Annotated in this window: 57 protein-coding genes, 2 tRNA genes and 1 other RNA gene (1 of these 60 cut by a window edge); 28 read left to right on the forward strand and 32 right to left on the reverse strand. The window is 64.1% G+C overall.

Annotated elements, in window-relative coordinates:
* Both uvrA and B4F07_RS01610 read left to right on the forward strand, forming a co-directional pair.
* A partial coding sequence (gene uvrA, locus B4F07_RS01605) for an excinuclease ABC subunit UvrA (protein ID WP_293704461.1) occupies positions 1-1537 on the forward strand: 1537 nt, incomplete at its 5' end.
* 276 nt (positions 1538-1813) lie between these two features.
* Complete coding sequence (locus tag B4F07_RS01610) at positions 1814-2506, forward strand: hypothetical protein (RefSeq protein WP_293697406.1); 693 nt, start codon at positions 1814-1816, stop codon at positions 2504-2506.
* Positions 2507-2644: 138 nt separating this feature from the next.
* Here B4F07_RS01610 and B4F07_RS01615 read toward each other — a convergent pair whose 3' ends face one another.
* From B4F07_RS01615 to B4F07_RS01625, 3 genes are all read right to left on the reverse strand, one after another.
* A complete protein-coding gene (locus tag B4F07_RS01615) occupies positions 2645-3196 on the reverse strand; it encodes a hypothetical protein (RefSeq protein WP_293697408.1) in 552 nt (183 codons plus the stop codon).
* 114 nt (positions 3197-3310) lie between these two features.
* The gene (locus tag B4F07_RS01620) at positions 3311-4369 is read right to left on the reverse strand and encodes a sensor histidine kinase (RefSeq protein ID WP_293697410.1); all 1059 of its coding nucleotides are present in this window, start codon (positions 4367-4369) and stop codon (positions 3311-3313) included.
* A gap of 1171 nt (positions 4370-5540) precedes the next feature.
* Positions 5541-6974, reverse strand: a complete 1434-nt coding sequence (locus tag B4F07_RS01625; RefSeq protein WP_293697412.1) for a hypothetical protein — start codon at positions 6972-6974, stop codon at positions 5541-5543.
* Positions 6975-7173: 199 nt separating this feature from the next.
* On the opposite strand from B4F07_RS01625, the gene B4F07_RS01630 reads away from it, so the two are divergent.
* From B4F07_RS01630 to phoB, 6 genes are all read left to right on the forward strand, one after another.
* The gene (locus B4F07_RS01630) at positions 7174-8235 is read left to right on the forward strand and encodes a substrate-binding domain-containing protein (protein WP_293697414.1); all 1062 of its coding nucleotides are present in this window, start codon (positions 7174-7176) and stop codon (positions 8233-8235) included.
* 166 nt (positions 8236-8401) lie between these two features.
* Entirely contained in the window at positions 8402-9778 is a 1377-nt protein-coding gene (gene pstC, locus B4F07_RS01635) for a phosphate ABC transporter permease subunit PstC (RefSeq protein ID WP_293697416.1), read from the forward strand.
* Positions 9771-11027 carry a phosphate ABC transporter permease PstA gene (gene pstA / locus B4F07_RS01640; protein ID WP_293697418.1) on the forward strand — a complete coding sequence of 419 codons (1257 nt, stop codon included), beginning with the start codon at positions 9771-9773 and terminating at the stop codon, positions 11025-11027. Before pstC ends, pstA begins: the two co-directional genes overlap by 8 nt.
* Positions 11028-11029: 2 nt before the next feature.
* Positions 11030-11812, forward strand: a complete 783-nt coding sequence (pstB, locus tag B4F07_RS01645) for a phosphate ABC transporter ATP-binding protein PstB (protein ID WP_293697519.1) — start codon at positions 11030-11032, stop codon at positions 11810-11812.
* Between the two features lie 25 nt (positions 11813-11837).
* A complete protein-coding gene (gene phoU, locus B4F07_RS01650) occupies positions 11838-12557 on the forward strand; it encodes a phosphate signaling complex protein PhoU (protein WP_088441636.1) in 720 nt (239 codons plus the stop codon).
* Complete coding sequence (gene phoB / locus B4F07_RS01655) at positions 12557-13255, forward strand: phosphate regulon transcriptional regulator PhoB (RefSeq protein ID WP_293697423.1); 699 nt, start codon at positions 12557-12559, stop codon at positions 13253-13255. Before phoU ends, phoB begins: the two co-directional genes overlap by 1 nt.
* Positions 13256-13267: 12 nt before the next feature.
* On the opposite strand, the gene B4F07_RS01660 is transcribed toward phoB, so the two are convergent.
* On the reverse strand, positions 13268-14206 hold the full coding sequence (locus B4F07_RS01660) for an alpha/beta hydrolase (RefSeq protein ID WP_293697425.1): 939 nt from the start codon (positions 14204-14206) through the stop codon (positions 13268-13270).
* A gap of 364 nt (positions 14207-14570) precedes the next feature.
* On the reverse strand, positions 14571-15929 hold the full coding sequence (locus tag B4F07_RS01665) for an OprO/OprP family phosphate-selective porin (protein WP_293697427.1): 1359 nt from the start codon (positions 15927-15929) through the stop codon (positions 14571-14573).
* Positions 15930-16128: 199 nt separating this feature from the next.
* On the opposite strand from B4F07_RS01665, the gene B4F07_RS01670 reads away from it, so the two are divergent.
* Positions 16129-17031, forward strand: coding sequence for an SDR family NAD(P)-dependent oxidoreductase (locus B4F07_RS01670; RefSeq protein ID WP_293697429.1), 903 nt, complete (start codon positions 16129-16131; stop codon positions 17029-17031).
* 226 nt (positions 17032-17257) lie between these two features.
* Complete coding sequence (locus B4F07_RS01675) at positions 17258-18319, forward strand: hypothetical protein (protein ID WP_293697431.1); 1062 nt, start codon at positions 17258-17260, stop codon at positions 18317-18319.
* A 98-nt stretch (positions 18320-18417) separates the two neighbouring features.
* Here B4F07_RS01675 and B4F07_RS01680 read toward each other — a convergent pair whose 3' ends face one another.
* The 7 genes from B4F07_RS01680 to eno all read right to left on the reverse strand — a co-directional run bounded on the left by B4F07_RS01680 (position 18418) and on the right by eno (position 24742).
* Positions 18418-18765, reverse strand: a complete 348-nt coding sequence (locus B4F07_RS01680) for a DUF2794 domain-containing protein (protein WP_293697433.1) — start codon at positions 18763-18765, stop codon at positions 18418-18420.
* Complete coding sequence (gene epsC, locus B4F07_RS01685) at positions 18765-19490, reverse strand: serine O-acetyltransferase EpsC (RefSeq protein WP_293697435.1); 726 nt, start codon at positions 19488-19490, stop codon at positions 18765-18767. Before epsC ends, B4F07_RS01680 begins: the two co-directional genes overlap by 1 nt.
* 84 nt (positions 19491-19574) lie before the next feature.
* Positions 19575-20207: a hypothetical protein gene (locus tag B4F07_RS01690; protein WP_293697437.1), complete on the reverse strand. Its 633-nt coding sequence runs from the start codon at positions 20205-20207 to the stop codon at positions 19575-19577.
* Between the two features lie 149 nt (positions 20208-20356).
* On the reverse strand, positions 20357-21742 hold the full coding sequence (locus tag B4F07_RS01695) for a pyruvate dehydrogenase complex E1 component subunit beta (RefSeq protein WP_293697439.1): 1386 nt from the start codon (positions 21740-21742) through the stop codon (positions 20357-20359).
* 1 nt (position 21743) lies between these two features.
* The gene (pdhA, locus tag B4F07_RS01700) at positions 21744-22814 is read right to left on the reverse strand and encodes a pyruvate dehydrogenase (acetyl-transferring) E1 component subunit alpha (protein WP_293697441.1); all 1071 of its coding nucleotides are present in this window, start codon (positions 22812-22814) and stop codon (positions 21744-21746) included.
* Between the two features lie 257 nt (positions 22815-23071).
* The gene (locus tag B4F07_RS01705) at positions 23072-23398 is read right to left on the reverse strand and encodes an FtsB family cell division protein (RefSeq protein WP_293697443.1); all 327 of its coding nucleotides are present in this window, start codon (positions 23396-23398) and stop codon (positions 23072-23074) included.
* Positions 23399-23467: 69 nt separating this feature from the next.
* Complete coding sequence (gene eno, locus B4F07_RS01710; protein ID WP_293697445.1) at positions 23468-24742, reverse strand: phosphopyruvate hydratase; 1275 nt, start codon at positions 24740-24742, stop codon at positions 23468-23470.
* A gap of 201 nt (positions 24743-24943) precedes the next feature.
* Here eno and B4F07_RS01715 point away from each other — a divergent pair, with 201 nt between their 5' ends.
* From B4F07_RS01715 to B4F07_RS01735, 5 genes are all read left to right on the forward strand, one after another.
* Positions 24944-25489 (forward strand): hypothetical protein, encoded by a 546-nt coding sequence (locus B4F07_RS01715; protein ID WP_293697447.1) that lies wholly within the window; start codon positions 24944-24946, stop codon positions 25487-25489.
* Between the two features lie 37 nt (positions 25490-25526).
* Positions 25527-25961, forward strand: a complete 435-nt coding sequence (locus B4F07_RS01720) for a phage holin family protein (protein ID WP_293697449.1) — start codon at positions 25527-25529, stop codon at positions 25959-25961.
* Positions 25945-26352, forward strand: coding sequence for a hypothetical protein (locus B4F07_RS01725; protein ID WP_293697451.1), 408 nt, complete (start codon positions 25945-25947; stop codon positions 26350-26352). Before B4F07_RS01720 ends, B4F07_RS01725 begins: the two co-directional genes overlap by 17 nt.
* Positions 26336-26689, forward strand: coding sequence for a hypothetical protein (locus tag B4F07_RS01730; RefSeq protein ID WP_293697453.1), 354 nt, complete (start codon positions 26336-26338; stop codon positions 26687-26689). The genes B4F07_RS01725 and B4F07_RS01730 overlap by 17 nt, the downstream gene beginning before the upstream one ends.
* 69 nt (positions 26690-26758) lie before the next feature.
* On the forward strand, positions 26759-26974 hold the full coding sequence (locus B4F07_RS01735) for a DUF4170 domain-containing protein (RefSeq protein WP_137753697.1): 216 nt from the start codon (positions 26759-26761) through the stop codon (positions 26972-26974).
* 132 nt (positions 26975-27106) lie between these two features.
* Here B4F07_RS01735 and B4F07_RS01740 read toward each other — a convergent pair whose 3' ends face one another.
* The 4 genes from B4F07_RS01740 to B4F07_RS01755 form a co-directional block, all read right to left on the reverse strand.
* Positions 27107-27385 (reverse strand): ETC complex I subunit, encoded by a 279-nt coding sequence (locus B4F07_RS01740; protein WP_293697458.1) that lies wholly within the window; start codon positions 27383-27385, stop codon positions 27107-27109.
* Between the two features lie 70 nt (positions 27386-27455).
* Positions 27456-29918, reverse strand: a complete 2463-nt coding sequence (gene hrpB / locus B4F07_RS01745) for an ATP-dependent helicase HrpB (protein WP_293697459.1) — start codon at positions 29916-29918, stop codon at positions 27456-27458.
* Positions 29918-30298, reverse strand: a complete 381-nt coding sequence (locus tag B4F07_RS01750) for a DUF1801 domain-containing protein (protein WP_293697461.1) — start codon at positions 30296-30298, stop codon at positions 29918-29920. The genes hrpB and B4F07_RS01750 overlap by 1 nt, the downstream gene beginning before the upstream one ends.
* 135 nt (positions 30299-30433) lie before the next feature.
* Positions 30434-31447 (reverse strand): polyprenyl synthetase family protein, encoded by a 1014-nt coding sequence (locus tag B4F07_RS01755; RefSeq protein ID WP_293697463.1) that lies wholly within the window; start codon positions 31445-31447, stop codon positions 30434-30436.
* 104 nt (positions 31448-31551) lie between these two features.
* Between B4F07_RS01755 and B4F07_RS01760 the strand changes: the two genes are divergently transcribed.
* On the forward strand, positions 31552-31839 hold the full coding sequence (locus tag B4F07_RS01760; protein WP_137869942.1) for a chorismate mutase: 288 nt from the start codon (positions 31552-31554) through the stop codon (positions 31837-31839).
* A gap of 2 nt (positions 31840-31841) precedes the next feature.
* Positions 31842-32531: a glutathione S-transferase N-terminal domain-containing protein gene (locus B4F07_RS01765; protein ID WP_293697467.1), complete on the forward strand. Its 690-nt coding sequence runs from the start codon at positions 31842-31844 to the stop codon at positions 32529-32531.
* Between the two features lie 52 nt (positions 32532-32583).
* On the opposite strand, the gene B4F07_RS01770 is transcribed toward B4F07_RS01765, so the two are convergent.
* The 12 genes from B4F07_RS01770 to B4F07_RS01825 form a co-directional block, all read right to left on the reverse strand.
* A complete protein-coding gene (locus B4F07_RS01770) occupies positions 32584-33474 on the reverse strand; it encodes an OmpA family protein (protein WP_293697469.1) in 891 nt (296 codons plus the stop codon).
* Positions 33475-33635: 161 nt separating this feature from the next.
* Entirely contained in the window at positions 33636-34940 is a 1305-nt protein-coding gene (locus B4F07_RS01775; protein WP_293697521.1) for a sensor histidine kinase, read from the reverse strand.
* A gap of 113 nt (positions 34941-35053) precedes the next feature.
* The gene (locus B4F07_RS01780; protein WP_293697471.1) at positions 35054-35719 is read right to left on the reverse strand and encodes a response regulator transcription factor; all 666 of its coding nucleotides are present in this window, start codon (positions 35717-35719) and stop codon (positions 35054-35056) included.
* 116 nt (positions 35720-35835) lie between these two features.
* Positions 35836-36144: a PepSY domain-containing protein gene (locus B4F07_RS01785; protein ID WP_293697473.1), complete on the reverse strand. Its 309-nt coding sequence runs from the start codon at positions 36142-36144 to the stop codon at positions 35836-35838.
* Between the two features lie 88 nt (positions 36145-36232).
* Positions 36233-36307 (reverse strand) — tRNA-Val (locus B4F07_RS01790).
* A 177-nt stretch (positions 36308-36484) separates the two neighbouring features.
* Positions 36485-36757: an HU family DNA-binding protein gene (locus B4F07_RS01795; RefSeq protein WP_088441614.1), complete on the reverse strand. Its 273-nt coding sequence runs from the start codon at positions 36755-36757 to the stop codon at positions 36485-36487.
* A 167-nt stretch (positions 36758-36924) separates the two neighbouring features.
* Complete coding sequence (gene lon, locus B4F07_RS01800) at positions 36925-39321, reverse strand: endopeptidase La (RefSeq protein ID WP_293697478.1); 2397 nt, start codon at positions 39319-39321, stop codon at positions 36925-36927.
* 214 nt (positions 39322-39535) lie between these two features.
* On the reverse strand, positions 39536-39871 hold the full coding sequence (locus B4F07_RS01805) for a YbaB/EbfC family nucleoid-associated protein (RefSeq protein ID WP_293697480.1): 336 nt from the start codon (positions 39869-39871) through the stop codon (positions 39536-39538).
* On the reverse strand, positions 39868-41571 hold the full coding sequence (locus tag B4F07_RS01810) for a DNA polymerase III subunit gamma/tau (RefSeq protein ID WP_293697482.1): 1704 nt from the start codon (positions 41569-41571) through the stop codon (positions 39868-39870). The genes B4F07_RS01805 and B4F07_RS01810 overlap by 4 nt, the downstream gene beginning before the upstream one ends.
* Positions 41572-41615: 44 nt before the next feature.
* An RNA gene (gene ffs / locus B4F07_RS01815) (signal recognition particle sRNA small type) lies at positions 41616-41713 on the reverse strand.
* Positions 41714-41852: 139 nt separating this feature from the next.
* Positions 41853-42191: a 2Fe-2S iron-sulfur cluster-binding protein gene (locus tag B4F07_RS01820; RefSeq protein WP_293697484.1), complete on the reverse strand. Its 339-nt coding sequence runs from the start codon at positions 42189-42191 to the stop codon at positions 41853-41855.
* On the reverse strand, positions 42188-43279 hold the full coding sequence (locus B4F07_RS01825) for a cysteine desulfurase family protein (protein WP_293697486.1): 1092 nt from the start codon (positions 43277-43279) through the stop codon (positions 42188-42190). The genes B4F07_RS01820 and B4F07_RS01825 overlap by 4 nt, the downstream gene beginning before the upstream one ends.
* A gap of 278 nt (positions 43280-43557) precedes the next feature.
* On the opposite strand from B4F07_RS01825, the gene B4F07_RS01830 reads away from it, so the two are divergent.
* Complete coding sequence (locus B4F07_RS01830; protein ID WP_088441609.1) at positions 43558-44214, forward strand: alpha/beta hydrolase; 657 nt, start codon at positions 43558-43560, stop codon at positions 44212-44214.
* A 101-nt stretch (positions 44215-44315) separates the two neighbouring features.
* On the opposite strand, the gene B4F07_RS01835 is transcribed toward B4F07_RS01830, so the two are convergent.
* On the reverse strand, positions 44316-44480 hold the full coding sequence (locus tag B4F07_RS01835) for a hypothetical protein (protein WP_293697488.1): 165 nt from the start codon (positions 44478-44480) through the stop codon (positions 44316-44318).
* Between the two features lie 113 nt (positions 44481-44593).
* Here B4F07_RS01835 and rpiB point away from each other — a divergent pair, with 113 nt between their 5' ends.
* The 5 genes from rpiB to B4F07_RS01860 all read left to right on the forward strand — a co-directional run bounded on the left by rpiB (position 44594) and on the right by B4F07_RS01860 (position 48241).
* On the forward strand, positions 44594-45046 hold the full coding sequence (rpiB, locus tag B4F07_RS01840) for a ribose 5-phosphate isomerase B (RefSeq protein ID WP_293697490.1): 453 nt from the start codon (positions 44594-44596) through the stop codon (positions 45044-45046).
* Positions 45043-46350 carry a serine hydroxymethyltransferase gene (gene glyA / locus B4F07_RS01845; RefSeq protein ID WP_293704464.1) on the forward strand — a complete coding sequence of 436 codons (1308 nt, stop codon included), beginning with the start codon at positions 45043-45045 and terminating at the stop codon, positions 46348-46350. Before rpiB ends, glyA begins: the two co-directional genes overlap by 4 nt.
* Before the next feature lie 4 nt (positions 46351-46354).
* Complete coding sequence (locus B4F07_RS01850) at positions 46355-46573, forward strand: hypothetical protein (RefSeq protein ID WP_293702896.1); 219 nt, start codon at positions 46355-46357, stop codon at positions 46571-46573.
* Positions 46574-46576: 3 nt separating this feature from the next.
* Entirely contained in the window at positions 46577-47041 is a 465-nt protein-coding gene (nrdR, locus tag B4F07_RS01855) for a transcriptional regulator NrdR (RefSeq protein WP_293702893.1), read from the forward strand.
* Positions 47042-47131: 90 nt separating this feature from the next.
* Positions 47132-48241: a TrmH family RNA methyltransferase gene (locus B4F07_RS01860; protein WP_293702890.1), complete on the forward strand. Its 1110-nt coding sequence runs from the start codon at positions 47132-47134 to the stop codon at positions 48239-48241.
* 16 nt (positions 48242-48257) lie between these two features.
* Here B4F07_RS01860 and B4F07_RS01865 read toward each other — a convergent pair whose 3' ends face one another.
* On the reverse strand, positions 48258-48572 hold the full coding sequence (locus tag B4F07_RS01865) for a chorismate mutase (RefSeq protein ID WP_293702887.1): 315 nt from the start codon (positions 48570-48572) through the stop codon (positions 48258-48260).
* Positions 48573-48798: 226 nt separating this feature from the next.
* Between B4F07_RS01865 and rpsD the strand changes: the two genes are divergently transcribed.
* From rpsD to aguB, 4 genes are all read left to right on the forward strand, one after another.
* Positions 48799-49410 carry a 30S ribosomal protein S4 gene (rpsD, locus tag B4F07_RS01870; RefSeq protein ID WP_088441602.1) on the forward strand — a complete coding sequence of 204 codons (612 nt, stop codon included), beginning with the start codon at positions 48799-48801 and terminating at the stop codon, positions 49408-49410.
* A 118-nt stretch (positions 49411-49528) separates the two neighbouring features.
* Positions 49529-51217: a M28 family metallopeptidase gene (locus B4F07_RS01875; protein ID WP_293702884.1), complete on the forward strand. Its 1689-nt coding sequence runs from the start codon at positions 49529-49531 to the stop codon at positions 51215-51217.
* Positions 51218-51348: 131 nt separating this feature from the next.
* Positions 51349-52332: an agmatine deiminase family protein gene (locus B4F07_RS01880; protein WP_293704467.1), complete on the forward strand. Its 984-nt coding sequence runs from the start codon at positions 51349-51351 to the stop codon at positions 52330-52332.
* Between the two features lie 7 nt (positions 52333-52339).
* On the forward strand, positions 52340-53191 hold the full coding sequence (gene aguB, locus B4F07_RS01885) for an N-carbamoylputrescine amidase (RefSeq protein ID WP_293704469.1): 852 nt from the start codon (positions 52340-52342) through the stop codon (positions 53189-53191).
* 15 nt (positions 53192-53206) lie between these two features.
* Here aguB and B4F07_RS01890 read toward each other — a convergent pair whose 3' ends face one another.
* Complete coding sequence (locus B4F07_RS01890; RefSeq protein ID WP_293702872.1) at positions 53207-53821, reverse strand: PilZ domain-containing protein; 615 nt, start codon at positions 53819-53821, stop codon at positions 53207-53209.
* A 344-nt stretch (positions 53822-54165) separates the two neighbouring features.
* Positions 54166-54250: transfer RNA gene (locus tag B4F07_RS01895), tRNA-Leu, on the reverse strand.
* A gap of 119 nt (positions 54251-54369) precedes the next feature.
* Here B4F07_RS01895 and B4F07_RS01900 point away from each other — a divergent pair.
* Positions 54370-55228: the 5' portion of an AI-2E family transporter gene (locus tag B4F07_RS01900; protein WP_293702869.1), read on the forward strand. The gene runs 233 nt beyond the window's last position; the window shows 859 of its 1092 coding nt (coding positions 1-859); the start codon lies at positions 54370-54372; its stop codon lies off the right edge, out of view.

Below are 55228 nucleotides of genomic sequence, written 5' to 3' on the forward strand. Positions count from 1 at the left end.
GTCGGCGCAGCGCAGCGTCGCCGATGCGCTCGAATGGTTCAGCACCCTCGATGCAAAGCTGAACGATACGCAGAAACAGATTGCCAAGGCGATCCTGAAAGAGATCAACGAACGGCTCGGCTTCCTAAACAATGTCGGGCTCGACTATCTCAACCTCAACCGCACGTCGGGAACACTTTCGGGCGGCGAGAGCCAGCGCATCCGCCTCGCGTCGCAGATCGGTTCGGGCCTCAGCGGCGTGCTCTACGTCCTCGACGAACCGAGCATCGGCCTGCACCAGCGCGACAACGACCGGCTGCTCGCGACGCTGAAACGCCTGCGCGACCTCGGCAACACGGTGATCGTCGTCGAGCATGACGAGGACGCGATTCGCCACGCCGATTATGTCGTCGACATGGGGCCGGGCGCGGGGCTGCACGGCGGCGAGATCGTCGCCGAAGGCACGCTAGAGGAGGTGCTGAAAAGCGACAAGAGCCTGACCGCCGCCTATCTCAACGGCACCAAGCGCATCGAGATTCCAAAGCATCGCCGCAAGGGCAATGGCTTCGATCTGGTGCTAAAGGGCGCGCGCGCCAACAACCTCAACAATGTGACCGCGAAAATCCCGCTCGGCACCTTCACCTGCGTCACCGGCCTTAGCGGCAGCGGCAAGTCGAGCCTGATCATCGACACGCTTTACGCCAGCGCGGCGCGCGTGCTCAACGGCGCGCGAATGATCGCAGGGCCGCACGACAGCCTGAAAGGGCTGGAGCATTGCGACAAGGTGATCGACATCGACCAGTCGCCGATCGGCCGCACCCCGCGCAGCAACCCCGCGACCTACACCGGCGCGTTCACGATCATCCGCGACTGGTTCGCCGGGCTGCCCGAAAGCCAGGCGCGCGGGTACAAGCCGGGACGCTTCAGCTTCAACGTCAAGGGCGGGCGCTGCGAAACCTGCACCGGTGACGGGCTGATCAAGATCGAGATGCACTTCCTGCCCGACGTCTATGTGACGTGCGAGACGTGCCACGGCAAACGCTACAACCGCGAAACGCTCGAGGTGAAATTCAAGGGCCACAGCATCGCCGACGTGCTCGACATGACGGTCGAGGATGCGACCGAATTCTTCAAGGCGGTGCCGTCGATCCGCGAGAAGATGGCGATGCTGGTCCGCGTCGGTCTTGGCTATATCAAGGTCGGGCAGCAGGCGACGACCCTGTCGGGCGGTGAGGCGCAGCGGGTGAAGCTGGCCAAGGAATTGTCGCGCCGCTCGACAGGGCAGACGCTCTATATCCTCGACGAGCCGACCACCGGGTTGCATTTCGAGGATGTCCGCAAGTTGCTCGAAGTGCTCCAGCAGCTGGTCGAACAAGGCAATAGCGTGATCGTGATCGAGCATAATCTGGACGTCATCAAGACCGCCGACTATATCCTCGACCTCGGCCCCGAGGGCGGGGTCAAGGGCGGCGAGATCGTCGCGAGCGGTACGCCCGAGCAGGTTGCGAAGAACCCGCGGAGCTTTACCGGGCAGTATCTGGCGCCGATGCTGAAATAGGGCGGATAATTCCCCGTCACACCGCACTTTCATTTCCGTTCGTGTCGAGCGAAGTCGAGACACCGGGAAGGCAGGTGCCACGCACGGGTGTCTCGACTTCGCTCGACACGAACGGAACTTGGGCAGTTGTGGTATAGAAGTTGAACCAAGTCTCACCGCCCTTCCCCGCACCGTAACCCGTCTCCGGCTTCCATCATGACCCGGTGCATTGTCCGCCGTTCCGGCCTTCGCCGCGCGTCGCTAGGCTGACTATCTTTGCGCAAGGAGGCGGAGCCGATGGCGGCTGGCAAATCGATATTCGGCAAGGCGGTCGGCTTTGCGGCGGGGCTGCTGGGTGCGGGCAGCGCGCAGGCGGCCGTGCCACCGGCCAAGGCCCCGGATGTGGCGACGCCGACGGCGCCCACCGATGCCGAGGTCGAGGCCGAGCTGCGCAGCCTGCGGCTGGTCGTCCGCGACGCCGGTTATGCGGCCCATCGCAACCGGATCCTGGCCGAACGCGGCGCCCAGGGCGATGATGTCATTTTTGCCACCCCCTATGCTCCGGGGCTGGAGCTGATTGTCGTCGCCGACAGCGCGCAAACGGCGCGGCCGTGGATGCTCCGCGACCTCGCCCGCGTGCAACGGACGCAGGACGAGGTCATGGCCCGCGCGCGCCGACAGGTGCTGGCGTTGCTGCCGCCGCTGCCCACCGCGGGAAAGCTGGTCGGCGACGTCGTGGCGCTGCCCAAGGCCGATTATCTTGCCAGCCTGATGCTGGCCGACGGCTGGGACGATCTCGACGCGGCGCTGGATGGCCATATGCGCGTCGTCGTGCCGGCGGACGACCTGTTGATGGCGGTCGACGCGCGCGAGGCCGACCTGCGCGACGGGCTGCCCGCCTTTGCCAAAGCGAAGTTCGACGATGCGAGCCGCTCGATCTCGCCGCTGATCTATCGGCGGCAGGGCGGCGCGTGGGTGGCGGTGCAGTGAGCGGCGTTCGCCCCCTCGGTCTCCCCGCACCTCCAATGCCGTTCGTGTCGAGCGTAGTCGAGACACGCCGAGTTCGCGCGCGACGTCACGTGTCTCGACTTCGCTCGACACGAACGGGTTTGGGGTGGTTCCCCCAAGCTAATGCCACACCGCCGACAGCGGGTAGAGCGCGATCAGCCAGATCAGGCATCCCACCACCACGCGGCGGTCCTTGGCCGCGATCGCCAGCAGCGCGACGGGGAAGAAGCTCCACGCGATGATGATCGCGCGCAGGCTGGTCGGGGCGGGCAAGCCGCCCAGCCAGGTGACGACGCCCATCAGGGCGACATTGCACAGGAACACGCCGCCGATCACCTTGCGCCGGTGCTTGTCGAAATGGGCGTTGAGGTCGTCCCAGCCTTCGGGATCGTCGGGAAACACCAGCGATGCCGCGACGAAATAGAGCGCGGTGACGACAAAGCCGCCGAACAACACCGGCCAGTTCAGCGGCAGCGCGTCGCGCACCGCCCAGCCGTACATCCAGAAGGTGACAACGTCGCACGACACGAACAGCCCGAGCAGCGCGGTTGGCCAGCCGATGCGGACTCGGTGCGACGTCTTGAGCGCGCGCGCGAGCCCGCCCAGCCCCTCGGCCAGCGCGAGGCCGAGGATCAGCCCGAACAGCGAAAAGATGAATTCAAACCCGCTCATAGGCCCCCCGGCTCAACCCTTCTCCTCAGCGAGAGGTTTGGGAGGGCTTGCCGCCTTCCCCGCGTCGAGACCCATGCCCTCCCCCGCGCCATCCCGCAAGCGAGAGACGCCGCCTCAAACCGCCGCTTCCTCCGCCGGGTCATTCGCCGCGACTTCGCGCGCGATCGCTTTGGTGTGGACCAGCGACACGCGGGTGCCCGGCGCAGTATCCTTCACCGTGATTTCGGCGCCGAGCTGTTTGGCGAGCGCCTGGACGATGCGGGTGCCGAGGCCGGCTTGCGAATCCGCGCCGGTTTCGGGGATGCCGACGCCGTCGTCGCTGACCGACAGCGTCCAGTCGGCGCCGTGGGCCGCATAGCCGACGATGACATGTCCCTGGCGCCCCTCGGGAAAGGCGTGCTTCAGCGCATTGATCACCAATTCGGTGACGACCAGCCCGATGCTGACCGAAATGTCGCCCGCAATCGACACAGGATCGACCGCGGTGGTCAGTGTCAGCTGTTCGCGGTCATAGATCATCGACGCGCCGATGCTGGCGCACAGCTGCGCCAGATAGGGTTCGAGCTCGACCTGCCCGGCGTCCGAATGGGCGAGGTGACGTTGCAGCGTCGCGATCGACATCACGCGTTGATGCGCGTCGCTCAGATGGCCGCGCGCCTCGTCCGACTGCACCTTGCGCGCGCTTTGCATCAGGATGCTGGCGATGATTTGCAGGCTGTTGGCGACGCGGTGCTGCATTTCGTGGAGCAGTTCGGCGTTGGTGTGGATCAGCTCCTTGTTGCGCTTTTCATTCTGCCGCGCGTCGGTGACGTCGATGACGGTGACCAGCATCCGCGTCTGCTCCACATCGCCATAGTCCAGCCGCTGCGCCTTGATGACGACGCAGCGCGAATCCCCGGCGCTGGTGTTGATCTCCATCTCATAGGCCTCGACATCGGCCTGTCCCGACAGGGTCGCGTCGATCAGCGAGTGGAGCCGCGGCAAGTCCCAGTGATGATGGTCAAGGTCGTACAGCCGCATGCCGGTGACGGTCGCGGGGTCGATGCCGAACGCGGCGCAGAAACTGTCGCTGGCGGCGACGACCACCAGCCGCTCGTCGAGCAGCAGCAGCGGCGCGTCGGACGCGAGCACCACCGCCAGCCCAAGGGTGCGGCCCAGATTGATCTGCGGCATATCGGCGGCCTGCGGCCACGCCTTCCCGGTCGACCCGGACCGCGGAGCGCGGCCTTGTCGGCAACCTGTCGCGGGGCATCGAGTCGGCCGTATCGCCGACGATCTCCCCTGAGGACGTAGGATAGCATGGCCGCGGGGCGCGGCGCGTATGAAATCGGCGGGCCGCAGCCCGCGGTGCGGCAGGGCAAGCCAAAGTTCAGTAAAGTTCAGCCTCAGGCGCCGATGTGCCGCCGACGGTCCCCGGGGCGCGGGAGCGCTGCGCGCCAGCGCTGTGGCCGCAGGTCGGCGGCACGGCTGTTGTCCGTGATTTGAAAGAGCTGGGATGAAGGCTGGCACAGCGAAACAATGTAGGAAAGCGGTTATTTTCCTACATCGTCATCCGTCCCTGACTCCCGTGCTCGTCGCCCGAACGGGATCGGGGTCCCGCTTTGTGTCGCCGGTAAAAAAGAATCTCACGCAAAGCCTGTCCTGAGCGTGTCGAAGGGGCGCGAAGGCGCAAAAAAGAAGGAAAGAAGAGGGTCTCACACAAAGACACAAAGATGGCGGCGTGGACGGCAGCATCGCATGATGACCCAAGGTCGCTGATTGTCCTGCCGGACTTGTCCGGCCATATAATGATACGCCGGACAGGCCCACTGCCGATCCCGGCCCAAACGGCCCTCTTTGTGTCTTTGCGTGAGATAAATTCTTTCTTCTTCGCGCCCCTTCGACACGCTCAGGACAGGCTTTGCGCCTTTGCGTGAGACGCTCTTATCCCACCACCCGCGCCGTCACATCTTCGCCCGAGAAAATCCGCATCACCGGCGGATGCGGCGAGAGGGCGCGCACGTCATCCCGGGCTTGATCCGGGATCGGCGACGAAGGCGCCCGATGCGGGGACCGCGATCCCGGATCGGGGTCCGGGATGACGGGCGCGCACCGCGGCCATATCCGCCCCGTCACCCCGGACCTGATCCGGGGCCGACAAAGACGAGGCGACTTTAGTCCGACTGTCCCGAGCGAAGTCGAGGGATATGGCAGTTGTGCGCCAGACACCCCGCCTCGCCGCGCGACCGCGCGCCGTCACCCCGGACTTGATCCGGGGGCGGCGCCGAGCGCGATCATGCGCTCGCGATGCTCGGGGGTCAGGATGACGTGGCCGGTGATGAGGATCATTTTTTTCCCCCTACACCTATTTTCGCTTGCTAGCAGATTGCTTCTTCGTCGCATCAATAACGACTATATCGGATGCTCGCTGACCGGTCACTCTACGGTATTCTTGTATTTTCAAGATTTGGTCTAGCTTCTGACCAAGGTCACCATAGTCCATGACTACAAAGATGCCGTGTTGAGATCGAGATGCGTCGAGATAAATCTCAAGTTGCTTATCGTATCCATGACGGACAGTGCCACTAGAGCGCTTCATCTCGACGAGCACTCGCGCCCTATAACCATTTGAGAATTTAAAATCTATCGGGCCGCCTCCCATATTGGCCTCAGGCGATATATCTACGTCATGGGCACTACAATAAGCATCCGCGATGGCGTAATATATTAGCTGTGGTGCGCGCTCTTTCTTTGGCTTGTCTCCTATCCACAATTCCTCCCAAAGATTTCCGTTTTCAACATGATGCTTGAAGAAATTGATAGTGTCATGCACCAGCCTGGCTATCTCGTCGGGCCCTTTTTTTAGGTCATATCGAGCGTCGCTCTTCAATCCATCAAAGCCAGACCCAAATATCGCTTTCATTTTATAGTATGCGAGTGCGTCAACGTTTGGGTCGTAAGTGCGCACGTGCTCCTTCACTGCTGCCAAGAACTCCTCAAAATTTTGGGGCGATTGAAGGGCGATGGCACGCAACGCGTCTTTTCGATCTGTAACGGTCGGCTGGGCGATACCCGCCAGCATGGAATTCACGGCCTGCCTGATCTTGGCATTATGAGACACGGCAGCTTCTATATCACCCCAATCATTTGCGATCGGCAGTTCCCGAACAACATCGGTGGGGACCAGCACCACGAATTTTTCTTTTCCATTTTTATCCAGCACCCGAGGCAAACGCCGATCAGGTAAGACGGCATTTTTGTGCAATTCTATGTCATTAGCACTGCAAAAATCTTCGGTTAGCTGCGCGAGCTGCTCAATGATGACGCGTGTCGTGAAGTCGCTGATAGTATCAGGGCCAACATTTTCTTCAAAGAAGCCCATTAACGAGATCATCTCCGGGTCTTTCGATCCTAAATTGACGATCTCTTTTGCGGTCCGCATGATGGAATCACGAACTTCATTTGGCCGCGAGCTTCCTGATCGCCCACTTCCGCCGTATCCCAATCCATTCTCTGGAGGCTCCCTAAGATCGAGCAGCCTCTCAGCCGTTCGCCATGCCACGTCACCTTCTTTTTCGGAGATAGTGATGAGCCGAACGAAGTTTTCGAAATGGCTACGAAATGCTGTTATTGCATCTCCCGACATCAAAATGTTCGAGGATTTTTCAAGCAATACAGGATCGATAAATAGTTGCGTGTCTACATCGACAAACGGGTCAATGAGACCCGCATCATCCAGCAGTGTAGCGGGAATTCCAAAATATCTTGAAAACAGAGTAGGGTTTTGAATTTTTGCCACCGACGCCTCCACCGTTTCTTCTATGTTTCACATGCTAGGCTCGTAGACAAGCATAACGCTAGCCGGTCAGCGCATCCATGACACTTCCATGACACTCGCTGTCACAAACACGTCACACAAAACCCCCAAATGGCGCTCAGCGAGTCGCCGCGGGGGTGGTGGCTTGGTTCGGTAACGACCCCCATCAACAGGATTTTCCATGGCTCAGAAATTCGCGCCCCGCACCCTTGGCGTCGTTGGCGCCGCCGTGTGCGCGCTGGCGCTTTCCGCCTGTCAGGATCAGGCTTCGTCGGGTGGCGGCGCGCGCGATTATATCAGCGCCGCCGGTTCTTCGACGGTCTATCCCTTTGCCACCGCAGTTGGTGAGAAATTCGCCGAAGCGACGGGCAACAAGACACCAAAGATCGACAGCACCGGCACCGGTGGCGGTTTCGAGCGCTTCTGTTCGGGCGTCGGCGGCGACACCCCCGACATCGCCAACGCATCGCGCCGGATCAAGAAGAAGGAATTCGACAGCTGCGTTAAAAACGGCGTGACCGACATCGTCGAAGTCCAGATCGGCATCGACGGCATCGCGCTGGGCGAAGCGACGCGCGGCCCCGGTTTCAAGCTGACCGAAGAAGATGTGTACAAGGCGCTGGCCGCCAACCCCTATGGCAAGCCCAACACCGCCAAGACATGGAAAGACGTCAACCCGGCGCTGCCCGCGGTCGCCATTTCGGTGTTCGGCCCGCCGTCGACCAGCGGTACCTATGACGCGTTCAAGGAACTGATCCTGGGCCGCGGTTGCGATGCGAACCCGGAGATGAAGGCGCTGAAGGCCAGCGATGCCGACAAGCATGAAGCGACCTGTACCGCGCTGCGCGGTGCGCCCTTCTATGTCGAGCAGGGCGAGAATGATAACCTCATCATCTCGAAGCTCGATAAGAACCCGACCAGCCTGGGCATTTTCGGCTTCAGCTATCTCGATGCGAACAAGGGCAAGATCAAGGCGGTGCCGATCCAGGGCGTTGCCCCGACCTATGCCGCGATCGCCGACGGCAGCTATCCGGGATCGCGCCCGCTGTTCATCTATATCAAGAAGGCGCATGTCGGCGTCGTCCCGGGTCTCGCCGAATTTGTCGCCGAGTTCCTGAAGGGCGCGGGCGAAGGCGGCTATCTGAACGCCAAGGGCCTGATTGTGTCGCCCAAGCCGATCGCGGACGCCGCGAAGGCGAACGGCACCGGCATGACCGCGCTGAACGGTGCCGAGCTGAACTGAGTTTCCCCCCGCTGGTGACCGGGGCGGGTTTCGGCCTGCCCCGGTCACCGGTTTTTTGGACCCGCCTACCCCCGTTCGTGTCGAGCGAAGTCGAGACACGCGAGCGCTGCGCCAGACGTATCTCGACTTCGCTCGATACGAACGGAAACTTGGGAATCACTGAAACGTGACCTTCAACGCCGCCGCCCTGTTACTCCTGATCGCGGGCCTCGCGCTGATCGGCTGGATTGCCGGTCGGCAGCGGTCGAACCTGCTGGCGGGGCGCGCCGGGACCAAGCTGCATTCGCGGCCGCAATATCATGGCTGGTACGTCGCGCTGTGGCTGTTCGCGCCCGCGGCGCTGTTTCTGGCCGTGTGGTCGTCGGTGTCGCCGGGGCTGATCACCAACGAAGTTCTGACCGACGAAGCGGCGCAATCGCTGCCCTCGTTCGGCTTCGAGCGCGGCGCGATCTTGTCCGATGCGCGCAGCGTAGCGCTGGGCAAGCAGGACGCGGTGCGGCTGCCCGCCGCGGCGCCGCTGGTTCAGCCCTATGCCGATGCGGCGCATAAATATGCGTGGATCGGCATTGCGGCGATGCTGGCGCTGGCGCTGGCGGGCGGCCTCTACGCCTTCACCCGGATCAAACCCGATTTCCGGGCGCGGACGCGGGTCGAACGGATCGTGATGGCGGTGCTGCTGCTCGCGTCGCTCGTCGCGATCCTGACGACCTTTGGCATCGTGCTGTCGCTGCTGTTCGAATCAATCCGCTTTTTCCAGCTCGTGTCGCCGCTGGAGCTGCTGTTCGGGACCAACTGGGCGCCGCAGAGCGGGGCGCCGGTCGACGATACGTTCGGCGGTATTCCTTTGTTCTGGGGCACGGTGCTGATCGGCGCGATCATCGCGATGATCGTCGCGATCCCGATCGGCATGATGACCGCAGTATATCTGACCCAATATGCCGCGCCGGTCGTGCGCCGCTGGGTCAAGCCGATCCTGGAGATATTGGCCGGGGTGCCGACCGTCGTGTACGGCTATTTCGCCGCGCTGACGGTGGCGCCTGCTTTGCGCGAATTTGCGGTGATGCTGGGCATCCCCAACGCCTCCACCGAAAGCGCGTTGGCGGCGGGCATCGTGATGGGGGTGATGATCATCCCGTTCGTGTCGTCGATGGCCGACGACAGCATCAACGCGGTGCCGCAGGCGATGCGCGACGGATCGCTGGCGCTGGGCGCGACGCCGAACGAGACGATCCGCCAGGTGCTGATCCCCGCCGCCTTGCCTGGCGTGATGGGCGGCATATTGCTCGCGGTCAGCCGCGCAATCGGCGAGACGATGATCGTGGTGATGGCCGCCGGCCTGTCGGCGAACCTGACCTCCAACCCCTTTGCCAGCGTCACCACGGTGACCGCGCAAATCGTCAAACTGCTCACCGGCGACCAGGAATTCGACAGCGCCAAGACGCTCGCCGCCTTTGCGCTGGGGCTGGTGCTGTTCGTCGTCACCCTGCTGCTCAACATCGCCGCGCTGCGGATCGTGAAGAAGTATCGCGAAGCTTATGAATAAGCCCACCAATCCCACCGACTGGAAAGGCGCGGCGATGCAGAAACGCATCGCGGGTCGCTACGCCGCCGAACGCCGCTTCAAGTTTATCGGGCTGGGCGCGGTATTGCTGTCGGGCGCGTTCCTGGCGTTCCTGCTGTTCGTGATGGTCGGCAACGGCGCGCGCGGTTTCACCTACACCAATGTCGCGGTGCCGATCGATTTCAAGGCGATGCCGCTGACGATCGACAAGGCGCGGCTGAGCGACGCCGACGCCGATCAGGTGATCGCGAGCGCGGGGCTGGCCGACATCGTCGCCTTTGCCGCCGACGAGGCGCTGGGCGAAGGCGGGTCGGAGCTGATTAGCGAGAATGCGTGGAAGGAAGTGCGCAGCGCGATCAAGGACGATCCCAGCCTTCTCGACGGCAAGACGGTGTTCGAACTGCCGACCGCGAGCGCGGTCGACATGGCGGCCAAGGACGGCGCGGCGGGCGCGCTGGGGGCGCAGGTCGAGGCGCTGGAAAAGGGCGGCAAGCTGTCGACCGGCATCCACTGGCCGTTCTTCAAAAATGCCGATGCGACCGATCCCGCAGTGGCGGGGATCTGGGGCGCGCTGAAAGGATCGGTGCTGACGATCTTCATCGCCTTCCTGATCGCCTTTCCGACCGGGGTGCTCGCGGCGCTGTATCTGGAAGAATATGCGGCGAAGAACCGCTGGACCGACCTGATCGAAGTGTCGATCAACAATCTGGCCGCGGTGCCGTCGATTATCTTTGGTTTGCTGGCGCTCGCGGTGTTCATCAACTGGTTCGGCATCTGTCAGGCGAGCCCGCTCGTCGGCGGGCTGACCTTGGCGCTGATGACAATGCCGGTGATCGTCATCGCCAGCCGCAACGCGATCAAATCGGTGCCGCCGTCGATCCGCGACGCAGCGCTGGGGGTCGGCGCCAGCCCGGTGCAGGTGGTTTTCCACCACGTCCTGCCCCTCGCCCTGCCCGGCATTTTGACCGGCACGATCATCGGTATGGCGCGCGCGCTGGGCGAAACCGCGCCGCTGCTGCTGATCGGCATGCGCGCCTTTATCGGCGACGTGCCGGGCGGCATCTGTTCGCCGTCGACCGTGCTGCCGATGCAGATCTTCCTCTGGTCGGACGAAGTCGACCGGGGCTTTGTCGAGAAAACCTCCGCCGCGATCATCGTGCTGCTTGTCGTGCTGCTGTCGATGAACGCCTTTGCGATCTATCTTCGCAACAAATTCGAACAACGCTGGTGATTATGACCCAAGACGATCTTACCATCGCCGACCCCAAGATGAAGGCCGAAGGCGTCAACGTCTTTTACGGCGAAAAACAGGCGATCAACAATGTGTCGATCGACGTCGGCACCGACCTCGTCACCGCGTTTATCGGCCCGTCGGGCTGCGGCAAGTCGACCTTTCTGCGTTCGCTGAACCGGATGAACGATACCGTCGCGAGCGCGAAGGTGACGGGCCGGATCGAGCTGGACGGCGAGGATATTTACGCGCCGTCGATGGACGTGGTGCAGCTGCGCGCCCGCGTCGGCATGGTGTTTCAGAAACCGAACCCCTTTCCCAAGTCGATCTACGACAATGTCGGCTATGGCCCGCGCATCCACGGCCTCGCGCCGACCAAAGCCGACCTCGACGTCATCGTCGAGCGCGCGCTGGTCCGCGCCGGGCTGTGGGACGAGGTCAAGGACCGTCTGCTCGAAAGCGGCACCGCGCTGTCGGGCGGACAGCAGCAGCGGCTGTGCATCGCGCGCGCGATCGCGGTCGATCCCGAAGTGATCCTGATGGACGAGCCCTGCTCGGCGCTTGACCCGATCGCGACCGCAAAGATCGAGGAGCTGATCCACGAACTGCGCGGCAAATTCGCCATCGTGATCGTCACGCATAACATGCAGCAGGCGGCCCGCGTGTCGCAGCGCACCGCCTTTTTCCACCTCGGGACGCTGGTCGAATATGGCAAGACCACCGACATCTTCACCAACCCGAAGCAGGAACGCACCAAAGACTATATCACCGGCCGCTACGGTTAAGTCGCGGCGCTAAAGGACAAGAACGATGGCAGTAGTCAACGATCACACGGTCAAGGCTTTCGACGAAGACCTAAACCGCCTGCGCGGGCTGATCAGCGAAATGGGCGGCCGCGCCGAACAGGCGCTGCTCCAGGCGATGACCGCGCTTCACAAGGGCGACCTCGACCTCGCGGCGCAGGTCGTGCGCGACGACAAGAAAATCGACGCGCTGGAAAGCGAAGTCGAGCAACTCGCGGTCCAAACGATCGCGCTGCGCGCGCCGATGGCGGACGACCTGCGCGAGATGATCGCGGCGCTGAAGATCGTCTCCGTCGTCGAACGTATCGGCGATTATGCCAAGAATATCGCCAAGCGCGTCGCGCTGATGGACCAGACGCGGTCGATCGAGGCGATCCCGCTGCTGATGTCGATGTCGTCGATCGTCGCCGAACTGATCCACGACGCACTCGACAGCTTTGCGGCGCGCGACGCCGAACTCGCGGTGCGGGTGACCGTCCGCGACAAGAATGTCGACGATTTCTACAACAGCATCTTTCGCACCCTCGTCACCTTCATGATGGAAAATCCGAAGTACATCAGCGAAAGCGCGCATCTGCTGTTCGTCGCCAAGAACCTCGAACGCATGGGCGATCATGCGACGAACATCGCCGAGATGGTCTATTATGTCGTGACCGGCGAACATATGGAGGAGCGCGAGCGCGGCGAGCAACCCGAAGATGGCGCCGCGGAGCAGGAGCAAGGCTGATGCCGCAACCCGACCTGCTGCTGATCGAGGATGACGAGGCGATTGCCGAACTCATCGTATGGCATTTCGCACGCGAGGGTTTTTCGGTCCGGCAAACGCCCGACGGCGAACAGGCGCTGGTGCTGGTCGAGGAGCGCGTCCCCGACATCGTCCTGCTCGACTGGATGATCGAAAGCCTGCCCGGCATCGAAGTCTGCCGCCGCCTGCGCCGCAACCCTAAATCGGCGAATGTGCCAATCATCATGCTGACCGCGCGCGGCGAGGAAGAGGACCGCATTCGCGGGCTGGAAACCGGCGCCGACGATTATGTCACCAAACCGTTCAGCCCGCGCGAGCTGGTCGCGCGCGTCTCGGCGGTGCTCCGCCGCTTGCGCCCAGCGCTGGCCGGCGAACTGCTGTCCTATGCCGACATCGAACTCGATTCGGTCGCGCACAAGGTGATACGGGGTGGCCAGACGGTGGCGATGGGGCCAACCGAATTTCGCCTGCTGCGCCACTTCATGGAGCATCCGGGCCGCGTCTTTTCGCGCGGGCAATTGCTCGACAGCGTGTGGGGCCAGGACAGCGACATCGAACTGCGGACGGTCGACGTGCATATCCGGCGGCTGCGCAAGGCGATCAACCTGCCGGGGACGAGTGACATCATCCGCACCGTGCGGTCGGCAGGCTACGCGCTGGATTCGGGCAAGAGCAGCTGATTCCTTCGGGCGTTACGGCGCTTTGGCCGGGAGCAGATATTTCAATCCGCGGGTAAAGCCGCGCGGCGCGACGGTGACATGATCTTCATCGCCGAGCACCTCCGTCTCCAGGCGTAGCGACGGATAATTGCGCGACCGCAGCGCCCGGTCCATGGTCTGGGTGTCGGTTACCATATTGACGTCTTTGGCATAGCGCGGGTCGCCCGGCCGCATTTCTTCATATTCACCGATGTACATATAGACGCGCGCGGGCAGATCCTTGTGCTTGGCAGCATAGGCCTTTTCTCGCGCCGCCATATGGTGACGGTCGTACCAGAAGGACGGGCTGCCGAGGATATAGCCGTCGAACAGGCGCGGCTCGCTGAACAGGATTTCGCTGCCCAAAAGCGCGCCATAGGAATGGCCGAGGAACAGCCGGCGGCGCTCGTCGGTTCGGAAACGCTTGGCGACAAAGGGCAAAACCTGGTCGCGGACATAAGCGGCGTAGGCCGCGGCCTTGCCATGTTCGGCGTCGGCGGGCGCGGTGCTGGGGCCGTTCGGTGTCGGCGTGTAATCGCGCCGCCGACTTTGCATCCCGCCCTCGCCCTTCGCATAGGACAGGCCGATCAGGATGAACTCTTCGACTGTGGGTCGCTCGACGTTCAGGCGACGGCCAATTTGTTTGATCACCGGAAAGGCGTAATCGGCGTCGGTGACGTACAGCACGGGGTAACGGCGATCGGGCTGCTCGCCGTAGGATGGCGGGAGCGCGACAAACACCTGGTAGGTGCGGCCCGAGACAGGATCGGGAACATCCCAGACCTGGGTGTCGGAGATTTCGTAAGGCAGCCCCTCACCGCGCTGCACAGGCGCGGAGGATTTGGCGGAGGCCGCCGCCTGCCCGTTGGCGGTGTCCGAGCAGCCGGTCAGGATCAGACTGGCGATGGCGCCGAGCAAGAGGTTTTTGGTCAATGTGAGGCTCCAACGGTGGGATCGGGCTGGTGTCGATGCGACCGGCCCATCGGTGTGATTATTTGCGACGCTCATAAGCTAGCCGCCCACCGGAGGAAGGAAATTTCTGTACCGGTTCGGCGCTTTGCGGAGACGGTTGGCCGCATTGGAAGCCGGATTAGGCGAAGGGAATTTTTCTCGTCGTTAGCTATCGGACATTTCTTCTCCCCTCCCGCAGGCGGGAGGGGTTGGGGTGGGCAGCAACGGTGAGAAGGCCCGCCCCGCTGCGACTAACGAACAAGTTCGTAAGTCTCGCTGCCCCTCCCGCTTGCGGGAGGGGATATCAAGCCAACGTCGGCTCCCCACCCCAAACCGGCCTGCCGGATCAAAAATCGATCTGCGTCCGTAGCCCGAACGTATCGACCGTATAATCCCGATCCCCCGCCGCCGTCGCGACGCGCGCATCGTCGATCCACAGCTTGCCGTAATTCGCGGTGATGCGGATATAGTCGATCGGCGCCCAGACCAGCCCGATCAGTGCCGCCTGTTGCCGCCCACCGATAATCGCGCCGTCGTTGAGGTCGAGATGGTCGTAGCGCGCGGTGACTTCGATCGCGCCGATGCCGCCTGCGGTGATCGGCTTCGCCGGTTTCAGCCGGTCGAACGCGCCGTCCTTATACCCGCGCGCGTCGCCGGGCGTCAGCACCAGGCCGACCTCGGCATAGCCGCCGAAAAAGGTCGGATCGGCAGCGCCGTTGCGCTTGACCCGATGCCAATAGGCTTCGCCCGCCGCGTGGAACGGACCCGCCAGCACGGCTCCCTCCAACCCGAAGCCGCGTTCGCTGGCCACGTCGATCAGCCCGGTGTCGACCAGCCGCACGTCGGTCGTGTGAACGAACGGCCGCGCGCGATAGCGGATGATCGTCGCGGGGTCGTTCGGGTCGCGCCAATGGCCCGACGCGCCCAGGTGCAGCTGTGTATCGCCCAGCTTGGGCATGAACACGACACGGCCATCGACGCTGAGGCTCTGGTTGCTGTCGCTGAGCAGGTCGCGGGCGTTGTCGCCGAATACGCCGCCCTGCAACAACAGCGCCTTGCCCTTATACTGCGCCGACAGCCCGACGCGGCGCTCGAACCCGAACGCCTGGACGAACGCGGCGCGCTCCATGAAGCTGGTAAACAGGTCGCTCGTCATGTCGTCGAGCCCCCAGAAGGGTTTGACCTGTCCCGCGGTCACCGTCAGCGGGCCAGTGCCGTAGCTCATATAGACGTCGGTCAGTTCGACCTCGCTGTTCGCGATATCGGCCTCGACGCGGTAGGAAATGCCGCCGGGAATCTTGCCGTCGACGCCCAGATAGACACGGCGGAATTCCGTGGCGAGACCGCCGCGGATGCCGGTCACGCCCGCGGGGGTATCGACCGAAGCCATATCGAGCTGGACGCGACCGCGCGGCTTGAAGATCCAGCCATCGGCGGTCTTGATTTCGGGGGCGCCCTTCCAGCCGATCTCGGTCGCGGGTTTCGCGGTCACCGACGGCGGCGCGGGCGTCGGCGCCGGAGCAGGCGTCGGCTGCGCAGTCGCGGCGTCGAGCCGCGTTTCGAGCGTCTGCACCTGTGCCTTCAGCGCCGCCAGCTCCGCGCGCAGCTGCGCCGCTTCCTGTGCCGTCATCGCCTGCGCGCGCGCGGCGGTGGGCAGGCAAAACATCGACGTCGCCAGCAGGGCGGCGGTCAAGGCGTGGCGCATGAGGGAACTGCTCCGTTGCGAAAGGTGACAATCTGGAGGCGCTGCTATGACGGTTACGTGACAGATTCACGTCATTTGAATGACATTTATGTTTCAGCGGTCATTTTTTGACCCCCTTGCCTGCCAAGCGTGAACGGCTAAGGACGTCTCAGTTTTTTCGGGCAACCTTTCTTGGGGCGGCCCCATCCGGGAGACCATCATGACGATCAAATTTGACGGGCGCGTTGCTATCGTTACCGGCGCAGGCGGCGGCCTGGGCCGTGCCTATGCGCTCGAACTCGCGCGGCGCGGAGCCAAGGTCGTGGTCAACGATCTGGGCGGATCGCGCGACGGCACCGGCCATTCGGACGCGGCGCTACAGGTGGTCGAAGAAATCAAGGCTTTCGGCGGCACCGCGATGTCGAACGGTGGCAGCGTCACCGAATATGAGCAGATGGTCGAAATGGTCGCCAAGGCCAAGGAAGCCTGGGGCGGCGTCCACGTCCTGATCAACAACGCCGGCATCCTGCGCGACAAAAGCTTTGCCAAGATGGAGCCCGCCGATTTCGACCTGGTGCTGAAAGTGCACGTCAGCGGCAGCGCCAATGTCACCAAGGCGTGCTGGGACCTGATGCGCGAGCAGGCCTATGGCCGAATCCTGATGACCGCGTCGTCGACCGGACTGTACGGCAATTTCGGCCAGGCCAATTATGGCGCCGCGAAGCTCGGCCTCGCCGGGCTGACCAAGACGCTCCACCTCGAAGGCGCGAAGTACAACATTCGCTGCAACACCATCGCGCCGGTTGCAGGCACGCGGATGACCGAGGATATTTTCCCCGCCGAATTGTTCGAAAAATTCACGCCGGAGAATGTCGTGCCTGCCGCGCTCTATCTGGTCAGCGAAGATGCGCCGACGAACATGATCATCGGCGCGGGTGCGGGTGCGTATCACGCCGCCTATGTCACCATGACCCCCGGCGTCGCGCTGGCTGAGGATGACCGCACCCCCGAAGGCGTTGCCGCGGCGTGGGAGAAGATCATCGACCGCACCGGCGAAATCGTGCCGCAATCGGGCAGCGAGCAGTCGATGAACGTCATGAAGGCATTGATGGCGCTGGGGTGAGGGTCCGTTGATCCTCCCTGTCGCGTAGNNGGCAGCGCGAAGCGCTGACGGAGGGCCTTTGACGCGACCGGCGTCGCCCCTCCTCCACTTGCTTCGCAAGCGGTCCCCCTCCCCATCGCTGCGCGACAGGGAGGATTATCGCAGCGCCGCACTGTATTGACACAGCAACACGCCTATGCCATAACATCTGCGGGGCAAGGGGATCGGTCTAACAAGGACGACCCCGATGTATAGTGAAAGCGACCTGCAAGCTGCGGTCGATGCGAAGGTTTTGACGCCGGAGGCCGCGATGGCATTCCGGTCGCATATCGCGTCGGTTCGCTCGGCCCCCGCCGCGGATGAAGAATCCTTCCGCCTGATCACCGGTTTCAACGATATTTTCGTCAGCATCGCCGCGATCATTCTGTTGATGGCGGTCGGTTGGATCGGCGCTTCGATCCACCCCGCGCTCGGCGGCGCGTTCGTTGCCGGGTCGGCGTGGTTCCTGGCCGAGTATTTCACCCGCAAGCGCCGCATGGCGCTGCCCAGTATCGTGTTGGTGCTGGCCTTTTCGGGCGGCGTGTTCGCGACCATGGTCGGCTTCCTGTTCGAACATGGCGAGGCGATTTTCGGCCAGCATCTTGGCCACACCCTCGGCGCCATCCTGTTCGGTACCATCGCGCTGGTGACCGCTGCGGCGACGTGGGCGCATTGGAAGCGGTTCATGGTTCCGATTACGGTAGCTGCCGGTACCGCAGCGCTCGCCGCGACGGCCGTGGCGCTGGTGCTGTCGATCACCGGGATGCCCGAACAGCCCGACGCGCTCGTCATGTCGCTCGTGCTCACCGCGGGCATCGGAGTGTTCGCGCTGGCGATGTGGTGGGACCGCAGCGACCGGGTGCGCCAGACGCGGCGCAGCGACGTGGCCTTCTGGCTCCACCTGCTGGCCGCGCCGATGATCGCGCACCCGATCTTCCACCTGCTGGGTGTCACCGAGGGCAATGATATCGGCAGCGGCGCCGCGGTGATGGTCGTTGCCATCTATGTGCTGTTCGGGCTGATCGCGCTGGCGATCGACCGCCGCGCCTTGCTCGTGTCCGCCCTCGCCTATGTGCTGTTCGCGCTGACCCAGTTGTTCCGTGAATTCGGCGCGGTCGAGCTCAATGTTGCGCTCACCGCCTTCGTGATCGGTTCGGCACTGCTGCTGCTGTCGGCCTTCTGGCAGAATGCCCGGGCGGTCGTGGTGGGGATGCTGCCCGACAATCTGGCGAACCAGCTGCCCGCGACGACGCGGGTCGCGCAAGCCTAACACTATCGTCATCCCGGCGGAGGCCGGGATCTCGCCTGTGCGTTATGACGTGAGGTTGAGATCCCGGCCTTCGCCGGGATGACGACGTAGAAACGCCGTCAGTCTCCAACCAGCTTCATAAGCTTGCGTTCGACGGGGGCGAGCACGTTCGCGAGTTCGTCCCCACGTTTCAAAATCGCCCCGGCTTCGGAGACCAAGGCCCACATGCCCTGGCGGCTCCGCAAGGCGGGGCGTTTTTCGATGCGATATTCGGGGCGTTCGGCAGCGCGGCGAAAGGCCGAGAAGATCGCGGCATCGCGGTGGAAGTCCATCGCATAATCGCGCCAATGCCCCGCCGCGACCATGCGGCCGTAGAGGTCAAGGATGCGCATCAATTCGGGGCGTTCGAAACCGGTCTGCTGGGGTATCGCTTTCGTCGCGAACGACAGGGGCGTCACCGTTCCCATCAGGCGCTTTTCCGGCTCCCCTTGCGCCGCGGCGCTTCGTCTTCACTCACGGCATCGTCACTCGTGGCGTCGCGTTCGGAAATCAGTTGGGCGAGCTGTTTCTGCATCTGCTCAAGCTGGCATTGCAGCAGCTCAACCTTTTGCGTCGCGGGATCGAACGTCTCGTTGCATGTCCCATAAGGCACAAATTCGCGCGCATATTCGGCGGCGTCGACGAGGGTCGACCGCGCCGGGATGCCGACCATCACCGCGCCCTCGGGCACATCCTTGGTCACCACCGCATTGGCGCCGATGCGCGCGCGCGGGTTGACCGTGATCGGGCCGAGGATCTGCGCGCCCGATCCGACGATGACGTCGTCGGCCAGCGTCGGGTGGCGTTTGCCCGCGATGCCATTGGCAGGATCGGTCCCGCCCAAGGTGACGCACTGGTAGATGGTGACATTGTCGCCGATCTCGGCGGTCTCGCCGATGACGGTAAAGCCATGGTCGATAAACAGATGGCGGCCAATCTTGGCGCCCGGATGAATGTCGATCGCGGTCATCCAGCGCGACAGATGATTGACGAAGCGCGCAAGGAAAAACATTCGCGCCTCGAACAGCCAATGCGCGACGCGGTGCATGCCCACCGCGACGAGTCCCGGGTAGAGGAGAATTTCCCAACGCGACCGCGGCGCAGGGTCGCGCGCCTTGATCGAATCGAGATAGGCGATCAGCCCGTTGAACATACACTGTCCCCTGCGACCCTATTTTGTACCGGACAAGATAGATGTTCGGGCGGCGCATTTCCACCCCCGCGACATTTTTTGTCGTCAGCGACCCATCAGCCCGATCCGCAGCAGCAGCAAACCCTCGCTCCGCCAGCGCCGTTCGCCGTCGTTTTGGGCGATGGCTGCGGCCCAGCGGTCGAGCATCAGCAGCGCGCGGTTTGCTGCAAAAATGCTGCGCGGCGGCGGCGCCCAATCGCGCGCGGCGGCGAGCAACTCGCGCGCTTCCCGGGCTCCCGTCTGAACGCTGGCGCCCCACAGCAGCCCCCACCGCCGACCCCCGTCGGCATCGCCGCCCGACAGCGCAAAAAGACGTGCGCCGAATTCCGCGGCGGCGGAGTGACGGTCGGCGACATCCTCGGCGAGCAGCATCGCCTCGGCCGCATCGACGAGCGTATCGAGCCCGCCCTGCCCGGCCCATGTCGCGGTGAGCTCCGCGAGCAACGGCTCGCCCTTGGGCAAGCCATCGGGATCGCGCGCGAGCATCGCCACCATGTCGCGCCACCAGGCGAGTTTGATCTGGCCGATCAAAGGTTCGCGCGCGTCAATCAGGAGCCGCGTCAGCCGTTCGGCGAAGGCCCATAGCGTCGCGATCGCCGCGCGCCGTCCGCGCGGAACGGCGACCATCACGCGTGGATCGCGGATGTCGGGGTAGGAGGTCTCAGGTACGATTGTCATGCGCCGCAAGCGTTAGAGCACGACGGGAAAATAGGAAACCGTTCGCCCTGAGCCTGTCGAAGGGCCGCTCTTTCTTCAAGCGACGTCAAAGACAAGGACGGTGCTTCGACAAGCTCAGCACGAACGGAATTGAAGTGGGCGCCGACCAATCAACCGCGATTGCGAACCGCCTTCACCGCGGCGGCGACGCGCGGTACATCGACCAGCGCGGCCTTTTCCAGATTGGCGGCATAGGGCAGCGGCACATCTTCGTTGCACACGCGCATCACCGGCGCGTCGAGATCGTCAAAGCCCTGTTCCATCGCGACCATCGCCAGTTCGCTGGCGATCGAGCAGACCGGCCAGCCTTCCTCGACAACGACCAGATGGTTGGTCTTCTTGAGGCTCGCCAGCACCGTCGCCGTATCCAGCGGGCGCAAGGTGCGCAGATCGATGACCTCGGCGTCGATGCCCTCGCCCGCCAGCTGGTCGGCGGCTTCGAGCGCGAGCCCGACGCCGATCGAATAGCTGACGACGGTGACGTCGTTGCCCGGTCGCATGATGCGCGCCTGACCGATCGGCAGGACATGGTCGGGCAGATCGGGGACGTCGAAGCTGCGACCATAGAGCAGTTCGTTTTCGAGGAAAACGACGGGGTCTTCGGTGCGGATCGCGGCCTTCAACAACCCCTTGGCGTCGGCGGCGTCATAGGGCGCAATCACGATCAGGCCAGGGACGCTGGCGTACCAGGGCGCGAAATTCTGGCTGTGCTGCGCGCCGACGCGCGACGCGGCGCCATTGGGACCGCGGAACACGATCGGGCAGCGCATCTGGCCGCCCGACATATAGTTGGTCTTGGCCGCCGAGTTGATGATGTGGTCGATCGCCTGCATCGCGAAGTTGAAGGTCATGAATTCGATGACCGGCTTCAGCCCGCCCATCGCCGCACCGGCGCCGAGCCCGGCAAAGCCATATTCGGTGATCGGCGTGTCGATGACGCGGCGCGCGCCGAATTCGTCGAGCAGCCCCTGCGTGACCTTATACGCGCCCTGATATTCGGCGACTTCCTCGCCCATCACGAACACGCGGTCGTCGGCGCGCATTTCCTCGGCCATCGCGTCGCGCAATGCTTCGCGGACGGTCAGGCGGACCATGGCGGTGCCTTCGGGGATCGCGGGGTCAGCGACCGCGGCTTTCGCCTTGACGACAAGTTGCTCGGTGCCGCTTTCGGCTTTTTTCGGCACGTCCTCTTTAGGCGTATCGGCCTTGGGCGCTTCGGCAGCGGGCGCGGGCGTCGGGGCCGCAGCTTCCTCCCCGTCGCCCGTAATCGTCGCGATCACGGTGCCGACCTTCACATTGTCGGTGCCCTCGGCGACCAGGATCTGGCCAATCGTGCCTTCGTCGATCGCTTCAAATTCCATCGTCGCCTTGTCGGTCTCGATCTCGGCGAGGATGTCGCCCGACTTGACCGCATCGCCTTCCTTGACGAGCCATTTGGCGAGCGTGCCTTCTTCCATCGTCGGCGACAGCGCCGGCATCTTCAATTCGATGGCCATCTCAATATTGCTCCACCAGCACGTCGGTATAAAGTTCATGCAGTTCGGGTTCGGGGGCGCTTTCGGCAAAGTCGGCGGAATCGGCAACGATCGCGCGGATTTCCTTGTCGATGGCCTTGAACTTGTCCTCGGTGATCCCCGCTTCCTCCATCACCTTTTTCAGATGTTCGAGCGCGTCGGACTTGTCGCGCACCGCCTGCACTTCCTCGCGGCTGCGATATTTGGCCGGGTCGGACATCGAATGGCCGCGATAGCGATAGGTTTTGAGCTCCATCAGCACCGGCCCCTTGCCCGCGCGCACCCATTCGAGCGCCGCCTCAGCGGCACCGCGCACCGCGAGCACGTCCATGCCGTCAACCTGCATCCCGGGGATGCGGAAGCTTTCGCCGCGGCGATAAAGCTGATCCTCGGCCGACGAGCGATTGACCGACGTGCCCATCGCATATTGGTTGTTCTCGATCACAAAGATGATCGGCAGCTTCCACAGCTCGGCCATGTTGAAGCTTTCATAGACCTGCCCCTGGTTCGACGCGCCGTCGCCGAAATAGGACATCGCGACCCCGCCGTCGTCGCGATATTTGTGTGCGAAGGCAAGGCCGGTGCCGAGCGACACCTGCGCCCCGACGATGCCGTGGCCGCCGTAGAATTTATGCTCGACGCTGAACATGTGCATCGACCCGCCCTTGCCGCGCGAAATGCCCGCGGCGCGGCCAGTTAGTTCGGCCATGATGACCTTGGGGTCGATACCATAGGCGAGCATATGACCGTGGTCCCGGTATCCGGTGATCACGCTGTCCTTGTCGCCGTCGAGCGCCGACTGCAAACCCACTGCGACGGCTTCCTGGCCGATATAGAGATGGCAAAAACCACCGATCAGCCCCAGTCCGTACAACTGCCCCGCCTTTTCCTCGAAACGCCGGATCAGCAGCATTTCGCGGTAGAATTTCTCCAGCTCCTCGGGCGTCGCGTCATAGGAAACGGGATCGCGCGGCTGCTCGCGGTTGGTCGCGGCGGCGGGCGTGGACGCAGTCTTTTTCGGCGCGGCAGGTTTGCGCGCGGGTGCTTTGGCCAAGGGAGGTTTCCTTTGCATTTAGCCGTTACGGCAAGGCTCCCTATAGGAGCCGTGCGCCGGGTTTGGCAACGCCCGCTTGGAGGCGGCAGCAATGCAAACTTACGTATGCAGCATATCTAAGCCCCTCCCCTTCAGGGGAGGGGTTGGGGTGGAGTCTGTCGGCGTCGTGCAAGGCCGCTGGATCCCACCCGCTGCGACTAAGCCAGCAAGCTGGCAAGTCTCGCTGCCCTCCCCTGAAGGAGAGGTATTTACCTAGGTCAGCGTTTCGCCGCAGGCTCCAGCGGAATGATCACCTCGTCAGGGTGATAGGCGCCCAGCTTCTCGCGCACATATTCCTCGGCCAAGTCGGGATCGACGCGCCGCCGGTCGAGCAGATTGACCCGGTTCTCCAGCTCGCTTTCCTTCTTGGCGAGTTCAGACAGCACGACGCGCTTCTTTTCGACCGACTGGCTGTAATCGCCCCAGGCATACAGCCCGGTCGGCCCAAAAATGATGTAACCGATCATCGCCAGCACCGCGATCACCGCGACCGCGGGGCCAACGGCCCGGTTCATCGATTTGCGAAGTTTGTGGCGCTGCGTCATTCCGGCCCTTGAATCAGAGTTGATTCATGGCGTCAAGGCATCAGGCCACAGTTTTCCGCAGCTTTGCGCTCAACCGAAAATCGCCGCCCCCGGATAACGCGCCATGTCGCCCAGCTCTTCCTCGATGCGGATCAGCTGGTTGTACTTCGCGAGCCGGTCCGAGCGCGCGAGGCTGCCGGTCTTGATCTGGCCGCAGTTGGTGGCGACCGCCAGGTCGGCGATCGTCGAATCCTCGGTTTCGCCCGAACGGTGCGACATCACCGCTGTGTAACGCGCGCGGTGTGCCATATCGACCGCATCGAGCGTTTCGGACAGCGTGCCGATCTGGTTGACCTTCACGAGCAGCGAGTTGGCGAGGCCGTCCTTGATCCCCTGTTCCAGCCGCAGCGGGTTGGTGACGAACAGATCGTCGCCGACCAGCTGGCACTTGTCGCCGACAAGGTCGGTGAGCGCCTTCCAGCCCGTGAAATCATCTTCGCTCATGCCGTCCTCGATCGATTTGATTGGATAGTCGTTGACGAGCGCGGCGAGATATTCGGCCATCTGCTCGGGGCTGAGCGACAATCCCTCGCCGCTGATCTCATATTTGCCGTTCTTGAAGAATTCGGTCGCGGCGCAGTCGAGTGCAAGCACGACGTCGGTGCCGAGCTTGAAGCCCGCCTGGTCGACCGACGCGGCGATGAAATCGAGCGCGGCGCGCGTCGAGGCGAGGTTCGGGGCGAAGCCGCCTTCGTCGCCGACTGCCGTGGCGAGGCCTTTCGCCGTCAGGCCTTTCTTGAGCGTGTGGAAAATCTCGCTGCCCCAGCGCACTGCTTCGGCGATGCTGCCGGCGCCGACGGGCATGATCATGAATTCCTGCACATCGATCGGGTTGTCGGCATGTTCGCCGCCGTTGATGATGTTCATCATCGGCACCGGCAAGGTGCGCGCCGACACGCCGCCGACATAACGATAGAGCGGCAGCCCGCGCGCGTCGGCCGCGGCCTTGGCAGCAGCAAGGCTGACGCCGAGGATCGCATTGGCGCCAAGGCGGCTCTTGTTCGCCGTGCCGTCGAGGTCGATCATCGTTATATCAAGTTCGCGCTGGTCCTCGGCATCGAGGCCGATCAGCGCCTCGGCGATGTCGCCATTGACCGCGGCGACCGCCTTGATCACGCCCTTGCCGAGGTAGCGTGACTTGTCGCCATCGCGCAGTTCGACGGCTTCATGCGCGCCGGTCGAGGCGCCGGAAGGCACCGCAGCGCGGCCAAAGCTGCCATCCTCCAGCAGCACATCGACTTCGACGGTGGGGTTGCCGCGACTGTCGAGGATTTCGCGGCCGTGGATGTCGATGATGGCGGTCATGGGATATGTCCTGCTGGCGGCCCGCGATAGGCCGGTTGGGAAAGGCGCCCGCCTGTTATCGGCGCGGCGCGGGAATCGCAATAATGGATAGGAATTTTGCTGGCCTATGGAACCAATGGGCGGCTCTTGCTATATATTCAGGCAGGACCAAAGGGATGTTCGCCAATGCGGCGCCCGACACAAGAAGAAGAGGATAACGCCATGGCCAAGCCCGCTACTCCCGCGACGACCAAAACCGCCGCCCCGCGCCCCAAGGCCCCCGCAAAGGCTGGCGCGACGAAGGCTGCGCCCGCGCGCAAGCCCGCGACCGTGAAGGCCGCCAAGGATCATCCGATCCGCGACCAGCTGGTTGCGACGCGCGAAACGATCAAAACCGAAGCGTCGAAAAAGGCCGCCTCGCTCAAGGGTGAAGCGACGACGCTCGCCAACCAGGCGTCGGCGAAGGCGCGCGACGCCGCGACCAAGGGCAAGGGCAAGGCCGCCGACGCGGTCGGCAACCTCGCCAAGATGCTGGAAGACAGCGCCGGCACCGTCGATACCAAGTTCGGCAAGCAATATGGGGACTATGCCCGCTCGGCCGCGGCGACCGTCGCTGGCCTCGCCTCGACGCTCGACAAAAAGGATCTCGACGAGCTCGCCGCTTCGACCAAGGATATGGTCAAGAAGAACCCCGCGATTGCGGTCGGCGCGGCAACGGTAATCGGCTTTGTGCTGGCCCGGATGCTCAAGGGCGGCTCGAACGATTGACAAGGTCTTGCCATCCGCAGATCCGACCCTCCCGCCCATGTCCGACGAGCGCAGCTTTGACGGGATAAGTCACGGCTACGCGCCCGACGGTCCGCCGGTGGCGCCGCCGCCCGTGCCGCTCGAACAGATTGTCGGCGATGTCGTCGACAATCTGTCGGCGACCGCGCGGGCGGAGTTTGCGTTGATCGAGGCGCGCGGTGAGCTGGCGCTGCACGGTGCCAGCCGCGCCGCGATCTGGGGCGGTGTTGCTGCGACCGCGGCGGGGGTCGCGCTGCTGGCGCTGGCGTTCGGCGCGATCCTGGCGCTTTCGCCGCAGATCGGGCCGCTGCTAGCGACCCTGGTCGTCGTATCGGCGCTGCTGGTGATTGCAGCAATCGCGGCGTGGCGCGCGCACAACCATTATGGCGACATCCGCACCGCGCTGCGGCGCGACCTGACCAATGAGGGGATCGACGATGGCGCGGACGCGTAACCGCCTGATCGCCGCAGCGCGGCGCTCGATGCTCCAGCGCGCCGAGCTGCACCGGCGGCTCGACGTCGCGAAGGCGGCGTTGAAGCCCGGTGCGCTGGTCGATCGCGGCAAATATCGGCTCAATGCAAAGGTCGATGACGCCGCGCATGCAGTGCGCCGCGAGTTTCGCAACAACCGCCTGCCGATCGCCCTCGCTGCGGTCGCGGGGGTGGCGTGGCTGCTGCGCGAACCGATCAAGCAACATGCGCCGCGACTGACGCAAAAGATTCAGGATATGGCGAACGCGATCACCGATCGCCTGCACCCCGCGGACGATACAGACGAAGAAACATACGCCGATGACGGCGAAACGATCGAACCAGTGGAGAATGACGATGAAGCCGTTCAGTGAAACCGCCAGCGACGCGCGCGCCAAAGCGAGTGAACTTGCCGAGAAAACCGCCGAAAATGCACGACTGACCGCCGAGGCGGCGAAGGCGCGGATCCAGGACGGCTATGGCCGCGCGCGCGCCGCGACCGAAGATTTGGCGCACAAGGCCAGCGAACAGGCAAGCGTCGCCCGTGACGCCGCCGGCGAAGTCTATGAAAAGGGCAAGGTCCAGGCCAAGCGCGCGAACAGCAAGTTGAAGGAAGCGGCCGAGAAACAGCCGATGGCGCTCGTGGCCGGTGCAATCGCGATCGGCGCGCTGCTCGGATCGCTGCTTCCGAAGGGCCGCAAGGACGATTGACCGGCTTGCCGTAGCGGCGCCGCGCTGTTAGGGGCCGCGCCTTCTCCCCGACCCGCAAGGACAGCAGCCATGAGCAAATTGCATCTCGTGTTCGGTGGACGCGTCAGCGATCCGCAAGGCACCGACTTTGTCGACCTCCACAATCTCGACGTCGTCGGGCTGTTCCCCGACTATAAGTCGGCGGAAAAGGCCTGGCGCGCCGCGGCGCAGCGCACCGTCGACGATGCCGAAATGAAATATGTCGTCGTGCATCTGCACAAGCTGTTGCAGCCGGACAGCGAGTAAGCGCCAACGCAATAATTAAGCCCTGTTCGCCCTGAGCTTGTCGAAGGGCCGTTCTTTCTTTGCGACGTCAAAAAGAAGAACAGTGCTTCGACAAGCTCAGCACGAACGGTGTTGGTCGGTTCTGCCGCCGCCTCAGCGGAAATTGTCGGCGTAAGCCTGAATCTTCAGCGTGCGCACCGGCGGCGCAACCACCTCGGCATCGATCCCGTTGCGTTCCGCATAGGCAATCGCTTCTTCCTGGCTCGCAAAGCCCAGCCGGATCTGCCGCTGCGTATCGCCGCTGCCCGCCCAGCCCATCAACGGATCGGGCTTGCGCGCTTCGGCTGGAGCGAATTCCAGCATCCAGCGCTGCGTTCCGGCGCGCCCCGACTGCATCGCATTTTTGGGTTTCTGGAAGATGCGCGCTTTCATCTGGACTGTCCTGCGTTGGTTGGGCTGCCCGTGCCTTAGCGGCTTGCTGGCCTCGCGAAAAGGGCCAACCTCATGCCCCGTCGCGCCGCGCCTGCGCCGCCTTGGTCATCAATGTCGGGCGGGCATTGGCGGGGTCGTCGGGCCAGCTGTGCTTGGGATAGCGGCCACGCATCTCGCGCGCGACATCGTGCCAGCTGCCACCCCAAAAGCTGACCAGATCGCGTGTCGTCTGGATCGGGCGGTGCGCGGGCGAAGTCAGCGCGAGCACCAGCGGCACCGGCGGATCGCCGATCGTGGGGTGACGCGCCAGCCCGAACAATTCCTGCACCCGGACGCTGACCGTCGGCCCGCCGTCGGCGCCATAATCGATCGGATGGCGGCTCCCGACCGGGGTAAGGTAATCGGCGGGGGCGTGTTTTTCGAGCAACTGCCGCGCCGACCAGTCGAGCAGCCCCATCAGTGCGTCGGTCAGCTTGCGGTCGCCAATGTCGCGCAGCCCGCGGCATCCCACGAGCAGCGGCGGCAACCAGATGTCGAGGCCGTCTGCGAGCGCCCCGGTCGACAGTGTATCGATGCCCGCAAAACTCGCGCGTTGGCGCAGCGCCTGCGCCGCCGGTCCCCAGCCGATCAGCCCGAGCCCTTTGTCGCGGACCGCCGCGAGCCGCAGCGCAATGTCCTCCTCGACATTGTCGCTGCGCCCCGCCTGCCCGCTGGTCAGCGCGATCGCGCCGAGCCGCCGTTCGCGGCGGTGGTCGACGCGGTCGCTGGCGGCGTCATAGCTGCTCGCCGCGTGCGCGACGATGCGATCGGCGAAGATCGCCTCGACCTCGGCTTGTTCGATCGGCGCGGCGGCGAGGATGCGAACCCCGGCGGCGTGACCCTGCGCATCGGCGATCGCCAGCCATTCGCTGGCCGCGAGCGGTTCGACCGGGTCGATGCGATAGGCGCGGCCGCCGACGCTGAGATATTCGCCGCGCTGTCCCGCCCGCTGGCGCGCGACGCGATCGGGCCAGGCGGTCGCGATCCAGCCGCCGATCGAGCGCGGTGCGACGTCCTCGGTCCCCGCCGCCAGCTTGTCGCCGATGTTCGCGAGCCGCCGCGCCAGTCGGACCGCGCCTTCGCTGCGGTCGCCGCGCTGCCCGCGCCAGCGCCCGAGCCGCGCCTCGACATCGACGCCGCGCCCGCCGAGCCCGGGTTCGGTCAGCAGCACCGCGAGGCGCCCCGCTAGTTCCCCCTCCCCCGCGCGCGCCGCGTCGAGCAGCATATGCGCGAGCGGCACCGGCAGCGGGATCGCCGCCAACGCCTTGCCATGCGCGGTGATGCGGCTGTCGTCGCCCAGCGCCCCGATCGCCTGCAGCCGCGTCTTGGCCTCGGCAATCGCTGCGGGTGACGGCGGGTCGAGCCAGCCGAGTTGGCGCGGATCGATGATGCCCCAACTGGCACAATCGAGTACCACCGGCATCAGGTCATTTTCATGGATTTCGGGCGGATCGAACGGCGGCATGCCGGCCGTCGCCGCGGCTTCCCACAGGCGGTAGGCGACCCCCGGCCCCTGCCGCGCCGCGCGCCCGGCGCGCTGCGTTGCCGATGCCTGGCTGGCGCGTTCGGTGACGAGGCGCGCGATCGCAGCCGCCTTGTCGAAGCGCGGCCGCCGCGACAGTCCAGCATCGATGACGATGCGGACCCCGTCGATGGTCAGGCTGGTTTCGGCGATGCTCGTCGCCAGGATCAGCTTGCGCCCGCCATCGGTATCGCGAACCAGAGCCTTGCGCTGCAATGCCGGGTCGATCTGGCCGTGCAGGCGGTGGACGACGAGCGGCAGCCCCGATGCCTCGACCGCTGCTGCGGCGCGCTCGATATCGGCGGCGCCGGGCAGGAAGGCCAGCACGTCGCCCTCACGTTCATCCGCCATCGCCTGCCGGACCGCGACCAGTACGCTGGCTTCGAGCCGGTCTTCGGCGCGGCGACCGATATGGCGCAGCTCGAGCGGGAAAATCTTGCCCTCGCTGCGCACCACCGGCGCGTTGCCAAGCAGCGCCCCAAAGCGCGCGCCGTCGAGCGTCGCCGACATGGCGATCAGCCGCAGATCGTCGCGCAACCCCTGCTGCGCATCGATCGCCAGCGCGAGCGCGAAATCGCCGTCGAGGCTGCGTTCGTGGACCTCGTCGAACAGCACCGCCGACACGCCGCTGAGTTCGGGATCGGCGAGGATGCGGTTGCGGAACAGCCCCGGGGTCATGACCAGCAGCCGCGTCGCTGCCGACTGCTTGCTGTCGAGCCGCGTCGCATAGCCTACCTTGCCGCCGACCGGCTCGCCCATCTCGTCGGCAATCCGCTCCGCCGCGGCGCGCGCGGCCAGGCGGCGGGGCGACAGCAGCCAGACGTCACCGCTGCACCACGGCTGGGCGAGCATCGCGGGCGCTACTCGCGTCGTCTTGCCCGCGCCCGGCGGCGCCACAACGACGACATTGGGTTTGAGCACCAGCGCCGCCATGATGTCGGGCAGCACCTCATCGATCGGCAGCGGCTGCATCAGGTGCGCGCCGCCGGGTTGCCGAATTCGATGTTGAGGCGATGGGCCTCGGCGGCAAGCCGGGCGACTTTCTCCGCGGTAACTTCGGTCGCTTCGGTCAACACCAGATTGCCGAGTTCATATTTGCCGCTTGCCTTGATCCGCGGTTCCAGGTCACGCAGACGCTTGCCGCGCCAGAAACCGAGCAGGACACGCTGCTCCTCGGCGCGGATCAGTATGCACGGGCCGTTCGCCATGAAGACGAGGTTGGCCCATTTGATCGTTTCGTCAAAGGGCGCAGCGGAAAGGATCGCGCCGCGCATCATCTGGCAGCGCTCGCGCTGCCAGCCTGACAGGGCGGCGATATAGGCGTCGGGGCTTTCTGCGGCTGGACCCATCATCGGCGTTCGTCGTTCCCGATATTCGGCAATATCACCTGGTCCTCGTCACCCCGGACTTGATCCGGGGTCCCGCTCTGCAGCGTTTGAAAAGCGGGACCCCGGATCAAGTCCGGGGTGACGATGGAAAAAACTGTATCAATAAGCCCGCGCAACCGCGAAGGCTACTGCCTCGTTCAGTGCCGCCTTCGCATGGCTGGCGCGAAAGCCGCCGATCGCGTCGACGGCGCGCTGGCCATAATGCCGCGCGCGCGCCAGCGTGTCTTCGATCGTGCCATGCTTGTGGAGCAGGCTGGTGGCGTGCAGCAGGTCTTCGTCCGCGGTGCGATGGCCGGTGATCGCCAGCTTCCAAAACTCGCGCTCCTCGGCGCTGCCGCGCGCATAAGCGAGAATGACCGGGAGCGTGACCTTGCCATCGCGGAAATCGTCGCCGACCCCCTTGCCCATCGTTTCGGCGTCCGAAACATAATCGATCGCATCGTCGACCAGCTGGAATGCGATGCCGAGGTTGCGGCCATAGGCGTCGAGTGCCGCTTCGGTCGCCTCGTCGCGCTCAGCGACGACCGCGGCAATCTTGCAAGCCGCGGCAAACAGCTCGGCGGTCTTGGCGTTGATGATCGCCAGATACTGGTCTTCGCTCGTTTCGATGCGGCGCTGTGCCGAGAGCTGGTTGACCTCGCCCTCGGCAATCACCGCCGACGCGCGCGACAGGATCTTGAGCACTTTCAGCGATCCGTCCTCGACCATCACTTCAAACGCACGGCTGAACAGGAAATCGCCGACCAGCACCGACGCGCTGTTGCCCCAGATCAGGTTTGCGGTCTTGCGCCCGCGGCGCAGGTCCGATTTATCGACGACATCGTCGTGGAGCAGCGTTGCAGTGTGGATGAATTCGACCGCGGCAGCGAGCTTGCAATGGCGCCGTCCGGGATAGTCGAGCAGCTTGCCGCAAGCGAGCGTCAGCATCGGCCGCATCCGCTTGCCGCCGCCGGCAATCAGATGCCCCGCGAGTTCGGGGATCAACGGCACTTCGGATTGCATGCGGTCGAGAATGACCGAATTCACCTCGTTCATATCGGCGGCGACAAGCGCCATCATCGGATCGAGCGAGGGGGGCCGGTCGCCGTGGAGCTGGTGGATTTCGGCAGTCATGATGCGGCGAGCTTTGGCGGCGCGGCCGCGATTTTGCAACGACTTTCGGCTTGCATGACGCCCCTCCCCGGTGCCAAGCGTGCCGGGCATAAGAGGAGCCGCATATGGACGATCAACTGAGCCGCTACCGTCAGAGCATCGACAATATCGACGCGGCGCTGGTCTACATGCTGGCCGAGCGGTTCAAGGTCACCAAGGCGGTCGGCGAGCTGAAGGCGCGCGAGGGCATGCCGCCCGCCGATCCTGGCCGTGAAGAGCGACAGATCGAGCGGCTGCGGTCGCTGGCGCGCGATGCCGACCTCGACCCCGACTTTACCGAAAAATTCCTGCGCTTCATCATCGAAGAAGTGATCCGCCATCATCAACAGGCCAAGCGCGAGCAGGACGTCTGACAATGGATCATGCGATCTTTGCCAAATGGCCCGCGCAATATCCGGACCGGCTCCAGCTTTTCTCCGCCCCGACGCCAAACGGGGTCAAGGTCGGCATTATGCTCGAGGAGACCGGCCTGCCCTACGAAGCGCACCGCGTCGATATCATGGCAAATGAAAGCCACGACCCGGCGTTTCTCGCGCTCAACCCGAATGGCAAGATCCCGGCGATCTATGACCCGGACGGCCCCGGCGGCAAGCCGCTGGCATTGTGGGAATCGGGCGCGATCCTGATCTACCTGGCCGACAAGAGCGGGCAATTGCTGCCCGCCGATCCCGCCGCGCGCTACGAAACGATCCAGTGGTTGATGTGGCAGATGGGCGGGGTCGGCCCGATGTTTGGCCAGCTCGGCTTTTTCCACAAATTCGCCGGGCGCGAATATGAGGATAAACGCCCGCGCGACCGCTACGCCGCCGAATCCGCGCGCCTGCTCGGCGTGCTCGACGCGCGATTGGCGGGGCGATCATGGATCATGGGTGACGATTACAGCATTGCCGACATTTCGCTGCTCGGCTGGGTGCGTAATCTGATCGGCTTTTACGAAGCCGCCGAGATTGTCGGCTTCGACCGTTTCGCGCATGTCCAGCGCTGGCTCGATACCGGTCTGGCACGGCCGACGGTGCAGCGCGGGCTAGTCGTCACCGCGGCCTGAACGTGTCGATGCGCAGCCGGGGACGGGTCCGACCCGCCCCCGGCGCATTCGTTTACATCCCGTCGAGCCCCTTGCTGACCAGGATGTTCACCGCGACGCGGCGATTCATCGCCTTGCCTTCGGGGGTGCTGTTGTCCGCCGCAGGATCGGCTTCGGACATGCCGGTTGGGGTCAGCATGCGATAAGGTTTCCAGCCGCACGCCTGTTGCAGGTGGTTCACAACGCGGCCCGCGCGCTTTTCGCTCAGCGCCTGGTTAAGCTCCTCGCTGCCGGTGGAATCGGTATAGCCAACGACCAGCAACAGCGCGTTGTCCATCGTTTCGGCCTGTGTTGCGGTGGAGCACAGATCGGCTTTCGCCTGCGGCGACAAAATCGCCTTCCCGGTGTCGAAATTCACGTTGATCGTGCTTTTGACATTATATTGATCGATGTCGCCGACGCGGCTGCGCAGCGCTTCGGTCGCCGCGGTCTGCTCGGCAAAGCGCTGGTCAGTGCCGGTGCGGATCATCGATGCGGTGCGCAGATCCTTGCTCTTGAGGTCGACCTCGCTGGCGACCAGCCCGCCATCCCACTGCAAAGTTTCGACGGTGACCGGCAGGCCATTGAGCAGCGAGTCCGCCGCCAGCTTGTCGCTGTTGAGGCCCAGGAAGCCGCCTTTCGACTTGATCTTGGTATAATCGGCGATCGCGATGGTCGTGTCATTGCCATCGGCGGTACGCACGCGCATCCGGCCGTCGCTGCGCGCCGAGATGATGCCTTCGACCTGCGGCCCCTTGGTCATCTGGTCGGGGGCCGGCAGTGTGCCATAAACGGTCGCCATGACGTCGCCGTCGGCCTGCTCCGGCGGCGCCTCCGGCGTTTGGGCAGCCAGGCCGACCGGCGCGGCGGCGGCCAGCGCTGCGAGCAACAATATCGATTTTGGTCTTTTGGAAACGGTAAGCATGACCCTACTCCTTCAGTGAGCCGCCCCCGCGAATTCCCGACGCCCCTTCCGGCAACTCGGTTCGCGCGGCAAGACAGGACCGCCGGTTGCATGGACAATATGGGCGGATTGTGCGGTGAGCCGATGGATAGCGCGCCGCGTCGCAGAGGTTTTGAGGGAATCTAGCCCGCCGGCAGCCGCAATCGGACCAGCAGCCCGCCCAGATCCTCGCTCTCTTCGAGCGCGATGCTACCGCCGTAAATTTCGGCAACGTCGCGGACAATCGCGAGGCCCAGCCCGGTGCCCGGCTTGCCGCTGTCGAGCCGGACGCCGCGATCGAAGATGCGCATCCGGTCGGCGGGCGAAATGCCGGGGCCGTCGTCCTCGACCAGAATTTCGGCCATCGCGCCATCACGCTGGATCGTGACGAATACGCTGCCGCCGCCATATTTCGCGGCGTTTTCGAGCAGATTGCCGATCAGTTCGTCGAGATCCTGGCGCTCGACCCGCGCCACCAATGTCTTGTCCCCCGCCGCGTCGAGCCGTGCCTCGGGATAAAGCAACGCTACCGCGCGCGCCACGCTGTCGACGCTTTCGCGGACATTGGCGCGCGCCTGCGCCGCACCGCGCCGCCCGACCGCACGGGCGCGGGCCAGATGATGCTCGACCTGCCGCTGCATCGTCGCCGCCTCGCGCCGCACCGTGTCGGCGAGCGGCGACGTCTGGCTCGTCGCGCTGTTGAGCAACACCGTGAGCGGGGTCTTGAGCGCATGGGCCAGATTGCCGGCATGAAGCCGTGCTTCCTCGGCCTGTTTCTCGTTATGCGCGAGCAGCGCGTTCAGCTCGTCGACCATCGGCTGCACTTCCAGCGGCAGCGGCGCATCGACGCGGCGATTCTGGCCGCCGCGCATCGCCGCGATCGCGCGGCGGATATGGCGCAGCGGCCAGAGGCCATAGAAGGTCTGGAGCGCGGCGAGGATGAGGAGGCCGAGGCCAAGCAGCGCGAGGCTGGGGATCAACGTCGCCCGCACCGCGCCGACCTGCGTATCGAGCGCCTCGCGCGACTGGGCGATCTGGTACCGCCAGCTGACCTTGCTGCCCGGCAGGATGACATTGCGTTCGAGCACGCGAAGCTCTTCGTCGGGAAACTGGTTGCTGTCATAGATATGGATGTCATCGTCGACATGCGGTGTCGGCGCCTTCAGCGACCGTTCCCACAGCGACCGCGAGCGATAGGGTTCCTGCGTGCCGCCGCTGATCTGCCAGTACAGACCGCTATAGGGCTCCAGGAACCGCTGATCACCGAGCGGTTCGACCAGCCGCACTTCGCCGTCGGGGCCGATTTCCGACGAGCGGATCATCGCGATCAGGACATATTCGAGGCTGGAATCGAAATTGCGCGTGATCGCGCCGGTGAGCACCCGATCGAGCGCAAAGCCGCCGCCGATCAGCAGCACCGAAATCCACAGCGCGGCAATCGCGATCATGCGCCGCGCCAGCGATCCGGTGATGCGGCTGGTCAGCGCGACCGGTTTTTCCACCGGCTCGCGGGCCGTTACGCCTGCTGCACTGGGTTCCATATCGGCCATGGCCGAACGGTTCAGCCCTGGGGATCGTCGAGCTGGTAACCCAGACCGCGGATCGTCGTGATGATGTCCGCGCCCAGCTTTTTGCGAATACGCGTCACGAAAACCTCGATCGTATTGGAATCGCGATCGAAATCCTGATCGTAAATATGCTCGATCAGTTCGGTACGCGACACCACCTTGCCCTTGTGGTGCAGCAGATACGACAGCAGCTTATATTCCTGGGCGGTGAGCTTGACCGGTTCACCCGCCAGCGTCACGCGGCCCGAACGCGTGTCGAGCCGCACGTCGCCCGCGGTCAGTTCGCTCGACGCATTGCCCGCAGCGCGGCGGATCAGCGCGCGCAGGCGAGCGATCAGTTCCTCGGTCTGGAACGGCTTGGCGAGATAATCGTCGGCGCCGGCATCCAGCCCCGCCACCTTGTCCGACCAGCTGTCACGCGCGGTCAGCACCAGCACAGGGAAATTGCGCTTTTCGCGGCGCCAGCGGTCCAGCACCGTCAGCCCGTCGATCTCAGGCAAGCCAAGGTCGAGGATCGCGGCGTCGTAATTTTCCGTCGAACCGAGGAAATGGCCATCCTCGCCATCGGTCGCCAGATCGACGGCATAGCCTGCGCCTTCCAGCGTCGCCTTCAGCTGCGGGCCGAGGGTAGGTTCGTCTTCGACAATCAAGATCCGCATTCGGACGCCTTTCTTTTGCTGACCGGCGAAACCGGCCGCATGTTTCGACTGTGTATCAAGTCCGAACGATCATCGCAAAATGTCGTTGCGTCGGGATCGTCGGCAATGAGGAGGTATCAGGGCTTACGGCCGACAATCCGGCCGGTGCGCGCATCGACATAGACAACGACGACCTGGTTGCCGTTCATGAATTTCAGCGCATAGATCATGCGTCCGGCGTCGAACTGCGGCCCGCCCAGATAGGTCATCTCGCTATAGGGTGCGCGCGAACGGACGTCGTCGATCAAGCGGTTGAGCGGAATGACCTGTCCCTTGGCCGCCGCGTCGCGCAGATGATCCTGATCACGATTGCCGCGCGCGGCCGCTGGCGCGCCCGCGGAAAGCAGCAGGGCCGAGATGAGCGAGAAGGTCAGGGTGCGGATCATGGCCGTCTCTCTAATGCAAAGGCATTGAATAGGCGATGAATGGTCCCGTCAGCTTGCGTTTCGCTTGCGGGACCGCGTGACCGGGACATGGTGGGCGCGGCAGGGATTGAACCTGCGACCCCACCCGTGTGAAGGGTGTGCTCTACCACTGAGCTACGCGCCCGTCCGGGTTCGACCCAATCGCCGACGCCCGAAAGCCGGACGTCCATAGCCGCTGCACCGATGATTGCAACGGCGATTTCGCCGAAGCCATTATGTCCCCCGAAACCGCCGTGCCGATGCAAATCAGGCCGCAGCTTTCGCCGCGGCCCGAAATCGTCTTAACCCAAGGGTTGGCCAATCAGTTGACCGCGTCCTTGAGGGCCTTGCCGGCCTTGAACTTGGGCTGGTTCGACGCCGCGATCGTCATCGTTTCGCCGGTGCGCGGGTTGCGACCGGTCGATGCCTTGCGCTTGCTGACCGCGAAGGTGCCGAAACCAACGAGACGAACTTCGCCGCCCTTTTTCAGCGAACCCGTGATCGCTTCGAACACGGCTTCAACGGCTTTGCTCGCGTCACCCTTGGTCAGGCCGCTCGAGTCAGCGACGGCGGCGATCAGGTCTTGTTTGTTCATGCCTAAGGAACCCCTGCTTCTGGTTGATTGAATGATTCATGGACGTGCCATGGGGCGCCACTAACGCGGTTTCGGCCCATGTTGTCAAAGCAAAAAGGCTCGAAAACCGTAGCAAAACGACGTTTTTGCGACGAAAAGCAGGGTTCCGAGCCGCCGATCAGCCGGGGTCAGTGGCGAATCGTTGTCTCCGGGTCCGATCCGGGGACATGCGGCGGCGAAGCGGCGAGCTCGTCGGCCTCGGTCCACTCGATCGGCACGATCGGGCTGACCAACGCGACCGCCAGCACCTCGTCGACATGGCTGACCGGAATAATCTTCAACCCCGTCGTTATATTCGCCGGGATTTCGACCAGATCCTTCTCATTTTCCTCAGGGATCAATACCGTCGTGATACCGCCGCGCAATGCCGCGAGCAGCTTTTCTTTCAGGCCGCCGATCGCCAGCACACGGCCGCGCAGTGTGACCTCGCCGGTCATCGCGACGTCGCGGCGCACCGCAATGCCGGTCAAGGTTGAAATCATCGCGGTGACCATGCCGACGCCGGCCGATGGGCCATCCTTTGGCACCGCCCCTTCGGGCAGGTGGATATGGATATCCTTGCGCGCAAACAGGCTGGGCTTAATGCCATAGCTCGGCGCGCGCGCTTTGACGAACGACAGCGCCGCCTGCACCGACTCGGTCATCACTTCGCCGAGCTTGCCGGTGGTGCGCACCTGTCCCTTGCCCGACGCGGTGACCGCCTCGATCGTCAGCAATTCGCCGCCGACCTCGGTCCACGCCAGGCCCGTGACGGCACCGATCTGATCCTCCAGATCACCCATGCCGTGGCGATATTTGCGGACGCCGGAAAACTCGTTGAGGTTTTCAGACGTAATCGTGACGCTTTCAGCCTTACCCTCGAGGATGCGGCGCAGCGCCTTGCGCGCCAGACGTGCAATCTCGCGCTCAAGCGTCCGAACACCCGCCTCGCGGGTGTAGTAGCGGATGAGGTCACGCAGCCCTTCGTCGGTCAGCGTGAATTCGCCATCTTTCAGACCATGCGCCTCGACCTGCTTGGCAATCAGGTGCAGCTTGGCAATCTCGACCTTTTCATCCTCGGTATAGCCTTCCAGCCGGATGATCTCCATGCGATCGAGCAGTGGCTGCGGCAGGTTGAGCGAGTTGGCGGTGGTGACGAACATCACGTCCGACAGATCGACGTCGATTTCCAGATAATGGTCCTGGAACTTCGTATTCTGTTCGGGGTCGAGGACCTCAAGCAGCGCCGATGCCGGATCGCCGCGGAAATCCTGACCCAGCTTGTCGATCTCGTCGAGCAGGAACAGCGGGTTCATCGTCCCCGCCTTTTTCAGATTGGTCACGATCTTGCCCGGCAGCGAGCCGATATAAGTGCGGCGATGGCCGCGGATTTCGGCCTCGTCGCGCACGCCGCCCAGCGACTGGCGGATGAACTCGCGCCCCGTGGCCTTGGCGATCGACTTGCCCAAGCTGGTCTTGCCGACGCCCGGCGGGCCGACGAGGCACAGAATCGGCCCCTTCAACTTGTTGGTACGCGCCTGCACCGCCAGATATTCGACGATGCGGTCCTTGACCTTTTCAAGCGCATAATGGTCGTCGTCGAGCACCGCCTGCGCCGCGGCGATATCCTTCTTCAGCTTCGACTTCTTGCCCCACGGCAGGCCGATCAGCGTGTCGAGATAGTTGCGCACCACGGTGGCTTCGGCCGACATCGGCGCCATCGCGCGCAGCTTTTTCAGCTCGGCATTCGCCTTGGCCTTGGCCTCTTTCGACATTTTCAGGCCGTCGATTTTCTGCTGCAACTCGGCGAGATCGTCGCCGCCTTCGCCATTGTCGTTGCCCAGCTCGCGCTGGATCGCCTTGAGCTGCTCGTTCAAATAATATTCGCGCTGGCTCTTTTCCATCTGGCGCTTCACGCGGCCGCGGATCTTCTTCTCGACTTGCAACACGCCAAGCTCGCCCTCCATGAAGGCGAACACCATTTCGAGCCGCTTCGACGGGGTATCTTCTACCAGCAGCGCCTGTTTGTCGGATACCTTGATGTTGAGATTGCCGGCGACCGAATCGGCAAGGCGCGAGGCGTCCTCGATCTGCGACAACTGCACCGCGGTCTCGGCGGGCATCTTCTTGTTGAGCTTCGCGTAATTTTCGAACTGATCGACCACCGAACGCATCAGCGCCGCAGTATCCACGCTGTCGTCGACGGTATCGTCGATAGACTTGACGCTCGCCATCACGGTCTTGTCGTCATCGGTCAGCGCAACCAGCTTGGCGCGCTCCTTGCCCTCGACGAGCACGCGGACGGTGCCGTCGGGCAGCTTCAGCAGCTGGAGCACGGTGGCGATCACGCCGACGTCATACAGGTCATCGCGCTGCGGATCGTCCTCACCGGGATCGAGTTGGGCGACGAGGAAGATTTCCTTGTCGGTTTCCATCGCGGTTTCGAGCGCAGCAACCGACCGGTCGCGGCCCACGAACAGCGGCACGATCATGTGCGGGAAAACGACGATGTCGCGCAGCGGCAAAAGCGGAAAAGATTGCGTCATTACGGCTCCTGGACAGGCGTCCCGACCGGACGCTCCGCCCTTCTTATAGGGTGTTCATCGCTAATATGGCGTAACTTGGCACGCATTCAATGTCGGAGTGCTGAACGGGAAGGGATAACGTCGCCCCCGCGAAGGCGGGGGCCGCTGTCGTTTTGCGCGGCAAAGCAGGATTGGCCGATGGCGGCCCCCACCTTCGCGGGGGCGACGATATTGCTCAAAACGGCAGCTTGAAGCCCGGAGGCAGCGGAAGACCGCTGGTCATCTTGCCCATTTCTTCGTTGCTGACGCGGTCGGCCTTTTCGCGCGCATCGTTGAACGCGGCGGCGAGCAAATCCTCGAGCATCTGCTTGTCCGCAGGCACGATCAGGCTGTCGTCGATGCTGATCGACTTGATCCGGCCCTTGGCGCTGGCCAAAATCCGGACCAGCCCGCCGCCCGAAACACCCTCGACCTCGACACTGTCGAGCTTCGCCTGCGCCTCCTGCATCTGGGCCTGCACGGTGGCGGCGGCTTCCTGCGCCGCCTTCATCATTTCTTCGATCGATTTCATGACTTGGACTTATGGCGATTGTCGGCGGGGTCTTCAAGGCTGGCGTCGGGAAAAGCCGCCAGTGCGGCCTTCACCACCGGCAGTTCGCGAATCCGCGCGTCATTGTCGGCCGCGGTCGCGGCGCGCATTTCGCCCAGGCTCGGCCGCGCATCGCCCTCGCCGATGCGCACATTCCAGCGGCTGCCGGTCGCGGCGAACAGCGCGTCGCTCAAATCGCGCGCAAAACCCGCAGGCAGCGCCGGGACCGCCGCAAACACCAGCTGCCCCGGTTCCAGGGTGATAACCCGCAGATGATCATGCACCGGCACCGCGAGCCGGTGATTGCCGCTGCTTTCGAGCAACTGGTGGATCTGCGCGATCGTCAGCGAGGTCGCCGGGAGCTCGGCAGCGGGTGCCGCCTCCGCGGCGGGTGCGGCGGCGGTTTCCTGCGCCGGTGCCGCCAACGGCGCTGCGAGTGGCATCGTCGGTACGCGTCCTGATTCCAACAGCTTCGCCAGTTCGCCGGGATCGGGCATCGACGCGGCGTAAATCACCCGCAGCAACAGCATTTCCAGATGCTCCAGCGGATTGTTCGCGCGCAGCACTTCGTCATGGCCCTTGAGCAGCAATTGCCATAGCCGGTTCAGCGGCGCGAAGCCCAGCTTTTGCGCCCAGTCGCCGATGCGTTCGCGGTCGGATTCGGACAGCGCCGGGTCGTCGTGGCGCGACACTTTGGCGAGCGTTACCGCATGGGTCAGGTCCATCAGCCCGCGCACCATCGCCACCGGCTCGATGCCCAGCGCATATTGCGCCCGCGCCAAGTCGATCGCCGCACCGCTGTCGCCGTCCAGGATCGCCGCCATCAACTGCGCAATCGACGTGCGGTCGGACAGGCCGAGCATCACGCGCACCTGATCGGCGCCGATCTTGCCGCCGCCATCGAGGTCGGCGTGCGCGATCGCCTGATCGAGAATCGACAGACCGTCGCGCACCGATCCCTCGGCAGCATTGGCGATCAGCCAGATCGCCGGCGCCTCGGCCTCGACGCCCTCTTTCTGCAAAATTGAACTGAAATGCGCGAACAGCATGTCGGGGGTGATACGGCGCAGATCGAACCGCTGGCAGCGCGACAGCACCGTCACCGGCACCTTGTTGACCTCGGTCGTCGCGAACAGGAATTTGACGTGCGGCGGCGGCTCTTCAAGCGTTTTCAGCAGCGCGTTGAAGGCGTTGCGCGACAACATATGCACTTCGTCGATGATGTAGATCTTGTAGCGCGCCGACACGGCGGCGTAACGCACTGCCTCGATAATCTCGCGGACATCGTCGACGCCGGTGTTCGACGCGGCGTCCATTTCGATGACGTCGATATGGCGCCCTTCGGTGATCGCGCGGCACGGTTCGCACACCCCGCAGGGATCGATCGTCGGCCCGCCCTGTCCGTCGGGGCCGATGCAGTTGAGCGCTTTGGCGATCAGGCGCGCGGTCGACGTCTTGCCGACCCCGCGCACCCCGGTCATCAGAAACGCATGCGCCAGCCGGTCGCGCGCAATTGCGTTGCCGAGCGTGCGGACCATGGCATCCTGCCCGATCAGTTCGGCAAAGGTTTGCGGGCGATATTTGCGGGCGAGGACGCGGTAGGGGCCGGATGACGCCTGCGGCTTCACCTCAGGCAGGTCCATTCCCAGCATCGGGGGCTCATCGTCCGCGGAATCGCTCATGCCATAGTCTTAGGGACGGCGCGCGATCTTGTCGAAGGGGGAAATTGGGTGGGAGCCGGAACGACCCGCGGCGAATTCGTTGCGGCTGCTTCCTTCCGGACCTGACCGGGTTGGCGAAGACCACGTCCGCCCGACTCCCGCGGCGCATATGGCGGGGGATGGGGTGAAATGCAAGTTGTGTTGCCCCGCCAACCGTCATCCCGGCGAAGGCCGGGATCTCGACCTCGCGTCCTGACGCACCGGCGAGATCCCGGCCTTCGCAGGGATGACGGAGGTTGGGTTCAGCGCGGCCCCTGCATGTTGCGGCTTTCGCCCGGGATGGACACGGTCAGCCCGTCCATCGCCTGGGTCAGCAAGATCTGGCACGCGAGGCGGCTCGTCCGGCGCACCCCGGCGGCGAGGTCGAGCATATCCTCTTCCATCTCGGTCGCGGGCGGCAGGCGCTCGAAATCCTCTTTGGCGACAATGACATGGCAGGTCGAACAGGCCATCTGGCCCTCGCACGTCCCCTCCAGCGGCATCATATGCGCCTGCGCGACGTCGAGCAGGATGCTGCCGGGTTCGGCTTCGGCGTCGGTGCGCCCCTTGCCGTCGGCGTGGATGAAGGTGACGCGCATCAATTGACCCCCTGCAATCGCGCGGCGTCCTTGATCGCGGTCAGCCCGTCGCGCAATTCCTGTTCGCTGGTGTAGCGGCCCCAGCCGAGGCGGATCGAGGCGCGGGCGTCGGCCTCGCTCACCCCCATCGCGCGCAGCACATGGCTGACCTTGCCCGACCCGCTGCCGCAAGCGCTGCCGAGCGAGAGCGCAACATTGCGCGCGTCGGACATCAGGCGCAGGCCGTTCACGCCCTCGCGCCGGATGTTGAGATTGCCGTGGTAGCGCGCGTCGACGGCGCCGTTGATCGTCCATTCGGGCAGCATGTCGCGAGCCAGCGACCACAGCCGCTCGACATGCGCGGCATCTTCGTCGAGCCGCTCGGCGGCGAGCGCCGCGGCGGCACCGAACCCGGCGCACAGCGCGGGCGAAACCGTGCCCGATCGCATCCCCTGTTCCTGCGCGCCGCCGAACATCAGCGGCGGCAGGTCAATGCCGTCTTTGACCCACAGCGCGCCGATGCCTTTCGGGCCGTGAATCTTATGTGCCGAAACCGCGATCAGGTCGGCGCTTTCGGGAATCGGCACGCGGCCATAGCCCTGCACCGCGTCGCAGAGCAGCAAGCTGTTCTTCGCATGCGCGGCGGCGGCATATTCGGCGACCGGCTGGATCGTCCCGACCTCGTTATTCACCAGCATCGTCGCCACGATCCCGTTTTCGGGGATCAGTTCGGCGTCGGGGCGCCGCGCGACACCTTCACCATCGACGGGCAGGACGGTTGCGTGTAGTCGCTCCAGACATTGCAACGAGGCCGCATGTTCGATGCTCAGCCCCGCGACACCGCCCGGCATGACCTCCGCGCCGCGCAGCAGCGCCCAGTTAAGCGCCTCGGTCGCGCCAGAGGTGAAGAACACGCGGCCGCCCTTGGGGAGCAGCGCCGCTACCTGATCGCGCGCCACCTCGACCGCAGCAGCCGCGGCGCGACCGCCCTTATGCGTACTCGACGGGTTGGCAAAGCCATCGCCCTCGCCCGGCCCTTCCAGCCAACGCTGCATCGCTTCGCGCGCTTCGGGAGCGAGCGGAGTCGTGGCTTGATAATCGAGGTAAATCATGGGCGGCATCTGCCCCTAAATCCCGTTCGTGTCGAGCGATCCATATTTGTCGCCCTCGCGAAGGCGGGGGCCGCTGGCGGTTTATGCAGCGATGCCCGGCAGGGCCGACGGCGGCCCCCGCCTTCGCGGGGGCGACCGCATCCCTCAACCCCCTTATTGCGACCGATTCGCAAAAGTTGCAACTTGCAACGCTCTTTCTATATAGGCGCCGTCTTCGCTCCGCCACCCTGCCACTCCGGCGATTCGGCGGTCAGCCGCAAAAGATAAGAGGTGCTCCCATGCCCGACGTGATTTTCCCCGGCCCCGAGGGCCGTATCGAAGGCCGTTTCTCGCCGCCGCCGCGCCCGCGCGCGCCGGTTGCAATGATCTTGCACCCCCACCCGCAGGGCGGCGGCACGATGAACGATCGCATCACGCAGGCGATGTACAAAAGCTTTGTCGCGCGCGGCTTTGCCGTGCTGCGCTTCAACTTCCGCGGCGTCGGCCGCAGCCAGGGGACGTTCGATAATGGTATTGGCGAACTCAGCGATGCCGCCTCGGCGCTCGACTGGGTCCAGTCGATCCATCCCGAAGCGCAGACGACATGGATCGCGGGCTTCAGCTTTGGCGCATGGATTGGCATGCAATTGTTGATGCGCCGCCCCGAAATCCGCGGCTTCCTGTCGGTCGCGCCGCCCGCGAACATGTACGATTTCAGCTTCCTCGCTCCCTGCCCGTCGTCAGGCATCATCGTCGCGGGCGGTCAGGACGAGATTGTGCCGCCGTCGGCGGTGCAAAAGCTGGTCGACAAGCTGCGCACGCAAAAGGGCATTACCATCCATCACGACGAAATCCCGCGCGCCAATCACTTCTTCGAGCATGAACTCGACCAGTTAATGAAGTCGCTCGATAATTATCTGGATATGCGGCTGGCCCCGGATTCGCCGATCCGCTAAGCAAGGCCGTCGCCCCCGCGAAGGCGGGGGCCGCTGGTGGTCTGTACAGCGATGCCGTGTAGGGCCGACGGCGGCCCCCGCCTTCGCGGGGGCGACGCGCGCTAATTCACCGGCACCAGCCACACCGCCACATTGGCGAACATCACCAGCGCCGCGACCAGCATCAGCAGCGCGCGGCGCCGGTCGCCCTGGCGAAAGACATAGGCAGCGCCGCCGGTCAGGGCGACCCCGGTGAGCATCAGCACGGATATGACGGTATCGGACATGGCGCCGCTTTATCGGCCGCGTCACAAATTTGCCACCTCGCTTATGGCCAAATCGGGCGGCGTCGCCTAAAGGGCCGACATCGATTCCCTTGACCCCAGCGGGAGCCGCGCCGATGCGCATTGCCATTGCCTCTGACCATGCCGCTTACGAGCTGAAGGCCCAGCTGGCGGACTGGCTGCGCGCTGAGGGACATGACGTCGAGGATCTCGGCACCAACGGCCCCGACAGCGTCGATTACCCCGATTTTGGCTATGCGCTTGGCGAAGCAATGGCGGCGGGCCGCGCCGACCGCGGCGTGGCTCTGTGCGGCTCGGGGATCGGCATCTCGATATCGGTCAACCGCAACCCGGCTGCGCGCTGTGCGCTCGTGTCCGAACCGCTGTCGGCCAAGCTGTCGCGCGAACATAATGACGCCAATGTCATCGCGATGGGCGCGCGCCTGACCGGCATCGACATGGCCAAGGCCTGCCTTGCCGCTTTCCTGACCACCGAATTCGCTGGCGACCGCCATGCGCGCCGCGTCGACAAACTTTCAAACCCGCCGCAACTGGAGACCAGCCGATGACCACCGACACGCTTAACAAGCCCATCAAATCGGCCGGCTATTTCACCGACGGCGTCGCCACCGTCGACCCTGCGGTCGCAGCAGCGATGAAGCATGAACTGGAGCGCGAACGCTATCAGATCGAACTGATCGCGAGCGAGAATATCGTCTCGAAAGCGGTGCTCGAAGCGCAGGGGTCGGTGTTCACTAACAAATATGCCGAGGGCTATCCCGGCCGCCGTTACTATCAGGGCTGCGCGCCGTCGGACGAGGTCGAAACGCTCGCGATCGACCGCGCCAAGCAGCTGTTCGACTGCGGCTATGCCAATGTTCAGCCGCATTCGGGCGCGCAGGCGAATGGCGCGGTGATGCTCGCGCTGACCAAGCCCGGCGCGACGATCCTCGGCATGAGCCTCGACGCCGGCGGTCACCTGACCCACGGCGCCCCGCCCGCGATGTCGGGCAAATGGTTCAATGCCATTCAGTACGGCGTGCGCGCCGACGATCATCTGGTCGATTTCGATCAGGTCGAGGCGCTGGCCAAGGAACATCGCCCTGCCCTCATCATCGCGGGCGGTTCGGCCTATCCCCGCACCCTCGACTTTGCGCGCTTCCGGGCGATTGCCGATGATGTCGGCGCGCTGTTGATGGTCGATATGGCGCATTTCGCCGGGCTGGTCGCAGGGGGTGTCCACCCTTCGCCGCTCCCGCACGCGCATGTCGTCACCACGACGACGCACAAGACGCTGCGCGGCCCCCGCGGCGGTATGATCCTGACCAATGACGAAGCGATCGCCAAGCGCATCAATTCGGCGGTGTTCCCCGGGCTGCAAGGCGGCCCGCTGATGCACGTCATCGCCGCCAAGGCGGTGGCATTCGGGGAAGCGCTGCGCCCCGATTTCAAGGATTACGCGAAGGCGACCGTCGCCAATGCGCAGGCGCTCGCCGGTCGCCTCAAGGCCCGCGGCGCCGACGTTGTGGCGGGCGGCACCGACACCCACCTTGCCCTCATCGACCTGCGCCCGCTTGGCATCACTGGTCGCGACGCCGACGAGGCGCTTGAGCGCAGCGCGATCACCTGCAACAAGAACGGCATCCCCTTCGACCCGCTGCCGCCGGTCAAGACCAGCGGCATCCGCGTCGGATCGCCCGCCGGTACGACGCGCGGCTTCGGCATCGCCGAGTTCGAACAGATCGGCGATATGGTCGCCGACGTGCTCGAAGCGCTGCGCGACAAGGGCGAACATGGCGACGCCGATGTCGAAGCCGATGTGCGCGGCCGCGTCCGCGCGCTGTGCGAACGCTTCCCGATCTATCAGGGCTGATCCGATGGCCCGCCAACATCCCGAAGAACCGACGCTCGCCGAAGTCACAATCGAAGAGGTCAAGGCGATGGGCAAGCAGGGTTTGGCCCATCCTTCGACCAAGCCGGTACTGACCGGCGGCGCAATCGGGGCGGTTGTCGGCGCCGTCCTGCCGGTAGTCAGCTGGCCCTTCGGGCTGTTCGCGGGCGCCGCAATTGCGCTCTACTCGCGGGTGAAACGCTAACCGATGCGCTGTCCCTATTGCGGCCATGAAGACAGCCAGGTGAAGGACAGCCGTCCGACCGAGGACGGCGCCGCGATTCGCCGCCGCCGACAGTGCGAAGATTGCGGCGCGCGCTTTACCACCTTCGAACGCATCCAGCTGCGCGAAGTGTCGGTGCTCAAGGCGGGCGGCGGGCGCGAACCCTTCGATCGTGAGAAATTGATGCGCAGCATTCAGATCGCGTGCCGCAAGCGCCCGATCGACGGCGCGCGCATGGAACGGCTGGTATCGGGCATCCAGCGCCAGCTCGAAACGTCGGGCGAAAATGAAGTGCCGGCGGCGCAGATCGGCGCGATGGTGATGGAGGCGCTGAAAGGCTTCGACAGCGTCGCCTATATCCGCTTCGCCAGCGTCTATCGCGAGTTTACCGAAGCCCGGGATTTTGAGGAATTCGCCTCGTCGGTGACCGAGGCGGCGCACAAGAGCTAGGTTCAGCGCTCCGGACACCCTATCCTCGCTTGCCGTTTTCCCGAGCGAAGACGAGGGACTATTTCGAGCGAAGCGAGAAACACGCAACTCATGACTTTCTGGACCTATCTCCTCCACTGTGCGGACCGCAGCTATTACACCGGCCACACCGACGATTTGGACAAGCGCGTCTATCAGCATCAGGAAGGCGTGTTGGGTGGTTACACTTCGACACGCCTACCGGTCGAATTGGTGTGGGCCGAAGCATTTGCCACTCGCGACGAAGCCAAGGCCGCCGAACTCAAAATCAAAAACTGGTCGCGAGCTAAAAAGGAAGCGCTCATCGCCAAGGACTGGGATCGACTGAAGCGCGCAGCGGTTCCACCGTCGGAGCGCCAAGCCCGCGCCTCGACTTCGCTCGGCGGAGCCCCTCGTCTTCGCTCGGGGATGCGGATTGAGGAGAAATCCTCCCCGCAGATTGCCCCACCGCCCGTCATCATCCTCGTCCGTCCGCAACTGGGCGAAAATATCGGCAAGGCGGCGCGGGCGATGCTCAATTTCGGGCTGACGGAGTTGCGCCTCGTCGCCCCGCGCGATGGCTGGCCCAATCCCGATGCGGGTCCGGCGGCGGCGGGGGCCGACATCGTGCTGGCCGAAGCGCAGGTGTTCGATAGCCTTGCCGAAGCCGTCGCCGATTGCACCACCATCTATGCCACCACCGTGCGCAAACGCGGCGTCATGAAACCGGTGCTGACCCCGGAAGCCGCAGCGCGTGCAGTGCACGCCGATGCCGGGCGTTCGGCGTATATTTTTGGAGCCGAACGATCCGGCCTCGAAACCGACGATGTCGCGCTTGCCCACGCGATCGTGACCGTTCCGATCAACCCCGCGTTCGCATCGCTGAACCTGGCGCAGGCGGTGATACTGCTCGCCTATGAATGGTCGAAACATGCGCCGAGCGAAGCCGCAGGCGGCGTCGCGCTCGCCAGCCCGCCGACCGTGCCGCTCGACCCCGTCGCGCCGCATGGCGAACTGGAAGAACTGATCCAGCATCTGGTCCGCGACCTCGACGCTAGCGGCTATTTCGTCCCGCCCGAACGCACCGAGGCAACCCTGCGCACATTGCGCACCGCGCTCACCAAGACCGGCTGGTCGCATAATGATATCAGGATGATGCATGGCGTCATAACCAGCCTCGGCAGAACGCCCCGCGCACGATAGGTCGTACGCCCCGCGGTCAGCGACCGGCGCGGATGCGATCCCATTCGGTCGCTTCATGGGCGATCGATTGCTCGACCAACTCCTCCCAAACCGCGCGCAGCCGTTCGGGCGCCAGCCCCACGGCGGCGGCTTCGCGTGCGACATTGTCCAGCACCTGTGCCTTGCGCGCCTCGTCGCGGACGGTGGCGCGATCGGTTTTGATCCGTGCCGCTGCGTTCATGTAGCCAAAGCGGCGGACAAGCAGCGCCACAAGTTCGCGGTCAACCTGATCGACTCCGGCGCGGACATCGATCATCGTTTCGCAGGCTTCGGGAGATTTGGCAGCGGTCATGCGCGCTGCCTTTAGCGGTTTTTGCGATGCTGTCGAGGCACGCGTCCGACCGGGGCCGCAACGCTTGACTTTGCCCCGTCCCCCGTCTAACCGCGCGCCTTCGCAATGGACCCCGCACCCCGGTGAAGCGGCGGTCGCATATGGTGTCGAGCCTGGCTCGATACCCATATGGTGCGACCCGGGACACGCCGAAATCTCTCGGCACACAGCAAGTTGGAGACGACAAATGTCGAAGCGCCATAGCGCCAAGTATAAACTCGACCGCCGGATGGGTGAAAACATCTGGGGTCGCCCGAAGAGCCCGGTCAACCGCCGCGAATATGGCCCCGGCCAGCACGGCCAGCGCCGCAAGGGCAAGGTGTCGGATTTCGGCATCCAGCTGCGCGCGAAGCAGAAGCTGAAGGGCTATTACGGCGACATCACCGAAAAGCAGTTCAAGAAGAACTATTTCGAAGCCAGCCGCATGAAGGGCGACACCGGTCAGAACCTGATCGGCCTGCTCGAACGCCGCCTCGATGCGGTCGTCTATCGCTCGAAATTCACCCCGACGATCTTCTCGGCCCGCCAGCTGGTCAGCCACGGCCACGTCTATGTGAACGGCGTGAAGTGCAACGTCGCCAGCCGCCTGGTCAAGCCGGGCGACGAAATCACCCTGGGCAAGAAGGCACAGGAAATGGCGCTGGTCGCCGAAGCGCAGAGCCTGCCCGAGCGCGACCTGCCCGAATATCTCGCGATTGACGGCACCAAGGCCACCTATGTCCGCGTCCCGACGCTCGACGAAGTGCCCTATCCGGTGAAGATGGAACCCAATCTGGTCGTCGAATTCTATTCGCGCTGATCGATTTTCAAGCAGCAACGATATCATCAAGGGCGGTCCATGCGGGCCGCCCTTCTTGCATGCGGGCACCCCCGCTGGCACACAGTGCGCATCACCAACGACAATTCGAGGAAACCCCATGATCCGTTCCCCCAGGGTTCTCGCCGCCGCGGCCGCGCTTTTCGCGGTCGCCGCCTGCAATGCGAGCGATACCGCGAGCACGAATGTGGCAGACGCCATCCCCGACGTCGCCATCCTCGAAATCTCGCTCAAGACAATGCAGGACGTCGTCGGCGCGCTGGCGTCGGACGAATTCGAGGGGCGGGCGCCGGGGACGCCGGGCGAGGAAAAGACCGTTGCGCTGCTGATCGAGCGTTTCCAGGCGGCGGGGCTCGAGCCGGGCAAAAAGGGCAGCTGGACGCAGGACGTGCCGCTGGTCGAGATCACTGTCGAAAATGTGTCGCCGCTGACCTTTACCGGCGGCGGGGCGCCGATGTCGCTCGCCTACGGCAGCGAATTTGTCGCGGGCAGCTATCGCGTGCAGCCGAAAATCGCGGTGAAGGACAGCGACGTCGTCTTCGTCGGCTACGGCATCAACGCGCCGGAGAAAGGCTGGAACGATTATGCCGGGCTCGACGTCAAGGGCAAAACCGTGGTCATCCTCGTCAACGACCCGGACTGGCAAGTCGCCGAAGCCAAGGGCGAGTTCAACGGCCGGGCGATGACCTATTACGGCCGCTGGACGTATAAATATGAGGAAGCGGCGCGGCAGGGCGCGGCGGCGGCACTTATCGTCCACGACACCGAACCCGCCGCTTATGGCTGGAACGTCGTCCAGTCGAGCTGGACCGGCACACAATATCTGGCGGCGAGCGAGAATAACGGCGCCGATCAGACGGCGGCCAACGGCTGGATCCAGCTCGATAAGGCTAAGGCGCTGTTTGCCGGCGCCGGTCAGGATTTCGACGCGCTGCGCGAGGCTGCGAAGAAAAAGGGCTTCAAGGCGGTCCCGCTCACCGGGGTGAAGGCATCGCTGAACTTCGACAACAAGATCGCGCGCAAAATGTCGAAGAACGTCATCGGCGTCCTGCCGGGCGCCAAGCGGCCCGACGAATATGTCCTCTACACCGCGCACTGGGACCATCTGGGGAAATGCGAGCCGGTGAACGGCGACGGCATCTGCAATGGCGCGATCGACAATGCGACCGGTACCGCGGCGCTCGTCGCCCTCGCCGAAGCGCAAAAAAAGGCGGGCGCGCCCGACCGGAGCCTGGTGTTCCTGGCCGTGACTGCCGAGGAATCGGGGCTGCTCGGTTCCAAATACTATGCCGAAAATCCGGTGTTCCCGCTCGCGCAGACGGTCGGCGGGGTCAATATGGACGCCTTGTCGGGATCCGGTCCAGCCAAGGACATCATCGTGATCGGCCGCGGCAAGTCGCAGCTCGACGCCTATCTGGAAAAGGCCGTCGCGCAGGAGAAGCGCGTGGTCGTCAACGAACCGACGCCGGAGAAAGGCTTCTATTATCGCTCCGATCATTTCAGCCTCGCCAAGCTCGGCGTGCCGATGATCTATTTCGACGGCGGCGAGGATCTGGTCGACGGCGGTACCGACGCCGGCAAGGCGTGGGCTGAGGCTTATACGAAAGACCGTTACCACGCACCGTCGGACGATATGTCGGCGATCACCAGCTGGGACGGGATGATGGCCGACCTTCGCCTCTATTATGCGGTGGGCCGGATGCTGGCGATGACCGACGCCTGGCCGAACTGGAACGACGGCGACGAATTCCGCGCCGCCCGCGACAAGTCGCGTGGCGCCGCGAAATAAAGCCGTCCCTTCTCCGTTCGCTCTGAGCCTGTCGAAGGGCCGTTCTTTCTTCTTGCGGTGTCAAGAAAGAACTGTGCTTCGACAAGCTCAGCACGACCGGAATCGTGGTTAGCTTCAGAACGAGAACACGCATGACCCTGAAAATGCCCGCCGAATGGGCACCGCACGAAGCGGTGTGGATCGGTTTCCCGCACTTGGCCGACGAATGGTCAGGACAGATCGACGCCGCGCGGCGCGATGTCGCCGCCTTTGCCAACGCCGTCCACGATGAAGGCCGCGGCGAGCAGGTGCGGCTGGTCGTCAATGACGAGCAGCAGGCGCAGATCGCGACGGCGCTGGTCGATTCCGGCGTGTCGATATTGGTCCAGCCGCTTGGCGACATCTGGCTGCGCGATACCGGGCCGATCATTGCGGGTACCGGATCGGCGCGGCGCGCGTGCAACTTCCGCTTCAACTGGTGGGGTGAAAAATTCGTCATGCCCGGCGATCAGGAGGTTGGCGCGGCGCTGGCTGTGTCGAGCGGATTGCCGGCCGACGATCAGGACTGGGTGCTCGAAGGCGGCGCGATCGACGTCGATGGCACCGGGCTATGCGTGACCACCGAGGAATGCCTGCTCAACCCCAACCGCAACCCCACGCTGACGCGCGAGGACATCGCGGTGCGGCTGCACCAGTCGCTCGGTATCGACCGGCTGCTGTGGCTCGGCAACGGCCTCGTCGGTGACCATACCGACGGGCATGTCGACAATCTCGCGCGTTTTGTTGGCGAAGGGCGACTGGCGCTACCCGTCGCGGCCGGTCATGACGACCCCAATGCGCATATCTATGCCGACGCGCGCGCGCGCGCTGCGGCCTTAGGCGGGATCGAAATCGTCGACCTGCCCTCGCCCGGACGGATCGAGATCGACGGCGAGATCGCGGCGGCAAGCTATATGAACTTCTACATCGGCAACAGCGTCGTCGTCGTGCCCACCTATGGCGTCCCGAACGATCAGGCCGCGGTCGATGCGCTGGGCGCGCTCTTCCCCGACCGCCGCCCTGTGGCCGTCCCCGCGCGCGGCATCATCGCGGGCGGCGGCAGTTTCCATTGTTCGAGCCAGCAGCTTCCGGCATAGCGACCCCATGACCCGCACCATCACCGTCGCAGCGTTGCAGCTGCCCCTACCCGGTCCTGTCCAGCCCAACATCGAAGCGGTCACCGCGCTCGTGGAGGAAGCGGCGGCGCAAGGGGCGCAGGTCATCCTGCCGCCTGAATTGTTCGAAGGGCCGTATTTCTGTCAGGTCGAGGATGAAGCGCTGTTCGCATCGGCGCGTCCGACCGCCGAGCATCCGAGCATCATCGCCATGCAGGCGCTCGCCGCGAAGCTGAAGGTCGCGATCCCGACCAGCTTTTTCGAGCGCGAGGGGCATCACTTTTACAATACGCTGGCGATGATCGGTCCCGACGGCGCAATCATGGGGACCTATCGCAAAAGCCACATTCCCGACGGTCCCGGCTATGAAGAGAAATATTATTTCCGCCCCGGCAACACCGGCTTCAAAGTGTGGGACGTGTTCGGCGCGCGGATCGGCATCGGGGTGTGCTGGGACCAATGGTATCCCGAATGCGCGCGCGCGATGGCGCTGATGGGCGCCGAACTACTGTTTTATCCGACCGCGATCGGCAGCGAGCCCTATGACGCCGACCTCGACACCAGCCGCATGTGGCGCCGCGCAATGCAGGGACATGCCGTGTCCAACTGTATGCCGGTGATCGCCGCCAACCGTATCGGCACCGAGGGCGACGCCAGTTTCTATGGTCACAGCTTCATCAGCGATGAATGGGGCGATCTGACGCAAGATTTTGGCGCCAGCGAAACCGGCGTGCTGATCGAAACGATCGATCTCGACCGCGCGGCAAAGCACCGTGCAGGGATGGGGTTTTTCCGCGACCGCCGACCACAGCTTTACGGACGGTTGGTCGAGGACATCTGACGCCGCAAAGCGATCTCAGCTTTCGAAGCGGCGGATGCTTTCCAGGTCGGCGCGATCCAGCGGCTGGGTCAGCCACAGCCCGCCGCGACCGGCACGCGACCAGCGCACGATGGCACGGCGCTTGATCCCGCCGGGCAGGATCAGATCCAGCTCCTTGCCGACCTCGAAATGGCCGTCGTGCAGGAAACCCGCGCCATGTTGCGACAGGTCAACCAGTTCGATGTTGCCCGTCCCTTCATCGGTCACCGCCTGCGCCCGGCTGTGCACCGGCAAGCGCGGCTGGCGATATCCGGTCGCGCGCTGTTCGGCGGCCAATTGTTTGAGCACATCGGCGACATCGACTTCCTGGTCGAAAGCCACGCCGCAGCGACCGTCTTCTGACCAGACAACTTTCCCGCGCAGGGTGACGGTATCGGACAGCGCGATTTCGAGCTGTTCGCCAATGCTGATCGGCACATCGGCGGCGAGCATCATTCCACGGTCGGATATATTGCGCACCCGCCACAACCCGGCGTCGCCATTGCGAATGATTTTTGCGATGCGCCAGACGGTACGATAACGATCCGCACCGCGGCGATCACCGGCATTGGCAGAAAATTCGTGCTCGTTGCTCGGGCGTGGTTGAGTCATGGCATCCACCTTATCGGAGCAGCGTCAAAGAGAGTCGGCAAATCGCGATAAAAGCTGCAAAACACACAAGTTAGTCCTGGTTCTGCTATCATGTTTTTCATTATTTTTCAATGTCCGTGCCAATAGTCGTCGTGAAATTTGCGTTAACGCCGCCCTTACCTTGACCAACTTGACCGCTAACCATGAATTAATTTTGTAATTTGCATGTTTTAACGGTGCCAATGCGGCAACATTAAGCGCCAAAATGGCAGCACCGACGCATCATCGATACCCGATTGCTAACGCGGATCGAATGTGCCGCGCCCTGCGCAGTTTGCGATCCAACAAAATGTCGAAAAAGCCGATGGTGCCCCTGGCCGGACTCGAACCAGCACTCCTTGCGGAACCGCATTTTGAGTGCGGCGCGTCTACCAATTTCACCACAGGGGCCCGTGGACGGCGGCCAGATCGGGAGTGATTCCCGTCGGGCGACCGATGCGGAGGAGCCGTTGCCACAGAAAGGTGGTTTTAGTCTAGTGGATAAGCAGCATCGTGCCTAATAGGGCGGTATGACCGAACCGACCAAGGCGCCCCCTGCCCCGACCGTACGCGCGACGCCCGCACCCCCGGCCACGTTCGGCCCGGGCAAAATCGCGCTGGCGGCGGTGGTCGTCATCGCGATCATCGGCGTCGCGTGGCTGGCGGTCACCCTGACACGCTTTTTCATGCTCGTGTTCGCGGCAATCGTGCTGGGTGCAATCTTCGACGCGATCGCCAGCTGGCTGGTTCGCCGCACAAAGATGAAACGCGGCTTCGCGCTCGCGGGTTCGGTCGTCGGTATCATCGCCATTTTTACCGGCGCGTTTGTGCTGTTCGGATCGCAGCTTGCCAGCGAGGTCGATACGATCCGCGAGCAGGTACCGCGTGCACTGCAAGGGGTCGAGGCGTTCCTCGATCGCTACGGGCTCGGTACCCGTGTTCGCGAACTCGCCGAAGTCGGCGGCAACGACATCTCGCAGCTGGTCTCGCAAGCGGGCGGCTATGCCCTCGCAGCGGGCAGCGGCATCGCCGATTTTGTGCTGGTGCTGGTCGCGGCAATTTTTCTCGCCAGCGATCCTGCCACCTATCGCCGCGGGCTACTCCTGCTGATGCCCGCCAAGGCCGAGAAGACCGCAGAATTGGCGCTCGACGATGCTGCACGCGGGCTGAAGGGCTGGATGGTCGGCCAAGCCGTGTCGTCGCTGGTCGTTGCCGCGCTGACCTGGGCCGGGCTCGCGTTGCTCGGCGTTCCCGCGGCGGGCGGGCTGGGGCTGATTGCTGGCCTGCTCGACGTGATTCCGATGATTGGCCCGATCATCGCGGGCATCCCCGCGGTGCTGCTGGCCTTTACCGTGTCGCCCGCCACCGCGCTGTGGACGCTGGTGCTGT

The organism is Sphingopyxis sp. UBA6723 (assembly GCF_002454115.1).
Taxonomy (GTDB): Bacteria; Pseudomonadota; Alphaproteobacteria; order Sphingomonadales; family Sphingomonadaceae; genus Sphingopyxis.

What these genes read in the sequence shown, in the direction of transcription:
- B4F07_RS01670 (WP_293697429.1), top strand. Translation starts at nt 16,129, where the DNA reads ATGACGATCAAATTTGACGGGCGCGTTGCTATCGTTACCGGCGCAGGC.
- pstB (WP_293697519.1), top strand. Translation starts at nt 11,030, where the DNA reads ATGACCCAAGACGATCTTACCATCGCCGACCCCAAGATGAAGGCCGAA.
- B4F07_RS01740 (WP_293697458.1), bottom strand. Translation starts at nt 27,385, where the DNA reads ATGAAAGCGCGCATCTTCCAGAAACCCAAAAATGCGATGCAGTCGGGG.
- B4F07_RS01865 (WP_293702887.1), bottom strand. Translation starts at nt 48,572, where the DNA reads ATGACCGCTGCCAAATCTCCCGAAGCCTGCGAAACGATGATCGATGTC.
- B4F07_RS01850 (WP_293702896.1), top strand. Translation starts at nt 46,355, where the DNA reads ATGGCCCGCCAACATCCCGAAGAACCGACGCTCGCCGAAGTCACAATC.
- B4F07_RS01725 (WP_293697451.1), top strand. Translation starts at nt 25,945, where the DNA reads ATGGCGCGGACGCGTAACCGCCTGATCGCCGCAGCGCGGCGCTCGATG.
- B4F07_RS01665 (WP_293697427.1), bottom strand. Translation starts at nt 15,929, where the DNA reads ATGCGCCACGCCTTGACCGCCGCCCTGCTGGCGACGTCGATGTTTTGC.
- rpsD (WP_088441602.1), top strand. Translation starts at nt 48,799, where the DNA reads ATGTCGAAGCGCCATAGCGCCAAGTATAAACTCGACCGCCGGATGGGT.
- B4F07_RS01880 (WP_293704467.1), top strand. Translation starts at nt 51,349, where the DNA reads ATGACCCTGAAAATGCCCGCCGAATGGGCACCGCACGAAGCGGTGTGG.
- phoB (WP_293697423.1), top strand. Translation starts at nt 12,557, where the DNA reads ATGCCGCAACCCGACCTGCTGCTGATCGAGGATGACGAGGCGATTGCC.
- B4F07_RS01695 (WP_293697439.1), bottom strand. Translation starts at nt 21,742, where the DNA reads ATGGCCATCGAATTGAAGATGCCGGCGCTGTCGCCGACGATGGAAGAA.
- rpiB (WP_293697490.1), top strand. Translation starts at nt 44,594, where the DNA reads ATGCGCATTGCCATTGCCTCTGACCATGCCGCTTACGAGCTGAAGGCC.
- B4F07_RS01835 (WP_293697488.1), bottom strand. Translation starts at nt 44,480, where the DNA reads ATGTCCGATACCGTCATATCCGTGCTGATGCTCACCGGGGTCGCCCTG.
- B4F07_RS01675 (WP_293697431.1), top strand. Translation starts at nt 17,258, where the DNA reads ATGTATAGTGAAAGCGACCTGCAAGCTGCGGTCGATGCGAAGGTTTTG.
- B4F07_RS01830 (WP_088441609.1), top strand. Translation starts at nt 43,558, where the DNA reads ATGCCCGACGTGATTTTCCCCGGCCCCGAGGGCCGTATCGAAGGCCGT.
- B4F07_RS01690 (WP_293697437.1), bottom strand. Translation starts at nt 20,207, where the DNA reads ATGACAATCGTACCTGAGACCTCCTACCCCGACATCCGCGATCCACGC.
- B4F07_RS01610 (WP_293697406.1), top strand. Translation starts at nt 1,814, where the DNA reads ATGGCGGCTGGCAAATCGATATTCGGCAAGGCGGTCGGCTTTGCGGCG.
- hrpB (WP_293697459.1), bottom strand. Translation starts at nt 29,918, where the DNA reads ATGCAGCCGCTGCCGATCGATGAGGTGCTGCCCGACATCATGGCGGCG.
- B4F07_RS01775 (WP_293697521.1), bottom strand. Translation starts at nt 34,940, where the DNA reads ATGATCGCGATTGCCGCGCTGTGGATTTCGGTGCTGCTGATCGGCGGC.
- B4F07_RS01680 (WP_293697433.1), bottom strand. Translation starts at nt 18,765, where the DNA reads ATGGGAACGGTGACGCCCCTGTCGTTCGCGACGAAAGCGATACCCCAG.
- B4F07_RS01620 (WP_293697410.1), bottom strand. Translation starts at nt 4,369, where the DNA reads ATGCCGCAGATCAATCTGGGCCGCACCCTTGGGCTGGCGGTGGTGCTC.
- B4F07_RS01875 (WP_293702884.1), top strand. Translation starts at nt 49,529, where the DNA reads ATGATCCGTTCCCCCAGGGTTCTCGCCGCCGCGGCCGCGCTTTTCGCG.
- B4F07_RS01860 (WP_293702890.1), top strand. Translation starts at nt 47,132, where the DNA reads ATGACTTTCTGGACCTATCTCCTCCACTGTGCGGACCGCAGCTATTAC.
- nrdR (WP_293702893.1), top strand. Translation starts at nt 46,577, where the DNA reads ATGCGCTGTCCCTATTGCGGCCATGAAGACAGCCAGGTGAAGGACAGC.
- glyA (WP_293704464.1), top strand. Translation starts at nt 45,043, where the DNA reads ATGACCACCGACACGCTTAACAAGCCCATCAAATCGGCCGGCTATTTC.
- aguB (WP_293704469.1), top strand. Translation starts at nt 52,340, where the DNA reads ATGACCCGCACCATCACCGTCGCAGCGTTGCAGCTGCCCCTACCCGGT.
- B4F07_RS01795 (WP_088441614.1), bottom strand. Translation starts at nt 36,757, where the DNA reads ATGAACAAACAAGACCTGATCGCCGCCGTCGCTGACTCGAGCGGCCTG.
- B4F07_RS01720 (WP_293697449.1), top strand. Translation starts at nt 25,527, where the DNA reads ATGTCCGACGAGCGCAGCTTTGACGGGATAAGTCACGGCTACGCGCCC.
- B4F07_RS01735 (WP_137753697.1), top strand. Translation starts at nt 26,759, where the DNA reads ATGAGCAAATTGCATCTCGTGTTCGGTGGACGCGTCAGCGATCCGCAA.
- B4F07_RS01890 (WP_293702872.1), bottom strand. Translation starts at nt 53,821, where the DNA reads ATGACTCAACCACGCCCGAGCAACGAGCACGAATTTTCTGCCAATGCC.
- B4F07_RS01755 (WP_293697463.1), bottom strand. Translation starts at nt 31,447, where the DNA reads ATGACTGCCGAAATCCACCAGCTCCACGGCGACCGGCCCCCCTCGCTC.
- B4F07_RS01630 (WP_293697414.1), top strand. Translation starts at nt 7,174, where the DNA reads ATGGCTCAGAAATTCGCGCCCCGCACCCTTGGCGTCGTTGGCGCCGCC.
- B4F07_RS01765 (WP_293697467.1), top strand. Translation starts at nt 31,842, where the DNA reads ATGGATCATGCGATCTTTGCCAAATGGCCCGCGCAATATCCGGACCGG.
- B4F07_RS01770 (WP_293697469.1), bottom strand. Translation starts at nt 33,474, where the DNA reads ATGCTTACCGTTTCCAAAAGACCAAAATCGATATTGTTGCTCGCAGCG.
- epsC (WP_293697435.1), bottom strand. Translation starts at nt 19,490, where the DNA reads ATGTTCAACGGGCTGATCGCCTATCTCGATTCGATCAAGGCGCGCGAC.
- B4F07_RS01805 (WP_293697480.1), bottom strand. Translation starts at nt 39,871, where the DNA reads ATGAAATCGATCGAAGAAATGATGAAGGCGGCGCAGGAAGCCGCCGCC.
- B4F07_RS01750 (WP_293697461.1), bottom strand. Translation starts at nt 30,298, where the DNA reads ATGATGGGTCCAGCCGCAGAAAGCCCCGACGCCTATATCGCCGCCCTG.
- B4F07_RS01730 (WP_293697453.1), top strand. Translation starts at nt 26,336, where the DNA reads ATGAAGCCGTTCAGTGAAACCGCCAGCGACGCGCGCGCCAAAGCGAGT.
- B4F07_RS01810 (WP_293697482.1), bottom strand. Translation starts at nt 41,571, where the DNA reads ATGAGCGATTCCGCGGACGATGAGCCCCCGATGCTGGGAATGGACCTG.
- B4F07_RS01785 (WP_293697473.1), bottom strand. Translation starts at nt 36,144, where the DNA reads ATGATCCGCACCCTGACCTTCTCGCTCATCTCGGCCCTGCTGCTTTCC.
- pstA (WP_293697418.1), top strand. Translation starts at nt 9,771, where the DNA reads ATGAATAAGCCCACCAATCCCACCGACTGGAAAGGCGCGGCGATGCAG.
- lon (WP_293697478.1), bottom strand. Translation starts at nt 39,321, where the DNA reads ATGACGCAATCTTTTCCGCTTTTGCCGCTGCGCGACATCGTCGTTTTC.
- B4F07_RS01780 (WP_293697471.1), bottom strand. Translation starts at nt 35,719, where the DNA reads ATGCGGATCTTGATTGTCGAAGACGAACCTACCCTCGGCCCGCAGCTG.
- B4F07_RS01825 (WP_293697486.1), bottom strand. Translation starts at nt 43,279, where the DNA reads ATGATTTACCTCGATTATCAAGCCACGACTCCGCTCGCTCCCGAAGCG.
- B4F07_RS01705 (WP_293697443.1), bottom strand. Translation starts at nt 23,398, where the DNA reads ATGACGCAGCGCCACAAACTTCGCAAATCGATGAACCGGGCCGTTGGC.
- eno (WP_293697445.1), bottom strand. Translation starts at nt 24,742, where the DNA reads ATGACCGCCATCATCGACATCCACGGCCGCGAAATCCTCGACAGTCGC.
- B4F07_RS01760 (WP_137869942.1), top strand. Translation starts at nt 31,552, where the DNA reads ATGGACGATCAACTGAGCCGCTACCGTCAGAGCATCGACAATATCGAC.
- B4F07_RS01615 (WP_293697408.1), bottom strand. Translation starts at nt 3,196, where the DNA reads ATGAGCGGGTTTGAATTCATCTTTTCGCTGTTCGGGCTGATCCTCGGC.
- B4F07_RS01715 (WP_293697447.1), top strand. Translation starts at nt 24,944, where the DNA reads ATGGCCAAGCCCGCTACTCCCGCGACGACCAAAACCGCCGCCCCGCGC.
- phoU (WP_088441636.1), top strand. Translation starts at nt 11,838, where the DNA reads ATGGCAGTAGTCAACGATCACACGGTCAAGGCTTTCGACGAAGACCTA.